Genomic DNA, 55,995 nt, shown 5'->3' with positions numbered 1-55,995 from the left:
GACCCCCGAGCGCGCCGAGAAGGCCGAGCGTAAGAGCGCCGTGGAGTCGTTCGAGCGCCGCAGCACGAAGCCGGGCGAGAAGGGCCCTGGTCTTTTTGGGCGGTTTACCCGATTTGTTCGCGAGGTTGTCGCCGAACTGCGTAAGGTCATCTGGCCGACCCGCAAGGAGTTGCTGACCTACACCAGCGTCGTCATCGTTTTCGTGGTGATCATGCTGAGCATCGTGGGCCTGCTTGACCTGGGTTTCGCCAAGGTGCTGCTGGCGATCTTCGGCGCTTAGTACGGAAACATGTGTCTCCCGCCCGTAGGGGGCGGGAGTGGCAGGGAAGAGAGTCAGCGTGCCCGAGTACGACGAGACCGGCCAGACCGACACGATCGCCGAGCCGTCGGAGGGTGTTGAGGCCGCTGCCGCCACCGAGCAGGTGCCGGTGGTGGAGGCCGTGGAGTCGGACGACGACTTCGACCCGGTCGCCGAGCTGCGTCAGAAGCTGCGCTTCGCGCCCGGTGACTGGTTCGTCGTGCACTCCTACGCCGGCTACGAGAACAAGGTCAAGACCAACCTCGAGACCCGCATCACCAGCCTCGACATGGAGGACTACATCTACCAGGTCGAGGTGCCGACCCGGGAAGAGGTCGAGGTCAAGAACGGCAAGCGGACCCAGGTCCAGAACAAGGTCTTCCCGGGCTACATCCTGGTCCGCATGGAGCTGACCCCCGAGTCGTACTCCTGCGTGCGGAACACGCCCGGCGTCACCGGCTTTGTCGGCGCCACCGACCGCGCCGACCGCCCCGCGCCGCTCTCCCTCGACGAGGTGCTGAAGTGGCTCGCGCCTGCCGCCGAGACGGAGAAGAAGGCCGCCAAGCCGGGCGTCAAGGTGCTCGACTTCGAGGTCGGCGACTCGGTCACCGTCATCGACGGCCCGTTCGCCTCGCTCCCCGCGACGATCAGCGAGATCAACGCGGACCAGCAGAAGCTCAAGGTCCTGGTCTCCATCTTCGGCCGCGAGACGCCGGTGGAGCTCAACTTCAACCAGGCCTCGAAGATCTGAGTACGGGTCACCGGCGGGCGTACTCCGCCGGTGCGGTACCCTGAAACGTCCGGCTGTGCACGGCGGCTTTGCCGTGCCCGTCTTCCGGACGATCACCATCCGCCCAGGATCAGGAAAGAATCATGCCTCCGAAGAAGAAGAAGCTCGTCAAGACCTTCACGCTTCAGCTGCCGGCAGGCCAGGCCACCCCGGCGCCGCCCGTCGGCCCGGCGCTCGGTCAGCACGGCGTCAACATCATGGAGTTCGTGAAGGCGTACAACGCCCGGACCGAGTCCCAGCGGGGCGACATCGTCCCGGCTGAGATCAGCGTCTACGAGGACCGTACGTTCACGTTCGAGCTGAAGACGCCGCCCGCCGCCCGGCTGCTGATCAAGGCCGCTGGCATCCCGAAGGGCTCCGGCACGCCGCACTCGGCCAAGGTCGGCTCGATCACGCAGGCTCAGCTGCGCGAGATCGCCGAGAAGAAGATGGCCGACCTCAACGCGAACGACGTGGACGCCGCCGCGAAGATCATCGCCGGCACCGCGCGTTCCATGGGCATCACCGTCAAGGACTGACCGTCCTCTTAAGCGTGGGAGGGGCACTTTCGCGGCCCCGACACAGACCACAGGAGAACTGACTCATGCAGCACAGCAAGGGCTACCGCAAGGCGGCCGAAAAGATCGACAAGTCGAAGCTGTACGTCCCGATCGAGGCGATCAAGCTCGCCAAGGAGACGACGACCACCAAGTTCGACGCCACCGTCGAGGTCGCCATGCGCCTCGGTGTCGACCCCCGCAAGGCGGACCAGATGGTCCGCGGCACGGTCAACCTGCCCCACGGCACCGGTAAGACCGCCCGCGTGATCGTGTTCGCCGCCGGCGCGAAGGCCGACGAGGCCACCGCCGCGGGTGCCGACGTGGTCGGCAGCGACGACCTGGTCGCCCGCATCCAGGAGGGCTGGCTCGACTTCGACGCCGCGATCGCCACGCCCGACCAGATGGCCAAGATCGGCCGGATCGCGCGGATCCTGGGCCCGCGCGGCCTCATGCCGAACCCGAAGACCGGCACGGTGACCATGGACGTCACCAAGGCGGTCCAGGACATCAAGGGCGGCAAGATCACCTTCCGGGTCGACAAGCACTCGAACCTTCACCTGATCATCGGTAAGGCCAGCTTCAGCGCCGAGCAGCTCGTCGACAACTACGCCGCCGTCCTCGACGAGGTCCTGCGCGCCAAGCCGTCCGCGGCGAAGGGCAAGTTCCTCAAGAAGGTCTTCGTGACCACCACGATGGGCCCCGGCATCCAGATCGACCCGAACGTCACGCGCAACCTGCGCGAGACCACGGAGTCCTGAGCCGCTCCCGTCGCAGCATCCGGAAGGGCCGTCCCACTACGGGGCGGCCCTTCCGCTGTCCCCGCCCATCCACGAGGCCTCCGGCGACCTCAACCCAACCCGGCCGCGACCCGGCCGCGACCCGGCGCCATCCGACCCGGCTCGCGACCCCGGCCAGCGCTTCGCCAAAGTCGCGCATTTGGCGAAGCGGTACACCCACCTCCCCGCCAAATGCATGAACGTGGCGAACCGGAGGGCTGGCCGCCTCGCCATAGTCGTGGTTTTGGCGGGTGGGAGGGCTGGCCGCCTCGCCATAGTCGTGGTTTTGGTGGCTGGGAGGGCTGGCCGCCTCGCCATTGTCGTGGTTTTGGCGGGTGGGAGGGCTCGCCGCCTCGCCAATGACGTGACTTTGGCGACCCAGGCCGTCCGTCATCTCACCACATGCGTGACTTAGCGGGGATCAGGTAGCTCGACCTGACGATCACGCCCTCCGCAGGGCGCCCGGGGCGCCGAGACGGCGCCCGGACGGTCGAATTCCAGCGCTATGGCGCCATCGCGTCGAGATCCCGGTCCAGTTTCCAGCGCCAGGGTGCCTTATTGCAGGACTTTCGTCCCGCGTTTGGTGGCTGGGTGCCTTAGCGCTGGAATGCCGTCCCGCATCCGGTGGCCATCGCGCCGTAGCGCCGCAACCCCGGCGCCGGAGCGGAGCCGGCAGGCACGACCCGTACACGGCACCCAGCCGCACGCGGGCCTGGGGGTGGTCAGGCGCCGATTTGGTGCCTGGCCCGCCACGGCGTACATTTATTGCGAAGTTCCACCCAAAGACCGCTGGTCACCGTGTCGCAAGCACGGTCGAAGGTCCTGTTGACGCAGGCGGCCCGCGCAGGATGGACGGTCAGCGTCAAGGTGCGATCAGCGCCTGTCCCGCCCCGTGCGCCCTGCGCCGGGGCGTTTTCGTTGCCAGGGCCGCCGATGAACGGCCAGCCGAGTAGAGCAACGAAAGGAGGGACATGGCGGACAAGCCGGTTCGGGCCGACAAGGCCACCGCTGTCGCGGAGCTCACCGAGAGCTTCCGGTCGTCCACGGCGACCGTGCTGACGGAGTACCGCGGCCTCACGGTCGCGCAGCTCAAGCAGCTGCGGCGCTCCATGGGCGCCGACACCACGTACGCGGTCGCGAAGAACACCCTCGCGAAGCGTGCCGCGACGGACGCGGGCATCACGGGCCTCGACGATTTGTTCACCGGTCCTACCGCGCTCGCCTTCGTGTCCGGCGATGTCGTTGAGGCGGCGAAGGGCCTTCGCGAGTTCGCGAAGACCAACCCGCTCCTCGTCATCAAGGGCGGGGTCTTCGAGGGCAAGGCGATGACGGCGGACGAGATCCGCAAGCTCGCCGACCTCGAGTCCCGCGAGGTGCTGCTGGCCAAGCTGGCCGGCGCCATGAAGGGCAACCTCAGCAAGGCCGCCGCGCTGTTCCAGGCGCCGCTGGCCAAGACCGCCCGCCTGGCGGCCGCGCTGCAGGACAAGCGTGAGAAGGACTCGGCCTGACGGCCGGAGCCGTGGTTTCCGGTGAGGACCGGAAGGCCCATTGGCTTGGCCTGACGGCCGGAGCCGTGGTTTCCGGTGAGGACCGGAAGGCCCATTGGCTCGGCCTGACGGCCGGAGCCGTGGTTTCCGGTAAGGACCGGAAGGCCCATTGGCTCAGCCTGACCTGGTCGGGCTCCCAAAGACTAGTGAGATCCAACGAAAGGAAGTCGCCACCATGGCGAAGCTGAGCACCGACGAACTGCTTGAGACCTTCAAGGAGATGACCCTCATCGAGCTTTCGGACTTCGTGAAGAAGTTCGAGGAGGTCTTCGAGGTAACCGCCGCGGCCCCGGTCGCCATTGCCGCTGCCGGCGGTGGCGGTGGCGCGGCCGAGGCCCCCGCCGAGGAGGAGAAGGACGAGTTCGACGTCATCCTCGAGTCGGACGGCGGCAAGAAGATCAACGTGATCAAGGTCGTCCGCGAGCTGACCGGTCTGGGCCTCAAGGAGGCCAAGGACCTCGTCGAGGCCGCCCCGAAGCCGATCCTTGAGAAGGCCAACAAGGAGAACGCCGACAAGGCCAAGGCGAAGCTCGAGGCCGAGGGCGCCAAGGTCACCCTCAAGTAATCTCGCGCTCCGCGCGTCGGTGGGCGCCCTCCGCATGGAGGGCGCCCACCGTGTTTCTATCGTTGCTGTCGGGTTAAAGGATCATTCTTTTGTACCGATTTGATCCGTCTCATGACCGTCACATGGTCCAGGGCCCTTGACGCGGCGCGATGCGCCATGCACGCTGAATCCGCAACGCCTTACGGGGCGGTGCGACGGCCCCCTAGATTCACAGCACAGCTGACCGCTTGCACGGATGACGCGCCGCGGTCGCGATCCACGGGAGTCGCCTGGTACGGATAGCGGAGGACGGGTCCGGCGGAAAATCGGACACGTTTGGGAGCACGTGCGCAGGTGACTTGCCAGCGGGTAGCCCGGCGGCTACACTGCTAGTTTGCGCTGCCTCCTCATTTGGCCTCTGCCGGTCATGTCCTTTTATGGGCTATTTCCGAACGGGGTCTGTTGGGGTGCTCGCGAAACGGCCGTTGCACCACAGGTCCTCGGAAGGACGCATCTTGGCAGCTTCCCGCCCTGCGAAGACCAGTCAATCAAGCGCATACGCTCCTCGCCGAATTTCTTTCGGCCGGATTACGGAACACCTGGAGGTGCCCAACCTCCTCGCCATCCAAACCGAGTCGTTCGACTGGTTGGTGGGCAACGAGGCCTGGGCGCAGCGGTGGGCCGGGGATCCGCATGCACGGAGCGGGTTGGCTGAGATCCTTGACGAGATTAGTCCTATTGAGGACTTTTCTGGCACTATGTCCCTCTCCTTCAGCGCACCGCGCTTCGACGAGGTCAAGGCCTCGATCGAGGAGTGCAAGGAGAAGGACCTCACCTACTGCGCCCCGCTCTTCGTCACCGCCGAGTTCACCAACCACTCGACGGGTGAGATCAAGAGCCAGACGGTGTTCATGGGTGACTTCCCGATCATGACCCCGAAGGGCACGTTCATCATCAACGGCACCGAGCGTGTCGTCGTGAGCCAGCTCGTCCGGTCACCGGGTGTCTACTTCTCCAAGGAGCCCGACAAGACGTCCGACCGGGACATCACCACGGTGAAGGTGATCCCGAGCCGTGGCGCCTGGCTCGAGTTCGATATCGACAAGCGCGACACGGTCGGCGTCCGCATCGACCGCAAGCGTCGTCAGGCTGTCACCGTCCTGCTCAAGGCGATCGGTTGGAGCAACGACCGCATCCGCGAGCACTTCGGTTGGTCCGAGCTGATGATGACGACCCTCGAGAAGGACCACATCGCCAGCCAGGATGAGGCCCTGCTCGACATCTACCGCAAGCTGCGCCCGGGCGAGCCGCCGACGCGCGAGAACGCCCAGACCCTGCTCGACAACCTCTTCTTCAACCCGAAGCGGTACGACGTCGCGCGGGTGGGTCGCTACAAGTTCAACAAGAAGCTCGAGCTCGACCTGCCGATCACCACCGGGGTGCTGACGGAGGACGACATCGTCGCCACCGTGGCCTACCTGTGCCGGCTGCACGCCGGCGAGGAGGGCTACGAGGCGGACGACATCGACCACTTCGGCAACCGCCGCCTGCGCACCGTGGGTGAGCTGATCCAGAACCAGGTCCGGGTCGGCCTGTCCCGCATGGAGCGGGTCGTCCGGGAGCGGATGACCACTCAGGACGTCGAGGCGATCACGCCGCAGACCCTGATCAACATCCGCCCGGTGGTCGCGGCCATCAAGGAGTTCTTCGGTACCTCCCAGCTGTCGCAGTTCATGGACCAGACCAACCCGCTCGCGGGTCTGACCCACCGTCGCCGCCTGTCGGCGCTCGGCCCGGGTGGTCTGTCGCGTGAGCGCGCCGGCTTCGAGGTGCGTGACGTTCACCCGTCGCACTACGGCCGCATGTGCCCGATCGAGACGCCGGAAGGCCCGAACATCGGCCTCATCGGCGCGCTCTCCACGTTCGCGCGGGTCAACCCGTTCGGTTTCATCGAGACGCCGTACCGCAAGGTCGAGAACGGCAAGGTGACCGAGCAGATCGACTACCTCACGGCGGACGAGGAGGACCGGCACGTCATCGCGCAGGCGAACGAGCCGCTCAAGAGCGGCGGCGAGTTCACCAACGCGCGCGTGCTCGTGCGCCGCAAGGGCGGCGAGGTCGACTACGTGACGCCGGACGCCGTGGACTACATGGACGTCTCGCCGCGCCAGATGGTGTCGGTCGCGACCGCCATGATCCCATTCCTGGAGCACGACGACGCCAACCGCGCGCTCATGGGCGCGAACATGCAGCGCCAGGCCGTGCCGCTGGTGAAGGCCGAGTCGCCGCTGGTGGGCACCGGCATGGAGTACAGGGCGGCCGTCGACGCCGGTGACGTGGTCGTCGCCGAGGTCGCCGGCGTGGTCGAGGACCTGTGCGCCGACTACGTGACGGTGCACCAGGACGACGGCCACCGTCGTACGTACCTGCTGCACAAGTTCCGGCGGTCGAACGCGGGCTCCTGTGTGAACCAGAAGCCGGTGGTGTTCGAGGGCGACCGGGTCGAGGCCGGCCAGGTCATCGCGGACGGACCGTGCACCGACGAGGGCGAGATGGCACTCGGGCGCAACCTGCTCGTGGCCTTCATGACCTGGGAGGGGCACAACTACGAGGACGCGATCATCCTGTCGCAGCGCCTCGTGCAGGAGGACGTCCTCACCTCGATCCACATCGAGGAGCACGAGGTCGACGCCCGCGACACGAAGTTGGGTCCGGAGGACATCACCCGCGACATCCCGAACGTCAGCGAGGAGATGCTCGCCGACCTCGACGAGCGCGGCATCATCCGGATCGGTGCCGAGGTCGTCCCCGGCGACATCCTGGTCGGCAAGGTCACGCCCAAGGGCGAGACGGAGCTGACCCCGGAGGAGCGGCTGCTGCGCGCCATCTTCGGCGAGAAGGCCCGCGAGGTCCGCGACACGAGCCTCAAGGTCCCACACGGCGAGTCGGGCACGGTCATCGGCGTTCGCACGTTCTCCCGCGAGGAGGGCGACGAGCTGCCGCCGGGCGTCAACGAGCTGGTCCGCGTCTACGTCGCCCAGAAGCGCAAGATCCAGGACGGCGACAAGCTCGCCGGCCGGCACGGCAACAAGGGTGTCATCTCCAAGATCCTTCCGGTCGAGGACATGCCGTTCCTTGAGGACGGCACCCCGGTCGACATCGTGCTCAACCCGCTCGGCGTGCCGAGCCGGATGAACATCGGCCAGGTCCTCGAGACCCACCTCGGGTGGGTGGCGAAGACCGGCTGGAAGGTCGAGGGCGAGGACGCCGCGTGGAAGTCCGCGCTGAAGGCGATCAACGCGCACGAGTCCGAGCCGGACACGAACGTGGCGACGCCGGTCTTCGACGGCGCCAAGGAGGAGGAGATCAGCGGCCTGCTGGCCTCCACCCTGCCGAACCGCGACGGCACCCAGATCGTGGGTTCGTCCGGCAAGGCGCGCCTGTTCGACGGCCGCAGCGGCGAGCCGCTGCCGGACCCGATCGCGATCGGCTACATCTACATCCTCAAGCTGAACCACCTGGTCGACGACAAGATCCACGCTCGCTCGACCGGTCCGTACTCGATGATCACGCAGCAGCCGCTGGGTGGTAAGGCGCAGTTCGGTGGCCAGCGGTTCGGCGAGATGGAGTGCTGGGCCATGCAGGCCTACGGCGCCGCGTACGCGCTGCAGGAGCTGCTGACCATCAAGTCCGACGACGTCGTCGGCCGGGTGAAGGTCTACGAGGCCATCGTCAAGGGCGAGAACATTCCGGAGCCCGGCATTCCGGAGTCGTTCAAGGTTCTGCTCAAGGAGCTGCAGTCGCTCTGTCTCAACGTCGAGGTCCTCTCCAGTGATGGGGTGGCCCTGGAGATGCGCGAGACGGACGACGAGGTCTTCCGGGCCGCGGAGGAGCTGGGCATCGACCTCTCCCGGCGACCGAACGAAGGCGCGATCAGCGTCGACGAAGTCTGATTGGGACCGGTCCGGGTCGCCACGGCGGCCCGGACCGCAGCCCCTCCTGAACCACCAGACGAGCTACTGAGATTCGAGGGATAGCCGAAGTGCTCGACGTCAACTTCTTCGACGAGCTCCGCATCGGTCTCGCCACCGCGGACGATATCCGTCAGTGGTCGCACGGCGAGGTCAAGAAGCCGGAGACCATCAACTACCGCACCCTCAAGCCCGAGAAGGACGGCCTCTTCTGCGAGAAGATCTTCGGCCCCACCCGGGACTGGGAGTGCTACTGCGGTAAGTACAAGCGGGTCCGCTTCAAGGGCATCATCTGTGAGCGCTGCGGCGTCGAGGTGACCCGGGCGAAGGTCCGCCGTGAGCGCATGGGCCACATCGAGCTGGCCGCGCCGGTCACCCACATCTGGTACTTCAAGGGCGTCCCGAGCCGGCTGGGCTACCTGCTCGACCTCGCCCCCAAGGATCTCGAAAAGATCATTTACTTCGCTTCGTACGTGATCACGAGCGTGGACACCGAGGCGCGCCAGCGCGACCTCCCCACGCTGGAAGCGGAGATCATCGCGGAGAAGCGGCATGCCGAGAACGGCCGCGACGCCGAGATCGAGAAGCGGGCCGCGAAGCTGGAGGCCGACCTGGCCGAGCTTGAGGCCGAGGGCGCCAAGAGCGACGTGCGCCGCAAGGTCAAGGAGGCTGGCGAGCGGGAGATGCGCCAGATCCGCGACCGGGCCCAGCGCGAGGTCGACCGGCTCGACGAGGTGCTCGACACCTTCCGCAAGCTCGACTCGAAGCAGCTCATCACGGACGAGCTGCTCTACCGCGAGCTGCGCGACCGGTTCGGCGAGTACTTCACCGGCCACATGGGCGCCGAGGCGATCAAGTCGCTGGTGGAGAACATGGACCTCGACGCCGAGGCCGAGAACCTGCGCGAGACCATCCGTACGGGCAAGGGACAGCGGAAGATCCGCGCGCTCAAGCGCCTCAAGGTGGTCGCCGCGTTCCTCAACACGACCAACTCGCCGCTCGGCATGGTCCTCGACTGCATCCCGGTCATCCCGCCGGACCTGCGGCCGATGGTCCAGCTCGACGGTGGCCGGTTCGCCACGAGCGACCTCAACGACCTGTACCGCCGGGTCATCAACCGCAACAACCGCCTCAAGCGACTGATCGACCTCGGCGCTCCCGAGATCATCGTCAACAACGAGAAGCGGATGCTGCAGGAGGCCGTCGACGCGCTCTTCGACAACGGCCGCCGTGGCCGCCCGGTGACGGGTCCCGGTAACCGTCCGCTGAAGTCGCTGTCCGACATGCTCAAGGGCAAGCAGGGCCGGTTCCGCCAGAACCTGCTGGGCAAGCGCGTCGACTACTCGGGCCGGTCCGTCATCGTCGTCGGCCCGCGGCTGAAGCTGCACCAGTGCGGCCTGCCCAAGCAGATGGCGCTGGAGCTGTTCAAGCCGTTCGTGATGAAGCGCCTGGTGGACCTCAACCACGCGCAGAACATCAAGTCGGCCAAGCGCATGGTCGAGCGTCAGCGCCCGGTCGTGTGGGACGTGCTGGAGGAGGTCATCGGCGAGCACCCGGTCCTGCTCAACCGCGCGCCGACCCTGCACCGCCTCGGCATCCAGGCCTTCGAGCCGCAGCTGGTCGAGGGCAAGGCCATCCAGATCCACCCGCTCGTCTGCACCGCGTTCAACGCGGACTTCGACGGCGACCAGATGGCCGTGCACGTGCCGCTGTCGGCGGAGGCGCAGGCCGAGGCCCGCGTGCTCATGCTGTCGTCGAACAACATCCTCAAGCCGGCCGACGGCAAGCCCGTGACCATGCCCACGCAGGACATGATCATCGGCCTGTACCACCTGACCCACCTCAAGGAGGACGCGCTCGGCGCTGGCCGGGCGTTCTCCTCCGAGGCCGAGGCCCGGATGGCCTACGACGCGGGCGAGCTGCACCTGCAGGCCCCGATCACGATCCGCCTGCCGGAGGTCGTCGGCATCGAGAACGGCGCCGGCAAGCCGGCCTGGGAGGAGCCCGAGGGCTTCCAGCCGGGCGACACCGTGATCGCGCAGACGACGCTCGGCCGGGTGCTGTTCAACGAGACGCTCCCCGTGGCGTACAAGTTCATCAACTACGAGATCCGCAAGAGCCAGCTGTCGGCGATCGTCAACGACCTCGCCGAGCGGTTCCCGAAGGTGCAGCTGGCGGCGACGCTGGACGCGCTCAAGGAGGCCGGCTTCCACTGGGCCACCTGGTCCGGAGTGACCATCGGTATCGAGGACGTCGTGGCGCCGCCGCGCAAGCGCGAGATCCTCGACCGGTACGAGAAGGAAGCCGAGCGGATCGACAAGCAGTACCAGCGTGGTCTCATGACCGCCGAGGAGCGCCGCGGCGAGCTGATCGAGATCTGGACCAAGGCGACCAACGAGGTCGCCAAGGAGCTGGACACCGCGCTGCCGGTGGGCAACCCGCTGTGGACGATGATCCACTCGGGCGCCCGGGGCAACATGCTCCAGCTGCGCCAGATCTCGGCGATCCGTGGCCTGGTGGCCAACCCCAAGGGTGAGATCATCCCGCGTCCGATCAAGGCCTCGTTCCGCGAGGGTCTGTCCGTGCTGGAGTACTTCATCTCCACGCACGGCGCCCGCAAGGGTCTGGCCGACACCGCCCTGCGTACCGCCGACTCGGGTTACCTGACCCGTCGTCTGGTGGACGTCTCGCAGGACGTGATCATCCGCGAGGAGGACTGCGGCACCGACCGGGCTATCCAGATCACCATCGGGCAGCGCCCCGAGGGCGAACTGGTCGCGCACGAGCACGCCGAGACCGGCGTGGTCGGCCGTACGCTCGCGGACGACGTGACCAACGCCAAGGGCGAGGTCGTGGTCGCGCGCGGCACGGACATCAACATGATCCTGCTCGGCAAGCTCATCGAGGCGGGGGTCGACACGGTGCGCATGCGTTCCGTGCTCACCTGCGAGTCGAAGCTGGGCGTCTGCGCGGCCTGCTACGGCCGGTCGCTGCCGACGGGCAAGACCGTGGACGTCGGCGAGGCCGTCGGCATCATCGCCGCGCAGTCCATCGGTGAGCCGGGTACGCAGCTGACGATGCGTACCTTCCACACCGGTGGTGTCGCGGGTGAGGACATCACCCAGGGTCTGCCCCGTGTCCAGGAGATCTTCGAGGCGCGCGTGCCCAAGGGCAAGGCGCCGATCGCGGAGACCCCCGGCCGGGTGCGGATCGAGGACGGCGAGCGGTCACGCAAGATCATCATCGTGCCGGACGACGGCAGCGACGAGATCGTGCACGACAAGATCTCCAAGCGCGTCCGCCTGCGGGCCCACGACGGTTCCCACGTGGGCGTCGGCGAGAAGCTCACCGAGGGCACGATCGACCCGCACGAGCTGCTGCGGGTGCTCGGCCCGCGCGCGGTCCAGGTCCACCTGACCCAGGAGGTCCAGGAGGTCTACCGCTCGCAGGGTGTGCTCATCCACGACAAGCACATCGAGATCATCATCCGGCAGATGCTGAAGCGGGTCACGATCATCGACTCGGGCTCGACGGAGTTCCTGCCGGGCCTGCTGGTCGACCGCGCCCAGTTCGAGGCGGAGAACCGTCGGGTCGTCGCCGAGGGCGGCGAGCCGGCCGCCGGCCGTCCGGTCCTGATGGGCATCACCAAGGCGTCGCTCGCCACGGACTCGTGGCTCTCGGCCGCCTCCTTCCAGGAGACGACCCGGGTGCTCACGGACGCGGCGATCAACGCCCGGAGCGACTCGCTCATCGGCCTCAAGGAGAACGTCATCATCGGCAAGCTCATCCCGGCCGGTACGGGCATCTCCCGCTACCGCAACATCCGGGTGGAGCCGACCGAGGAGGCGAAGGCCAAGGTCTACTCGATGACCGGCTACACCGAGGCCGACTACGGCTTCGGCCCGGCCAGCGGCGTGGCCGTCCCGCTCGACGATTTCGACCTGGGGTCGTTCCGCTGAGCTGAGGGATAACTGAACGTGGGGCCCCGGGACAACGTCCCGGGGCCCCACGGCGTCCACGGACGTGAGCCGGTCGACATCAGGGTTTTACGGGTGCTCGCCGTGCACCGATCGAGGGAACGTGCTGTGCTAGAGCCCATGACCGAGACTGTGGCCGAGCCGGCACAGAACGAAACGGATCTCCGGCACCCGCTGGATCCGGAGCCCGTACGGTCCACCAAGGCGGCCGCGGTGCTCGCGCTCGGCGTGGCGGCCGTCGTGACCGCCCCGGTCGTCGGCGGCATCATCCCGGCCACGGTCGGCCTGGCACTGGCCCGCCAGGCGCGCGGCGACCTCGTCGACGGCCGCGGCTACCTCACCGGCGCGCGGCAGCTGCGGGCCGGCGTCATCCTCGTCTGGATCGCCCTGGCCATCGCCGTGGGCGCCCTGGTCGCCGCGAGCGTCGTGGGCATCATCTCGCTGGCCGGGGACGCCAACAGCGGCCAGGACTTCCCACCCACCTCCGACTGAGCCGCGCCGCCCGGCGCCCATGAGCGAAGATGGAGTCCGGTACGGGCGGGAGGAGCGCAGCGTGGCATACGACAGCGGGGCCGGCGAGGGATTCGACGCCCGACCCGACCCGCCCGCGGCCCCGCGCCCCGAGGCAGCCGAGGAGCGCCGCGACCTCCCCGCCGACGCCCCTGACACGGCCGGCCAGCGTCCCGAGGCCACCGATAGCCGCCCCGAGGCAGCAGATAGCCACCCGGAGGCCGCCGAAAGCCGCCCGGAGATCGCCGGCGGGCGTCCCGGGGTCGCCGGGAGGGGCAGCCCCGCTGCGGCCACCTGGGCCCCGCCGTCGGGTTCACCCCCCACTGGACCCGTCGGCGGCTGGGCGGCGGCCACCCCACCCACGACGCCGGCCCCCCACCATCCGGCGCCGAACTATCCGGCGCCGAGCTATCCGACCTCCAGCTATCCGGCGCCCAGCGATCCGACGCCGGGTAACCGGCCGGCTGGTTACCCGCCGGCCGGCTATCCAGTGCCTGCCGGGTTCCCTCCGGGCACCCACGCCTACCAGGGGGCCGGCGCGCCACCGCCGCCTTATCCGGGCATCGACGGCCGCTACGGTCCGCCGCCGGCGCCGTGGCCCGTGCCGGCCGTGACCCAGGCGTACGGGCTGCCCCGGCCGGTCGCCGTCCAGCCGGTCGCGGAAACGCCGTTCGCGGTGGCCGTCGTCGGCGTACGGCCCACGTTGAGCGGGCCGTCGGCGACCAGCCTGGCCGCCGGCATCCTGTCGATCCTGGTGGCGTTCGTGGCGCTGTTCTTCGGTCAGGTCGGTGGCGACGACGGCTGGGGCGTACGGGTGGCGGGGGCGTTCGCCATCCTGGCCGGCTTCCTCGGCGTCGCCGCGCTGGTGCTGGCCGGCATCGGCATGCGGCAGGTGGGGCGGCGCGCGGTGGTGAAAGTCTCGGGCCTCGGGGTGGCCCGGGCAGGGCTGGTCTGCGCGGTGGCCGGCCTGGTCGGCACGGCCGGCGCCATGCTGGCCGCGGTGACGGCGTCCGCCGCGTGATCATCGGCGGAGCAATGAACCGTGGCGGTACCCATACGTACCGCCAGGGTTCATTGCTTCTTTGCCGCTCCTCGTCCGGTTGGACGGGCGGGAGCCAGACCTGCGAACGCGGCACCGTTCGGGCCGAGGTAGACTGGGTGCGGAAGAATATCGGCGTGGGCGCTGCGTGGCCGGACCCGGGTGAATTCGGCCACTGTTGGCCGGGTTTAAGCACCTCGTTTTGACCTGTGTCCCTGCGGTCGGTACTCTTTCTCCTCGTGCCTGGGTTCCCAGGCCGCTTGTGCGTGCGTCAGGGCCGGGGTCCGGTCGGGCGAGCACAGACAAAACCGGTGGTGAGCACCAACGGCACCAGTGTGGGACGGGCGACACGCCCGACCGCGGGGGCCGAAACAAATCACCACCAGACAACACCAGAAGCGTTAACCGGGAAAATCCGGTAACTAGGGAAAAGGCGCGGCCGCACGTGCGGTCGAAGGGAGACTTGAGGCCCGGATGCCCACGATCCAGCAGCTGGTCCGCAAGGGCCGCAAGGCGAAGACGAGCAAGACCAAGACGCCGGCGCTGAAGGGAAGCCCCCAGCGGCGGGGCGTCTGCACGCGCGTCTACACCACCACGCCCAAGAAGCCGAACTCCGCCCTGCGCAAGGTCGCTCGCGTCAAGCTGACCAGCCAGATCGAGGTTACGGCGTACATCCCTGGTGTCGGCCACAACCTGCAGGAGCACTCGATCGTGCTCGTTCGCGGCGGCCGTGTGAAGGACCTCCCGGGCGTTCGCTACAAGATCATCCGCGGTTCGCTGGACACCCAGGGTGTCCGTAACCGCAAGCAGGCGCGCAGCCGCTACGGCGCGAAGAAGGAGAAGAGCTAATGCCGCGTAAGGGCCCCGCTCCCCGCCGGCCGCTGGTCGCCGACCCGGTGTACAACTCGCCGCTGGTCACCCAGCTCGTCAGCAAGATCCTGCTGCAGGGCAAGCGGCAGCTGGCCGAGTCGATCGTCTACGGCGCCCTGGAGGGCTGCCGCGAGAAGACCGGCACGGACCCGGTCGTCACGCTCAAGCGCGCGATGGACAACGTGAAGCCGACCCTCGAGGTCCGCAGCCGCCGTGTCGGTGGCGCGACCTACCAGGTGCCGGTCGAGGTCCGTCCGGCGCGGGCGACCACGCTCGGCCTGCGTTGGCTGGTGACCTACTCCCGTGCCCGCCGCGAGAAGACCATGGTCGAGCGCCTCATGAACGAGCTGCTCGACGCGAGCAACGGCCTCGGCGCTTCCGTGAAGCGGCGCGAGGACACGCACAAGATGGCCGAGTCCAACAAGGCGTTCGCCCACTACCGCTGGTAGTGAGCAACCCACCCGCCGGTTGCCGCTGGCATCCGGTACCAACGAGACACGAAGTAGGGATCTGACGTGGCTGCCGCCGACAACGCGCTCGCCAAGACTCGCAACATTGGCATCATGGCGCACATCGACGCTGGTAAGACGACCACCACCGAGCGGATCCTGTTCTACACCGGTATCACGTACAAGATCGGTGAGGTCCACGAGGGCGCGGCCGTCATGGACTGGATGGAGCAGGAGCAGGAGCGCGGGATCACGATCACTTCCGCCGCCACCAAGTGCGAGTGGAAGGGTCACACGATCCAGATCATCGACACCCCCGGCCACGTCGACTTCACCGTTGAGGTGGAGCGGTCGCTGCGGGTGCTCGACGGTGCCGTCGCCGTCTACGACGGTGTGGCCGGCGTGGAGCCGCAGACCGAGAACGTGTGGCGGCAGGCGGACAAGTACCACGTTCCCCGCATGTGCTTCGTCAACAAGCTGGACCGGACGGGCGCGGACTTCTTCCGCTGCGTGACCATGATGGTCGAGCGGCTCAACGCCACGCCGCTGGTGCTGCAGCTGCCGATCGGTGCCGAGTCCGACTTCATCGGCGTCGTCGACCTGATCGGGATGCGCGCGCTCACCTGGCGTGGCGAGACCCAGAAGGGCGAGGACTACGCCGTCGAGGACATCCCCGCCGACCTGGTGGACCAGGCCAACGAGTACCGGGAGAAGCTCCTGGAGACGCTGGCCGACGTCGACGACCAGATCATGGAGAAGTACCTCGAGGGCGAGGAGCTCTCGGTCGAGGAGATCCAGGCGGCCATCCGGCGGGCCACGATCGCCAGCAAGGCCAACCCGGTCGTGTGTGGCTCGGCGTTCAAGAACAAGGGCGTGCAGCCCATGCTCGACGCCGTCGTCGCCTACCTGCCGTCGCCGCTGGACGTCCCGGCGATCGAGGGCACCGCGATGGACGGGGAGACCCCGATGCTGCGCAAGCCGTCGGCGTCGGAGCCCTTCTCGGCCCTGGCCTTCAAGATCCAGACCGACAAGCACCTCGGCAAGCTGACCTACGTGCGCGTCTACTCCGGCACGCTCGAATCCGGTTCCCAGGTGGCCAACTCCACCAAGGACCGCAAGGAGCGGATCGGCAAGATCTACCAGATGCACGCGAACAAGCGTGAGGAGCGCAGCAGCGCCACCGCGGGCGACATCATCGCCGTGCAGGGTCTCAAGCAGACCACCACGGGTGACACGCTCAGCGACCCGGCGCACCAGGTGATCCTGGAGTCCATGACCTTCCCCGAGCCGGTCATCTCGGTGGCCATCGAGCCGAAGAGCAAGGCCGACCAGGAGAAGCTGGGCACCGCGATCCAGCGCCTCGCCGAGGAGGACCCGACCTTCCGCGTCCGCAACGACGAGGAGACCGGCCAGACGGTCATCTCCGGCATGGGCGAGCTGCACCTGGACATCCTGGTGGACCGCATGCGCCGAGAGTTCAACGTCGAGGCGAACATCGGCAAGCCGCAGGTGGCGTACCGCGAGACGATCCGCCGCGAGGTGGAGAAGATCGAGTACACCCACAAGAAGCAGACCGGTGGCTCGGGTCAGTACGCCCGCGTGATCGTGAAGGTGGAGCCCCTGCCGCTCACCGCTGACGGCCCGACCTACGAGTTCGTCAACGCGGTGACCGGTGGTCGCATCCCCAAGGAGTTCATCCCGTCGGTGGACGCCGGCGCGCAGGACGCCATGCAGTACGGCGTGCTCGCGGGGTACCCGCTGGTGGGGGTGAAGCTGACGCTGCTCGACGGTCAGTACCACGAGGTCGACTCGTCTGAGATGGCGTTCAAGATCGCCGGTTCGATGGTGCTGAAGGAGGCGGCCCGTAAGGCCGACCCCGCGCTCCTCGAGCCGATGATGTCCGTCGAGGTCGTCACGCCCGAGGAGAACATGGGCGACGTCATCGGCGACCTCAACTCCCGTCGTGGCATCATCCAGGCGATGGAGGAGCGCGGCGGTGCCCGCGTCGTCCGCGCCCTGGTGCCGCTCTCGGAGATGTTCGGCTACGTCGGCGACCTGCGGTCGAAGACCCAGGGCCGGGCTAGCTACAGCATGCAGTTCGATTCCTACGCCGAGGTTCCGCAGAACGTGGCGAAGGAGATCATCTCCAAGGCTACGGGCGAGTGATCGCCCGCAGCCGCGAACTGCAGAAGCACCGGGCCTGAGGCCGTAAGGCCGTAGGACCCACAGTCGACAGAAGAACCAACGTCTCGTGCGGATCCACCGCACAGGACAGTCACAGGAGGACACCAGTGGCGAAGGCGAAGTTCGAGCGGACTAAGCCGCACGTCAACATCGGCACCATTGGTCACATTGACCACGGGAAGACGACGCTGACCGCGGCCATCACGAAGGTGCTTCACGACCGGTACCCGGACGTGAACCCGTACACGCCGTTCGACGAGATCGACAAGGCGCCGGAGGAGAAGGCCCGCGGCATCACGATCTCGATCGCGCACGTCGAGTACCAGACCGAGGCGCGTCACTACGCGCACGTGGACTGCCCGGGTCACGCCGACTACATCAAGAACATGATCACCGGTGCCGCGCAGATGGACGGCGCGATCCTGGTGGTCGCGGCGACCGACGGCCCGATGCCGCAGACCCGTGAGCACGTGCTGCTGGCCCGTCAGGTCGGCGTGCCGTACATCGTGGTCGCCCTGAACAAGAGCGACATGGTGGACGACGAGGAGCTCCTCGAGCTCGTCGAGCTCGAGGTCCGCGAGCTGCTCTCGGCGCAGGAGTACCCGGGTGACGACCTGCCGGTCGTCCGGGTCTCGGCGCTGAAGGCCCTCGAGGGCGACCCGAAGTGGTCGGACGCGCTCATGGAGCTCATGAACGCTGTCGACACCGCGATCCCGCAGCCGGAGCGCGAGGTTGACAAGCCGTTCCTGATGCCGATCGAGGACGTCTTCACGATCACCGGCCGCGGCACCGTGGTCACGGGCCGCGCCGAGCGTGGCGTGCTCAAGCCGAACGAGGAGGTGGAGATCGTCGGCATCAAGGAGAAGTCGATGAAGACGATCTGCACCGCGATCGAGATGTTCCGCAAGGTGCTCGACGAGGCTCGCGCTGGCGAGAACGTCGGCCTCCTGCTGCGTGGCATCAAGCGCGAGGACGTCGAGCGGGGCATGGTTGTCATCAAGCCCGGCACGACGACCCCGCACACGGAGTTCGAGGCCACGGTGTACGTCCTCTCCAAGGAGGAGGGCGGCCGCCACACCCCGTTCTTCCAGAACTACCGCCCGCAGTTCTACTTCCGTACCACGGACGTCACCGGCGTCGTCACGCTGCCCGAGGGCACCGAGATGGTCATGCCGGGCGACAACACCGACATGACGGTGAAGCTGATCCAGCCCATCGCCATGGAGGACGGTCTGCGGTTCGCGATCCGCGAGGGTGGCCGCACCGTCGGCGCCGGCCGGGTCACGAAGATCCTCAAGTAGTACGCGCGACGGCTGGGCGACCCGGGGGCGACTCCGGGGCGCCCAGCCGGTCGGGTGAGGTCAGGGCCACGATCAGTGTGGTCTGGCCGACCCCGATTTCACATTGCCGCATCAACTCCGGCATAATGAATAGGTTGCGTCCGCGAGGGCGCGCGCTCCTGTGTGCGCGAAGTCCTCGCAGGTGGCCGTGTCCCGGGTTGTCCCCGCGGGCGAGACGGACACCTCCGCTCCCCACTACGGGTGGGCGTGTGGCGCCCACGGGACATCAGGACCCACAGCTGCCCTTCGGGGCGGAGCCTGGCCCGCGGCCGCGACACGCCCGACCGCGGGGGTCGGAAGACATGAGGCTCGCGGGCCTCGTGTGCGGCGAGTGCAGCGCCGGACACACGTCCGGTTCCGGTGCCCCACCAGGGGCGCACGGGGGCATGGCCCCCGTGGGGTAGAGAAGGAAACGAAGCCACCATGGCGGGACAGAAGATCCGCATCCGGCTCAAGGCCTACGACCACGAGGTGGTCGACTCCTCGGCGCGGAAGATCGTCGAGACCGTGACGCGCACGGGTGCTCAGGTCGCGGGGCCGGTGCCGCTGCCCACGGAGATCAACCGTTACTGCGTCATCCGCTCGCCGCACAAGTACAAGGACTCGCGCGAGCACTTCGAGATGCGCACTCACAAGCGTCTGATCGACATCATCGACCCGACGCCGAAGACGGTCGACTCGCTCATGCGTCTCGACCTTCCGGCTGGCGTCGACATCGAGATCAAGCTGTAGGGACTGGGCTGGAATGGACAGGCAAGTGAAGGGCATCCTGGGCGCCAAGCTCGGCATGACCCAGGTCTGGGACAACAACAAGGTCGTCCCCGTGACGGTGGTGCTCGCCGGGCCGTGCGTTGTCACGCAGGTGCGCACCCCGGACAAGGACGGCTACGCGGCGGTCCAGCTCGCCTACGGCGCGGTCAACCCGCGGAAGGTGAACAAGCCGAAGGCCGGCCACTACGCCAAGGCGGGCGTCGCCCCGCGCCGGCACATCGTCGAGCTGCGCACGACCGACGCCGGCGAGTACACGCTCGGCCAGGAGGTCACGGCGGCTGACTTCGCCGCCGGCACCTCGATCGACGTGACCGGCAAGACCAAGGGCAAGGGCTTCGCCGGTGTCATGAAGCGGCACGGCTTCCACGGCCTGCGCGCCAGCCACGGTGTCGAGCGCAAGCACCGCTCGCCCGGCTCGATCGGCGCCTGCGCGACCCCGGGTCGCGTCTTCAAGGGCGTGCGGATGGCCGGTCGCATGGGTGGCGAGCGCTTCACCGTGCAGAACCTGCAGATCCAGGCGGTCGACCCGGAGAACAACCTGATCCTCGTCCGCGGCGCCATCCCCGGCCCCAAGGGCGCGCTGGTGCTCGTCCGGACCGCCGCCAAGACGGAGGCGAAGAAGGGTGGTGCCAAGTGACCACGGTTGACGTTCTCGGCACCGATGGTGGCAAGGTCGGCTCGGTCGAGCTGCCCGCCGACATCTTTGACGTTCAGGCGAACATCCCGCTGATGCACCAGGTGGTCGTGGCCCAGCTGGCCGCGGCCCGCCAGGGTACGCACAAGGTGAAGACCCGCGGTGAGGTCGCCGGCGGCGGCAAGAAGCCCTACAAGCAGAAGGGCACCGGTCGTGCCCGCCAGGGCTCGATCCGCGCGCCGCAGTTCACCGGCGGTGGCGTCGTCCACGGCCCGGTGCCGCGCGACTACAGCCAGCGGACCCCCAAGAAGATGAAGGCCGCCGCCCTGCGTGGCGCCCTGTCCGACCGGGCCCGCGACGGTCGCGTGCACGTGGTCTCCACCTTCGTCGACGGCGAGACGCCGAAGACCAAGGCGGCGCTGGCCACCCTGGGCGCGGTTGCCGCTGAGGGTCGCGTGCTCGCGGTGCTCAGCCGCGAGGACGAGGTCAACTGGCTCTCGCTGCGCAACGTGCCGACCGTGCACCTGCTCTCGGCGGACCAGCTCAACACGTACGACGTCCTTGTCTCCGACCAGGTCGTCTTCACCGCGGCGGCGCTCGACGAGTTCCTCGGGGTCCCCGCGGCTGCTGAGGAGGGTGGCAAGTGAGCACCGTTGCGGACCCGCGCGACATCATCGTGGCGCCGGTGATCTCGGAGAAGAGCTACAGCGAGCTCAACAAGAACTGGTACACGTTCCTGGTTCACCCGGACGCCAACAAGACGGAGATCAAGATCGCGATCCAGCAGATCTTCGATGTCCGGGTGCTGAGCGTGAACACGCTGAACCGGCAGGGCAAGCGCAAGCGGACCCGTACCGGCTGGGGCAAGCGCAAGGACGTGAAGCGGGCGATCGTGAAGCTCGCCGACGGTGACCGCATCGAGGCCTTCGGCGGCCCGGTCGGCTAAGGGGAATAGACAATGGCTATCCGTAAGTACAAGCCGACGACGCCGGGCCGCCGTGGCTCCAGCGTCAGCGACTTCGCGGAGATCACCCGATCGACGCCTGAGAAGTCGCTGCTGGTTCCGCTGCACAGCAAGGGCGGGCGCAACGCGCACGGCCGGGTGACCACGCGCCACCAGGGCGGCGGGCACAAGCGCCAGTACCGTCTGATCGACTTCAAGCGGGTCGACAAGGACGGCGTGCCGGCCAAGGTCGCGCACATCGAGTACGACCCCAACCGCACCGCGCGCATCGCGCTGCTGCACTACGCCGACGGCGAGAAGCGCTACATCCTCGCGCCGAAGGACATCAAGCAGGGCGACCGCATCGAGTCGGGCGTCGGCGCCGACATCAAGCCGGGCAACAACCTCCCGCTGCGCAACATCCCGGTCGGCACCACGGTGCACGCCGTGGAGCTGCGTCCGGGCGGCGGCGCCAAGATGGCCCGCTCGGCCGGGTCCGGCATCCAGCTGCTCGGCCGCGAGGGTGACTACGCCACGCTGCGTCTGCCCTCGGGTGAGATCCGGCGCGTGCTGGTCCAGTGCCGCGCGACGATCGGCGAGATCGGCAACGCCGACCAGTCCAACATCAACTGGGGCAAGGCCGGCCGTATGCGGTGGAAGGGCAAGCGCCCGACCGTCCGTGGTGTCGCGATGAACCCGATCGACCACCCGCACGGCGGTGGCGAGGGCAAGACCTCCGGCGGTCGCCACCCGGTGAACCCGAAGGGCAAGCCCGAGGGCCGCACCCGCCGCAAGGGCCAGCCGAGCGACCGCCTGATCGTCCGCCGGCGCTACGCGACGCGTAAGCGCGGCTGAGGGAGATAGAAGATGCCTCGCAGCCTGAAGAAGGGCCCGTTCATCGACGACCACCTGCTCAAGAAGGTGGAAGTCCAGAACGAGAAGAACAGCAAGAACGTCATCAAGACCTGGTCGCGCCGGTCGACGATCATCCCCGAGATGCTCGGTCACACCATCGCCGTCCACGACGGGCGCAAGCACGTCCCGGTCTTCGTGACCGAGGCGATGGTCGGGCACAAGCTCGGCGAGTTCGCGCTGACCCGCACGTTCAAGGGTCACGAGAAGGACGACCGGAAGAGCCGCCGCCGCTAAGGCGCCGCAGGACGACAGAGGATTAAGGGACACCCGATGCCAACGAAGAGCGACGCCGCAGCGCTTCCGGGCGCACGCGCAGTTGCGCGGCACGTGCGCATCTCGCCGATGAAGGCGCGCCGCGTGGTCAACCTCGTCCGCGGTCTGCCCGCGAAGGAGGCGCTCACGGTGCTGAAGTTCGCGCCGCAGGCCGCCAGCGAGCAGGTCTACAAGGTGCTCGCGAGCGCGATCGCCAACGCGGAGAACAACGAGCGCCTCGACCCCGACGCCCTGCTCGTCAGCGAGGCGTACGTGGACGAGGGCCCGACGCTGAAGCGGTTCCGGCCGCGCGCGCAGGGCCGGGCGTACCGGATCCGCAAGCGGACGTGCCACATCACCATCGCCGTGGAGAGCGTGGTCGCCGGCGACCGCCGCGGGCTGACCGTTCCCGGTCGGGCCGCCGCCGCCAAGGCCGCCCCCGTCAAGGCCACCCCGGAGACGGCCGCCGAGCCGGAGACGACCGAGGCCGCTGAGGCTCCGGCCGCCGAGGCCGCGCCGAACAACAAGGCCGCGAAGAAGGCCGCCCCGGAGGCGGCTGACACCGAGGCTGCCGAGTCCAACGCGGGCGCGGACGCCGAGAAGGAGACCGAGTAATGGGTCAGAAGGTTCACCCGATTGGGTTCCGGCTCGGCATCAGCACCGACTGGAAGTCCCGCTGGTACGCCGACAAGCTCTACAAGGACTACATCGCGGAGGACGTCAAGATCCGCAAGATGATGTCCCGCGGGCTTGAGCGCGCCGGCATCTCGAAGGTCGACATCGAGCGCACCCGCGACCGGGTCCGCATCGACATCCACACCGCCCGGCCGGGCATCGTCATCGGCCGCAAGGGTGCGGAGGCCGAGCGCATCCGCGGCGAGCTCGAGAAGCTGACCGGCAAGCAGGTCCAGCTGAACATCCTCGAGGTCAAGAACTCCGAGTCGGACGCGCAGCTGGTCGCCCAGGGCGTAGCCGAGCAGCTCTCCAGCCGGGTCAGCTTCCGCCGTGCCATGCGCAAGGCGATGCAGTCCGCCATGAAGAACCCCGTGGTCAAGGGCATCCGGGTGCAGGTCTCGGGCCGCCTCGGCGGCGCTGAGATGAGCCGCACGGAGTTCTACCGCGAGGGTCGCGTGCCGCTGCACACGCTGCGCGCCAACATCGAGTACGGCTTCTTCGAGGCCCGTACGACCTTCGGCCGCATCGGCGTGAAGGTCTGGATCTACAAGGGCGACGCCGTCCCGGGCCGTGAGGCCCCGGCCGAGGCGCCCGGCGCCCGTCCGCGCCGCGACCGGGCCGACCGGCCCGAGCGCCCGCGCGGCCGCCGTTCCGGTAGCTCCGGCACGACGGCGGGCGGCACCGAGGCTGGCCGCGCGGCCGCCGCGGAGCTCGCCGGCACCCCCACGAGCGAGGGCGCTGAGGCGCCGTCGGCCGCCCCGACCGAGGCTGTCGCCCCGGCCGAGACGACATCAGCGCAGGAGGGCTGATCCATGTTGATGCCCCGTAAGCCCCCGAACGGCTTCCGCAAGCCGCACCACCCGGACCGCCACGGCGCGTCCAAGGGTGGCAACCGGGTGGTCTTCGGCGAGTTCGGCATCCAGGCCCTGGAGCCGGCGTACGTGACCAACCGTCAGATCGAGTCGGCCCGTATCGCCATGACCCGCCACATCAAGCGTGGCGGCAAGGTCTGGATCACGGTCTTCCCGGACCGCTCGCTGACCAAGAAGCCCGCCGAGACCCGGATGGGTTCCGGTAAGGGCTCGCCCGAGTGGTGGGTGGCCAACATCAAGCCGGGCCGGGTCCTGTTCGAGATGTCGTTCCCGAACGAGACGATCGCGCGAGAGGCGATGCGACGCGCGATCCACAAGCTCCCGATGAAGTGCCGCATCGTCAAGCGCGAAGTGGGTGAGGTCTGATGGCAGCGGGTACCGTGGCCGCCGAGCTGCGTGAGCTCTCCGAGGAGGAGCTGGTCACGAAGCTGCGCGAGGCCAAGGCTGAGCTGTTCAACCTCCGCGTGCAGTCGGCCACCGGGCAGCTGGACAACAACCGGCGTCTGCAGGTTGTCCGTCGCGAGATTGCCCGTATCTACACGATCATGCGTGAGCGCGAGCTTGGGCTCTCGGCCGCGCCGACTGAGGTGACAGCGTCATGAGCGAGAACACCGAGACCACGGTGCGCGGCAGCCGCAAGGTCCGCGAAGGCCTCGTGGTGAGCGACAAGATGGACAAGACCGTGGTGGTCGCCGTCGAGGACCGGGTCAAGCACTCGCTCTACGGCAAGGTCCTGCGGCGCACCAGCAAGCTGAAGGCGCACGACGAGCAGAACGCGTGCGGCATCGGCGACCGGGTGCTGCTCATGGAGACCCGGCCGCTGTCGGCCACGAAGCGCTGGCGGGTCGTGGAGATCCTCGAGAAGGCCAAGTAGCGCAGGCCGTCCGGCAATCGCCCGGTTCCGTCCGGGCGGAGGTTCCGCCAAGCTCCGCCGGTTTCCGGTGCGAGAACTGGCAGACATAGGAGAGAGACGTGATTCAGCAGGAGTCGCGACTGCGGGTCGCCGACAACACGGGTGCGCGGGAGATTCTGTGCATCCGGGTGCTCGGCGGCTCGGGTCGGCGCTACGCCGGCATCGGCGACGTCATCGTGGCGACCGTCAAGGACGCCATCCCGGGCGCCGGTGTCAAGAAGGGCGACGTCGTCAAGGCCGTCGTCGTGCGCACCACCAAGGAGCGGCGGCGTCCCGACGGGTCGTACATCCGCTTCGACGAGAACGCGGCGGTGATCATCAAGGACGGCGGTGACCCCCGGGGCACCCGCATCTTCGGGCCGGTCGGCCGGGAGCTGCGTGACAAGCGGTTCATGAAGATCATCTCCCTCGCACCGGAGGTGTTGTGACCGTGAAGGTCAAGAAGGGCGACACGGTCATCGTCATCGCCGGCAAGGACAAGGGCGCCAAGGGCAAGGTCATCGCGGCCTACCCGCGTCAGGACAAGGTCCTTGTCGAGGGCGTGAACCGCGTCAAGAAGCACACGCGCGTGAGCACCACCCAGCGCGGCGCCAAGACCGGCGGCATCGTCACCCAGGAGGCGCCGATCCACGTCTCCAACGTGATGGTGGTCGACTCCGACGGCCAGCCGACCCGCGTCGGCTACCGCGTGGGGGACGATGGCCAGAAGGTGCGCGTCGCTCGCCGTACCGGTAAGGACCTGTGATGACGACCGCTACCACTGAGAAGATCACCCCGCGGCTCAAGACCCGCTACCGCGACGAGATCGCCTCCGCCCTGCGCGAGGAGTTCTCGTACGCGAACCCGATGCAGGTCCCGGGTCTCGTGAAGATCGTCGTGAACATGGGTGTCGGCGACGCCGCCAAGGACTCCAAGCTGATCGACGGCGCGGTCAAGGACCTCGCCGCGATCACGGGACAGAAGCCGCAGGTGCGCCGCGCGACCAAGTCCATCGCGCAGTTCAAGCTGCGCGAGGGTATGCCGATCGGCGCCAAGGTGACGCTGCGCGGCGACCGGATGTGGGAGTTCCTGGACCGGCTGCTGTCGATCGCGCTGCCGCGTATCCGCGACTTCCGCGGCCTCGACGGGCGCAAGCTCGACGGGCACGGCAACTACACGTTCGGCCTGACCGAGCAGTCGGTGTTCCACGAGATCGACCAGGACCGCATCGACCGGGTCCGGGGCATGGACATCACGATCGTGACGACCGCACAGACCGACGACGAGGGTCGGGCGCTGCTCAAGCGCCTGGGCTTCCCGTTCAAGGAGAACTGAGATGGCGAAGAAGGCGCTGATCCTCAAGGCCGCCGCGAAGCCGAAGTTCTCGGTGCGCGCCTACACCCGGTGCCAGCGGTGCGGCCGGCCCAAGTCGGTCTACCGCAAGTTCGGCCTCTGCCGGATCTGCATCCGGGAGATGGCCCACCGTGGCGAACTCCCCGGCGTGTCCAAGGCCTCCTGGTAATGAGTCTTCGCTGCAGGCCCCGAGCGGGAACCGCAGCGAGAAGGGTTTTGACCAACCATGACAATGACTGACCCGATCGCAGACATGTTGACCCGTCTGCGGAACGCCAACCAGGCGTACCACGACAAGGTCGCCATGCCCTACTCGAAGATCAAGGCGAACATCGCCGAGGTCCTCAAGGCTGAGGGCTACGTGTCGACCTGGGACGTGCAGGAGCCTGAGGAGGGCAAGGTCGGCAAGACCCTCGTGGTCGAGCTGAAGTACGGCCCGAACCGCGAGCGCAGCCTTGCCGGCATCCGCCGCGTGTCCAAGCCCGGCCTGCGGGTCTACGCCCGTTCCCAGGAGATGCCGCGGGTGCTCGGTGGCCTCGGCATCGCCATCATCTCGACCTCCCAGGGACTGTTGACCGACCGGCAGGCCCGCAAGCGGAACGTGGGCGGGGAAGTCCTCGCCTGGGTCTGGTAAGCGAGGCTTGTAACAATGTCGCGAATTGGACGTAAGCCGATCACGGTGCCCTCGAATGTCGAGGTCTCCATCGACGGCCAGACGATCAAGGTCAAGGGCCCCAAGGGCGAGCTCAGCCACGAGCTGGCCGAGCCGATCACGGCGGAGCGTGGTGAGGACGGCCAGCTGTACGTGAGCCGCCCCAACGACGAGCGCCGGGCCAAGGAGCTGCACGGCCTCAGCCGCACGCTGGTCGCCAACATGGTGGTCGGCGTGACCGAGGGCTACCGCAAGTCGCTGGAGATCGCGGGTACCGGTTACCGCGTGCAGGCCAAGGGCTCGGACCTCGAGTTCGCCCTCGGCTTCTCGCACCCGGTCCTGGTGACCCCGCCAGCTGGCATCACGTTCGCGGTGGAGCGGCCCACGCTGTTCCACGTGAGCGGGATCGACAAGCAGCTGGTCGGCGAGGTAGCCGCCAACATCCGCAAGATCCGCCCGCCGGAGCCGTACAAGGGCAAGGGCGTGAAGTACCAGGGCGAGGTCATCCGCCGCAAGGCTGGAAAGGCAGGTAAGAAGTGAGCGCGACTCTGCTCAAGCGTCGCAGCGGCGTGGCCGCCAAGCGCGCCGTCGGGCGGGCGCGGCGCCACTTCCGGGTGCGCAAGAACATCAGCGGTTCCGCCGAGCGTCCGCGCCTGGTGGTCACCCGTTCGCTGCGGCACATCACGGCCCAGGTTGTCGACGACACCAAGGGCCACACGCTGGCCTCCGCGTCGACCCTCGACACCTCGATCCGGGGTGGCGACGGCGACAAGAAGGCGCTCGCGGCCAAGGTTGGTGCGCTCGTCGCCGAGCGCGCCAAGGCCGCTGGCATCACCAAGGTGGTCTTCGACCGCGGTGGCAACCGGTACGCGGGGCGCATCGCCTCGCTCGCCGACGCCGCGCGCGAAGCCGGACTCGAGTTCTAGGAAGGAGTGGACAGATATGCCAGGTCCACAGCGCCGGGGCTCCGGGTCCGGTAACAACAGCGGCGGTTCCGAGGGCGGTGGCCGCGAGGGCCGCGGCGGCCGGGGCGGTCGCGACGGCGGCCGGGGCGGCCGCGACATGGCGGAGAAGACCCCGCACCTTGAGCGGGTCGTCACCATCAACCGTGTCGCCAAGGTCGTCAAGGGCGGTCGCCGCTTCAGCTTCACCGCGCTCGTCGTGGTGGGCGACGGCGACGGCACCGTCGGCGTCGGCTACGGCAAGGCCAAGGAGGTGCCCGCGGCGATCGCCAAGGGTGTCGAGGAGGCCAAGAAGCACTTCTTCAAGGTGCCCCGCATCGCTTCCTCCATCCCGCACCCCGTGCAGGGCGAGGACGCGGCCGGCGTCGTGCTGCTCAAGCCGGCCTCGGCCGGTACGGGCGTCATCGCCGGCGGCCCGGTGCGCGCCGTGCTGGAGTGCGCGGGCATCCACGACGTGCTCTCGAAGAGCCTCGGCTCCTCCAACCCGATCAACATCGTGCACGCGACCGTGGCGGCCCTGAAGGCCCTCGAGTCCCCGGAGGCGGTGGCCGCGCGCCGTGGCCTGCCGGTCGAGGACGTGGCGCCGACGCGCATGCTGCAGGCGCGTGCGGGAGTGGGTGCGTGATGGCGCGTCTGAAGGTCACCCAGGTTCGGTCCGACATCGGTGCCAAGCACAACCAGCGCGAGTCGCTGCGTTCGCTGGGCCTCAAGCGGATCAACGACGTGGTGGTGAAGGAGGACCGTCCCGAGATTCGGGGCATGATCTTCAAGGTCAGCCACCTCGTGCAGGTCGAGGAGGTTGAGTAATGACGATCAAGGTTCACCACCTGCGTCCGGCCCCGGGCGCCAAGACCGCGAAGACCCGCGTGGGTCGCGGTGAGGGCTCCAAGGGCAAGACCGCGGGCCGCGGCACCAAGGGCTCGAAGGCCCGTAAGAACATCTCGGCCGCGTTCGAGGGTGGGCAGATGCCCATCCACATGCGCCTGCCGAAGATGAAGGGCTTCAAGAACAACAACAAGGTCGTCTTCCAGGTCGTCAACCTGGACCGCCTCGCCGAGCTGTTCCCGCAGGGCGGCCAGGTCGGTCCGGTGGAGCTGGTGGAGGCCGGCGCGGTCCGCAAGGGCCAGCCGGTCAAGGTGCTGGGCACCGGCGACCTCGGCGGTGTGAAGTTCCAGGTTTCGGCGCACGCTTTCAGCGCGTCGGCCAAGGACAAGATCGCCGCCGCCGGCGGCTCCACCACGGAGCTGTAGGTACAGGCACCGCAGGTCGTGGCGCCCATCGGCATGCATGGCATGATGGGCGCCGCGGCCGGCATCGCTGCTGGTGGCGTCCCCCCGGGCGGTCATCCATCCAGCGAAGTCACTACCCGCCTAACTGAATCTCAGCCGGGCTGTTAAAGTCGGCGTTCGCACTCCCTGCCCGTCCGGGTTCCTGGCCGGGCACTCCCGAAGGTCCCGTCCCCCGCCGCGTCCGAATAGACGGCGGTTGTTGCGCAGGAGGAAGAAGTTGCTCTCCGCCTTTCTCAGTGCGTTCCGCACGCCTGACCTGCGCAAGAAGCTGCTATTCACAGTAGCGATCATCGCGGTCTACCGGCTGGGTGCGACGATGCCGAGCCCGGGCGTCTCGTACAGCCACGTGCAGAAGTGCATCGACATCGTTCAGGGTGCCGACACCAGCAACGGCGTGTTCACCCTCCTGAACCTCTTCTCCGGCGGCGCGCTGCTGCAGCTGTCCGTTTTCGCGCTGGGCATCATGCCCTACATCACCGCGAGCATCATCCTTCAGCTCCTCACCGTGGTCATCCCGCGGCTTGAGCAGCTCAAGAAGGAGGGCCAGTCCGGCCAGGCGAAGATCACGCAGTACACCCGGTACCTGACGCTCGGCCTCGCCGTGCTGCAGGCCTCGGCGTTCGTCGCGCTCGCCCGCTCCGGCCAGCTGTTCAGCAACCTCTGCAACACCCCGGACACCACGATCATCCCCGAGACCAAGCTCGGCATGCCGCTCACGTTGGTCACTCTGGTGATCACGATGACCGCTGGCACCGGCGTGGTCATGTGGCTGGGCGAGCTCATCACCGACCGGGGCGTCGGCAACGGCATGTCCGTCCTGATCTTCACCTCGATCGCGGCCCGCCTCCCCACGGAGGGCATCCAGATCTGGCAGAAGAGCCCGTACAACTTCTTCGCGGTCCTCGCCATCGGCATCGTGGTCATCACCGGTGTCGTCTGGATCGAGCAGGCGCAGCGCCGGGTCCCGGTGCAGTACGCGAAGCGGATGATCGGGCGGCGCATGTACGGCGGCACGTCCACGTACATCCCGCTCAAGGTCAACCAGGCCGGTGTCATCCCCGTCATCTTCGCCTCGTCGCTGCTCTACCTCCCGCAGCTGGCGCTGGGCTTCATGGACGCGGAGAACCCGAGCCAGGTCTACAAGATCATCAACAACTACGTGGTCAACCCGAGCAGCTGGGTCAACATCTCGCTGTACTTCCTGCTGATCATCTTCTTCACGTACTTCTACGTCGGGATCACGTTCAACCCGACCGAGGTCGCGGACAACATGAAGAAGTACGGCGGGTTCGTCCCGGGCATCCGACCGGGCAAGCCGACCGCGGAGTACCTGGACTTCATCCTCAGCCGCATCACCCTGCCGGGCGCCCTGTATCTTGGCATCATCTCTGTTCTGCCGAACCTGTTCATCGGGCTCGCGGGCGGGGCCAAGCAGAACTTCCCGTTCGGTGGCACCGCCGTGCTGATCATCGTTGGTGTGGGTCTGGAGACGGTCAAGCAGATCGAGAGCCAGCTCATGCAGCGTAACTACGAAGGGTTCCTGCGCTAGTGCGGTTGGTCCTGGTCGGCCCGCCGGGCGCGGGCAAGGGAACGCAGGCGGAGTTCATCGCCGCCCATCTGTCCGTGCCCAAGATCTCCACGGGTGACATCTTCCGCGCGAACGTGTCCGAGGGCACGCCGCTCGGCGTGGAGGCCAAGCGGTACATGGACGCGGGGCAGCTCGTGCCGGACGAGGTCACGATCAACATGGTCCGCGAGCGGCTGGGCGAGGCGGACGCCGCCGACGGTTTCCTGCTCGACGGGTTCCCCCGCACGGTCCCGCAGGCCGCCGCGCTGGACAAGCTGCTGGCCGATCTCGGCGACTCGCTCGACCTGGTGCTCGAACTCATCGTGGACGAGGACGAGGTCGTGCGCCGCATCGCCGGCCGCCGGCAGTGCCGGGGCTGCCAGAAGACCTGGCACGTGGAGTTCGACCCGCCGAGTCACGACGGCGTGTGCGACCGGTGCGGCGGCGAGCTCTACCAGCGCGACGACGACAAGGTCGAGGTCATCGAGGAGCGCCTGCGGGTGTACCGGCGCGACACCGCGCCATTGATCGACTACTACGGGGCCCAGGGCAAGCTGGTGGGGATCGACGCCACCGGCCCGGTTGAGGATGTCACCGTCCGTGCCATCGACGCCCTGCGGTCCTACGGAGGCTGACGCCCCGCGTGTTCCGACGAGCTATGGATATTCAGTACAAAACCCCAGCGCAGATCGACAAGATGCGCGCGGCCGGTCTGGTCGTCGCGTCGGCCCTCGCCGCCATTCGCGAGGCCATCGCGCCCGGCGTGTCGACCGCCGACCTCGACGCCATCGCCGCCCGGGTCATCCGGGACGCCGGCGCGGTCCCGTCGTTCCTGGGCTACCACGGCTACCCGGCGACGATCTGCGCCTCCGTCAACAGCCAGGTCGTGCACGCCATCCCCAGCGCGGGCCAGGTGCTGCACGAGGGTGACCTGATCTCCGTCGACTGCGGCGCCATCCTCGACGGCTGGCACGGCGACTCGGCGATCACCGTGGGCGTCGGCGAGATCGCGCCGGAGTTGACGAGGCTCGCGCGGGTCTGCGAGGACTCGTTGTGGGCCGGCATCGCGGCCGCCGCCAAGGGTGTCCGCAAGGGCGGCAAGCTCACGGACATCTCCCACGCGGTCGAGGTCGCCGTCCGCGGCGGCGGGCGCTTCGGGATCGTCGACGGGTACGGCGGCCACGGCATCGGCACGGAGATGCACCAGGACCCCCATGTGCTCAACCACGGCCGCCCCGGCAAGGGCCCCAAGCTCGTACCGGGACTCGTCCTCGCCATCGAGCCCATGATCACGCTGGGTTCGCCGCGTACGGTGGAACTGTCCGACGGCTGGACCGTCGTGACGCAGGACGGCTCCCGCGCCGCGCACACCGAGCACACGGTCGCCCTCCTGGAGGACGGGGCCTGGGTGCTCACCGCCGAGGACGGCGGCGTCTCCCGCCTGGGCGAGCTGGCCTCCGCCCGGGCCCGCGCCTGATCCCCTACCGGGTGTGACGCGCCCGACCTCGGGTGCCGAGGGGGCCGGTTTGCTGTGGATCTGTTCCGGCGCGTACACTGCCTAATGGCGCACAGCGTCCACTCCGGCATGCCCGCCTAGCGCTTCTCGGCGGCGACTGCCGGAGCCGCGGCTGGCGCGGATGACGACCCTCTCGTGATTCGCGAACTGGACGTGGTGTGCCGGCGGCAGAGCGCCGTCGAAGCAGCAGACCCGACGTCAGGTAGCGGAGGATATGCCGAAGAAGGACGGGGCCATCGAGATCGAGGGCCGAGTTATTGAGCCACTCCCGAACGCCATGTTCCGGGTGGAGCTCTCCAATGGCCACAAGGTCTTGGCTCACATCAGCGGCAAGATGCGTCAGCACTACATCCGCATCCTGCCCGAGGACAGGGTTGTCGTCGAGCTTTCGCCGTACGACCTCACCCGCGGGCGGATCGTCTACCGATACAAGTAACGGGTCGGTCAGTGTCCGTTCACACGAAGTAAGGCGAACCGTGAAGGTCAAGCCGAGCGTTAAGAAGATCTGCAACAAGTGCCGGGTCATCCGGCGCCACGGCCGGGTCATGATCATTTGTGACGACCCGCGCCACAAGCAGCGCCAGGGCTGAGCTGGAAGGTCGCAGACCTTCCTCCGGAGAAGAGCAGTCCTCCGGAAGGCTTGCCAGCTACCCCGCGCTGTCACAACTGCAAGGCTCGTTCCAGCCGCGAGCAGCCGCCCGTCAGGGCGTATTCGCGTGCTTACCCTCGGCCCGGAGGCCGGGGCCCCGAGAACAGACCCGGGGACGGAGCGGGCACAGACCTCCGAAGGGCACATTCAAGGAGTACGCCCACACATGGCACGTCTAGTCGGCGTTGACCTCCCCCGCGAGAAGCGGATGGAGATCGCGCTCACCTATATCTTCGGGATCGGCCGCACCCGCGCGGCGGAGACGCTCGCCGCCACCGGCATCGACCCGAGCAAGCGAGCCAAAGACCTGACCGACGAGGAAGTCGTGCAGCTGCGCGACTACATCGAGGGCAACTTCAAGGTCGAGGGTGACCTGCGCCGCGAGGTCGCCGCGGACATCCGGCGCAAGGTCGAGATCGGCTGCTACGAGGGCATCCGCCACCGCCGTGGCCTGCCCGTGCGCGGTCAGCGCACCCGGACCAACGCGCGTACCCGCAAGGGTCCCAAGCGCACGGTGGCCGGCAAGAAGAAGCCCGGCAAGAAGTAAGACTGAGGAGCGCAGAGACTTATGCCGCCTAAGGCACGCACGGGCGCGGCCGTCAAGAAGGTCCGCCGCAAGGAACGCAAGAACGTCTCCCACGGGCAGGCGCACATCAAGAGCACCTTCAACAACACCATCGTGTCCATCACGGACCCGACCGGTGCGGTGATCTCGTGGGCGTCCGCCGGCCAGGTGGGTTTCAAGGGCTCGCGCAAGTCGACCCCGTTCGCCGCGCAGCTGGCCGCCGAGGCCGCCGCTCGTCGCGCGATGGAGCACGGCATGCGCAAGGTCGACGTCTTCGTGAAGGGCCCGGGCTCGGGCCGCGAGACCGCCATCCGTTCGTTGACGGCCGCCGGCCTCGAGGTCGGCGCGATCGCCGACGTGACGCCGCAGCCGCACAACGGGTGCCGTCCGCCGAAGCGTCGTCGGGTCTGAGGCCAGGGGAGATATAGACAATGGCTCGTTACACAGGTGCCGACTGCCGCCGCTGCCGGCGCGAGAAGATGAAGCTGTTCCTCAAGGGCAGCAAGTGCGATGGTCCGAAGTGCCCCTTCGAGTCGCGCCCCTTCCCGCCCGGCCAGCACGGCCGTGGTCGCTCGAAGGACACCGAGTACCTGCTGCAGCTGCGTGAGAAGCAGAAGGCCCGCCGCATCTACGGTGTGCTGGAGAAGCAGTTCCGCACGTACTACGAGGAGGCCAACCGGCGCTCCGGCAAGACCGGTGAGGAGCTGCTCAAGATCCTTGAGTCGCGCCTCGACAACGTGGTCTACCGGGCCGGCTACGCCAAGTCCCGCGACATGGCCCGCCAGCTGGTCAAGCACGGTCACTTCACGGTGAACGGCAAGAAGGTCGACATCCCGTCGTTCCGCGTCACCGAGCACGACATCGTGCAGGTGCGCGAGAAGTCGGCGGAGCTGACCCCGTTCATCGTGGCCCGCGCCGAGGCCGGCAGCCGGACCGTTCCGGCCTGGCTGGAGGCCGTCCCCAGCCAGTTGAAGATCCTCATTCACACGCTCCCGAGCCGGCAGGTCATCGACACGCAGGTCCAGGAGCAGCTGATCGTCGAGCTCTACTCCAAGTAGGGCTCGATCCGCCCCGCCCGGTCCGCCGGGCGGGGCGGACACACTCTCCGACGGGCGTCATATAGCGGTCGCCCCGACAGAAAAGAGAAACAGAAGTGCTCATCTCGCAGCGACCGACCCTCACCGAGGAGTCGATCAACGAGACCCGCTCCCGGTTCACCATCGAGCCGCTGGAGCCCGGCTTCGGGTACACGCTGGGCAACTCCCTGCGCCGCACCCTGCTGAGCTCGATCCCGGGCGCCGCCGTCACCAGCATCAAGATCGACGGCGTGCTGCACGAGTTCACCACGATCCCCGGTGTCAAGGAGGACGTGGTCGAGCTGGTCATGAACGTCAAGGACCTCTGCGTCTCCTCGGAGCACGACGAGCCGGTCTCGATGTACCTGCGCAAGCAGGGCCCCGGTGACATCACCGCGGGCGACATCCAGCCTCCGTCGGGCGTCCAGGTGCACAACGCCGACCTCAAGCTCGCCACGCTCAACGGCAAGGGCCGGGTCGACATGGAGCTCACGGTCGAGCGCGGCCGCGGCTACGTCAGCGCCGCGCAGAACAAGCAGCAGGGCCAGGAGATCGGCCGCATCCCGGTCGACTCGATCTACTCGCCGGTGCTCAAGGTGACGTACCGGGTCGAGGCGACCCGTGTCGAGCAGCGCACCGACTTCGACCGCCTGGTCCTCGACGTCGAGACCAAGCCGTCGATCTCGCCGCGCACGGCGCTGGCCAGCGCCGGCTCCACCCTCGTCGAGCTGTTCGGGCTCGCCCGCGAGCTGGACGAGACCGCCGAGGGCATCGACATCGGCCCGTCGCCGCAGGACGCGCAGCTCGCTGCCGACCTGGCGCTGCCGATCGAGGAGCTGGACCTCACCGTCCGGTCGTACAACTGCCTCAAGCGCGAGGGGATCAACTCGGTTGGCGAGCTGATCGGCCGCACGGAGGCGGACCTGCTCGATATAAGGAATTTCGGGCAGAAGTCGATCGACGAGGTCAAGATGAAGCTGGCCGGCATGGGCCTGGGTCTCAAGGACTCGGCGCCGGTCTTCGACCCCGCTCACGTCGTGGACACCTTCGCCGACGTCGATTACGACGGCGAGGACTACCGCGAGACCGAGCAGCTGTAGTCCTTACCAAAACGACGAAGGAGCACCACCGATGCCCACGCCGACCAAGGGTCCCCGCCTCGGCGGCTCGCCCGCGCACGAGCGGCTGATGCTGGCGAACCTGGCCACGTCGCTGTTCAAGCACGGCAAGATCACCACGACGGAGACGAAGGCGAAGCGCCTGCGTCCGCTGGCCGAGCAGCTGATCACCAAGGCCAAGCGCGGTGACCTGCACTCGCGTCGTCGGGTGCTCACCGTGATCCACGACAAGGACGTGGTCTACACGCTCTTCGACGAGATCGCGCCGCGTTACACCAACCGGCCGGGTGGCTACACCCGCATCATCAAGGCCGGCGTGCGCAAGGGTGACGCTGCCCCGATGGCGATCATCGAGCTGGTCGAGGAGCTGCAGGTGGCTGCCCCGGCGCCGGCCAAGAAGGCCGCCGCCCGCAAGGCGACCAAGCAGGAGGCCGTCGCCGCGCTCGCCGGTGACACCGACGAGACCCCGGTCGACGCCGACACCGACTCCGGTGCCGCGGCCGCCAAGGGTCCGGAGGAGCCCGCCGAGGGCGCCGACGACAAGGCCTGACCGATCAGCGCAAGCGCGACGGGTCCGACTCCCCTCACCGGGGGGTCGGACCCGTCTCACGTTCGACTTCTGCTCCGCGTCAGCTACGACGGCACGGACTTCTCGGGGTGGGCCGCCCAGCCGGGCCGGCGTACGGTCGCGGGCGTCCTGACCGACACGCTCGACCGGGTCCTCCGGGGCGTCGAGGGCCTCACGGTCGCCGGCCGTACGGACGCCGGTGTGCACGCCACGGGGCAGGTCTGCCACGTGGAGGTGCCGGCCGCCGGGTGGGCCCGCGTGGGCGCCTCGCTCGTACCCCGGCTTTCGGGCCTGCTGCCTGCGGACGTCCGGGTGTACGCGGCGGGTGAGGCGCCCGAGGGGTTCGACGCGCGGTTCTCGGCGCTGTACCGCCGGTACGAGTACCGGGTGAGCGACGCCCCGTGGGGCGCCCCGCCGCTGCGCCACCGCGACACCCTCGCCTGGCCCCGCCCGCTCGACCTGGACCGGCTGACCGCGGCCGCCGACGGACTGACCGGGCATCACGACTTCGCGGCCTTCTGCAAGCGCAAGGAGCACGCGACCACGGTCCGCACGCTGACCCGCTTCGCGTGGCGCCGCGAGCCTGACGGCATCCTCGTGGCGACCGTGCAGGCGGACGCGTTCTGCCAGGCCATGGTCCGCAGTCTGGTCGGCGCCCTGCTGGCCGTGGGGGAGGGCCGGCGCGAGCCCGCCTGGCCCGCGGCGCTGCTGGCGCGGCGGGAGCGTGCCGACGAGGTGATGGTGGCGCCCCCGCACGGGCTCACCCTGGTCGAGGTGGCCTATCCGTCCGACGCGGACCTGGCGGCTCAGGCGGAGCTGACCCGCCGCCGACGCGACCCGGTACCCCCGCCGGGGACGTAGGCAGCGTCGGGCCCGGTCCGCGCAGACCCGTAGGTGGGTCAGCCGCCGGAGGCGGGCGGGGACGGTGTCGGGGCGGCGCTCGCCATCGCGTCCTTGTCGAGCGCCCAGTTGGCGATCACCTTGTCGCGCAGGTACGTCTCGACCGTGTCGTAGATGATCACCCTGGGGTACGGGTCGTTCTTCGTGAACTCCTTGCCGTCCGAGCGGGCGATCACGCAGTACACCAGGAAGTGGCCGTCGGCGTCCCAGGCGAGCTGGGTCGGTGCCCGGCCGAGCACCTTCGTGGCCGACGTCGAGATGTATCCGGTGAACCGGCCCTTGCCCTGGTCGACATAGGTCTTGATCTCTTCGTGGGCCTGCCGGGCCGCGACGTCGTCCTTGAGGTTGAACACGCCGAACGTGACCAGGTAGTTCTTGTCCTCGGTGCGCGCGGTCGCCCGGATCAGCTGATTGCAGCCCAGGCTGCGCAGCATCTTGCCGAGTTCGCCGGTCGCGCCCGCCCGACAGTCCTTGAGCACCTGCGCGTTGCCGATCATCGCGTAGTTCGGCACGCCTGGGCCGATCTCGATCTGTTTGCTGGGGAAGACGTCGGCCACGGTCATGGCCTTCGGGTCGACCTTGCGGTCGCTGATGTCGCGGGTGGGCGGCGCGCTGGTCGGCGGAACCGCGGTCTTGCGGGTGTCCTGCTGCGCGTCCAGGAACATCGTGCGCAGGCTCACCCCACACACGGCGATGACGGTCACGACGGCCACGGCGGCGACGCTGACCACCCAGCGCCGGTGATGCGGGGCCGCCTTCAGCAGCCGCTCGGGCACCACGCCGTTGAGCATCTCGGAGCCGATGCCGAGCTGCTTGGCCTGGACGCGCAGGACGGACGGGGCCTCGCCGGGTGTCCGCGGGCCGGTCGCCGCCCGGCGCGCGTCGGCGGCCGCGGCGCTCGCCGCCAGCCGGCCGGTCGCCAGCACGCCGGTCACTGTCGGATCCGATGTGGTGGCCGGCAGCCCGGGCGGACCGGACCGCGGCGCCGCCGGCGGACCCGAACGCGGCGCGGGCGCGGGCGGCCCCGAGCGCGGCCGGGCGGCCCCGGAGGTGGGGGCACCGGAGGGTGGTGCGGCGGAGTGTGGTGCGGCGGTGGGCGGCGAGGTGCCGTTGTCGGGCGGCCCGGAGCGTGGCCGGGCGCCGCCCGCGGCCGGCGCGCCCGAGTGGGGCGGCGGGGTGATGCCGCGCGGCGGCGCGGGCTGTCCCGATCGCGGCGGTGCGGGTGGTCCCGATCGCGGCGGTGCGGGTGGTCCCGATCGGGGCGGTGCGGGTGGTCCCGATCGGGGCGGTGCGGGTGGTCCGGACCGGGGCGGTGCGGGCGGTCCCGAGTGGGGCGGTGCGGGTGGTCCCGAGTGCGGTCGTGCCGGCGGGGCCGAGAGCGGCGCGCTGGCCGCCCCGGGCCCGGAGGTGGGCGCCTGGGGCGTGAACCCGGCTGGCGGGGGCGGCTGCGGGACCTTGCGGACGGTCGGGATGAAGCGGGTCGACAGCGAGTCGCCGCGGGCGCTGCGTGGGCCGGCCGGCGGGCCGCTGGCCTGAGTCAGCCAGCTCGGCACGGTGGACGGCGGACCGGGCGGGGTCTGCGAGATGCGTGGCTGCCCGGGCGATTCCACCGGCCGCCCGGCCACCTGACCGCCGCCGGTGCCCCGGCCACCCGTGCGGCGGCCGTCGGTCCCGGGACGGTCCCGGTCACTTCGCGCGGGGCCCGCGCCGCGGGTGAGTTCCCAGGCGCTCGGCCCGTCGCCCGCGGGGGCAGGCCGTGACGTGTCGGCGTCGCCGTCGTCAGCGGCTCGTCGGCGCGCGGGCCGATCGTCCGCCGGCGGACCGTACCGGTACGTCATGGCGCTCAGGTTACCCAACCGTGTGACCCCTGGGGGCCTGGCGTCGGTGGCCCGAACGAGGGGCTGGTGAAGAATGGCGCCCATGGCCGCTGAGCATTACTTCACCGCCGAGCCGACCGCGCCGGCCCGGGCGGGCGAGGTGCGGTTCTCCGTCGCGGGGCACGATTTCCAGCTCGCGGCGGCGGGCGGGGTGTTCTCGGCGGACCGGCTGGACCCGGGTACGGGCGTGCTGCTGCGCAAGGCGGAGCTGCCCGACGGGGAGGCCGACGGCGCCTTTCTGGACCTCGGCTGCGGGTACGGGCCCATCGCGGTCGTCCTGGCCACCGTGGCGCCCCGCGCGACCATCTACGCGGTCGACGTCAACGAGCGGGCGCTCGCCTTGGCCCGGCAGAACGCGCGGGGCCTGAACGTCATCACAGGTACGCCCGACAGCGTGCCCGAGGGCGTGCGCTTCGCGGAGATCTGGTCGAACCCGCCCATCCGGGTCGGCAAGTCCGACCTGCACGAGCTGCTGTCGCGATGGCTGCCCCGGCTGGCCCCCGACGGGGTGGCGTGGCTGGTCGTGGGCCGGCACCTCGGCGCGGACTCGCTGGCCGAATGGCTCGTCGCGCAGGGCTGGGCGGTGGCCCGCCACGCCAGCCAGAAGGGTTTTCGCGTGCTGCGGGTAACGCCTGTGGATAACGAGTTGAGTCGCCCGTAGCGACCAGGCACTATTCCGGCCGTGGGTTATGTGGATATCGCCGGAGTGGCGCACACGCTGCCGGACGGCCGGCAGCTCTTCTCCGACGTCAGCTTCCGGGTCGGGGAGGGGGCCAAGGTCGCGCTCGTGGGCCCCAACGGCGCTGGCAAGACCACGCTGCTGCGCATGGTCGCGGGCGACCTCAACCCGCAGAAGGGTGTCATCGCCCGGGCTGGTGGCCTGGGCGTCATGCGCCAGTTCATCGGTCAGATCGGCGCCGGCGGCAGCACGTACTGGGATTCTCCCGACCGTACGCTCCAAGATCTTGCCTTGAGCCTCGCGGAGCCGGCGGTCCGCGCGGCGGGCGAGAAACTCGCGGCCGCGGAGGAGGCGCTCGCGCGGGCCGAGGCCCGCGGCAAGTTCAGCACCGCGTCGCAGAAGGCCCAGATGGAGTACGCGCACGCGCTGGCGACGTGGGGCGAATCCGGCGGGTACGAGGCGGAGGTCCTGTTCGACACGGCGGCGGTCTCCGCCGTCGGCAAGCCGTGGGACGAGGTCAAGCTGCGGCCGGTGCGGACCCTGTCGGGCGGCCAGCAGAAGCGCTTCGCGCTCGTCCTGCTGCTGCGCAGCGCCAACGAGGTGCTGCTGCTCGACGAGCCGGACAACTTCCTGGACGTGCCCGCCAAGCGCTGGCTGGAGGCGGAGCTGAAGGAGTCCGACAAGTCCGTACTGTTCGTGTCCCACGACCGCGAGCTGCTCGCGGAGACCGCCACCCGCGTGGTCGCGGTCGAGGGCGGCAGCGCGTGGACCCACCCCGGCGGGTTCGCCACCTGGCACGCGGCCCGCGAGGCGCGCTACGACAAGCTCGACGAGCAGCGCCGCCGGTGGGACGAGGAGCATCAGAAGCTCAAGGACCTTGTCGTCATGTACAAGCAGAAGGCGGCCTACAACTCCGACATGGCCTCCCGGCTGCAATCGGCACGCACCCGCCTGGCGCGGTTCGAGGAGGCCGGCCCGCCCGAGCTGCGGCCCAAGGAGCAGACGATCAAGATGCGCCTGCAGGGCGGGCGCACCGGCAAGCGCGCGATCGTCTGCGAGCAGCTGGAGCTGGACAACCTGACGTACCCCTTCGATCTTGAAGTCTGGTACGGCGACCGGGTCGCGGTGCTCGGCGCGAACGGCACCGGCAAGTCGCACTTTCTCCGCCTGCTCGCCCGGGGCGGCACCGACCCGGACCTGGACGCCACCCCGGTCGACGGCGCGATCCTCGCCCCGGTGTCGCACCACGGCGTCGCGCGGCTCGGGGCGCGGGTGCGGCCCGGGCACTTCTCGCAGACCCACGACCGGCCCGACCTCGCCGACAAGACGCTGCTGGAGGTGCTCTGGCGCGGCGACGAGCACCGCACCGGCCTGCCGCGCGGGGAGGCGACCAAGGCGCTGTCGCGCTACGAGCTGGCCGGTCAGGGCGAGCAGAGGTTCGCCACGCTCTCCGGCGGGCAGCAGGCGCGGTTCCTGGTGCTGCTACTGGAACTGTCCGGGGCGACGCTGCTGCTGCTCGACGAGCCGACCGACAACCTCGACCTGGCCAGCGCGGAGGCGCTGGAGGAGGGCCTGTCGGCGTTCTCCGGCACGGTGGTGGCGGTCACCCACGACCGGTGGTTCGCCCGGTCGTTCAACCGGTACGTGCTCTTCGGCGGCGACGGCGAGGTCACGGAGACGCCGGAGCCGGTCTGGGACGTGCGCTGACGCCGGTCAGCGCGGCATGGCCCGAAACCACGCCAGCCGGTCGCCCGGGTCGGGGCCGCGCCGCCGCAGGACCGGCGGCTGCCCGTCGGTGACCGGCGCGTGGTGGTCGAAGCGGGTCACCAGAATGCCCTCGCCGCCGGTGAGGTCGGGCAGCGCCGTGGCGATCCGGGGCATCCGCGCCGACGGCAGGGTGCCCACCAGGCGCGTGTACCCGCCAGCGGTCGCGACGTCGAGCAGCAGCGCGCCGAGCCGACCCAACAGGGCCGTCACGGGGCCGTGGGCTGGCTCGGGCAGGTCGAGTTCGAACCGGTCCACCGGCTGGCACACCTGGGTGCCGGCCGCGCGCAGCGCCGCCGCGACGACGACCGGGGCCAGGTTGCGGAAGTCCGCCCCGACACTCGAGATCGACTTGTCGAACTTCTGGTGCGGTCTGCTCTGTCGCGGGCAGTACTGCGAGGACGTCATCGTGACCCGGCAGTCCGGGACCGGCCACCCGTACGGGCCCTGGGTCAGCGCGGCCCGCACCCCCTCCTCGGTGGCGGCGACGAACGCGGCGGGCAGCCGGCCGCGTTCGATGCCGGGGGAGAACTCCACTCCGTGGCCGACCGGCGCGGGGTCGATCCGCAGGCCGATTCCGGCCAGGTACGGGTTGCCGTCCGCCCTGATGAGGTCGACCGCCGCACCCTCGCCCACAACCCGTTCGATGCACGCGATCGAGGTCTCCGAGAAGCGGGCCCGCACGCCGAACCGGTCCTCCAGCAGCGACCCGATGACCTCCTTCTGCACCTCGCCGTGCAGGCTGATGACTGCCTGCCCGGCCTGCTCGTCGACCCGCAGGTCAATGAGCGGGTCCTCCTCGGCGAGTTCGGTCAGCCCGGCGAACAGCGCCAGGCGCTGCGCCGGGTCGACGGGCTCGACCAGCGCCTGCAGGGTCGCCGGGGGGAACCGGTAGGCCCGGCGTGGCGGCGGGGAGCCGACGTTGTCGCCGACCCGCGCCGACGTGCCGCGCAGCGCGGCGATCTGGCCGGCGCCGGCTTTCGCGCGGGCCACGACCGAGCCCGGCTCGCTCACCTCGATCGCGGTGATCCGTTGGGGCGCCGGGCCGCCGAAGGTGACCCGGTCGCGGACCGCCACCTGCCCCGACCACCAGCGCACCCAGGCGCGGCGGCCGCGCTCGTCCCGGTCGACCGCGAAAACGGTGCCCGCCGGCGGGCCGCCGCGACGCTCGGCGTACGGGAGAATCTCGACCAGGAGCCGGCGCAACCCGGGCACGCCGGCGCCGGTGATCGCCGACCCACAGGCGACCGGAGTGGCCGCGCCGGCCCGTACGCCGGCCCGCAGGGCGCGACGCACCTGGCCGGCGGCCGGCCGGCGCCCCGCCAGCCAGGTCGCGAGAATGGTGTCGTCGAGGTCGGCGACGGCCTCGATCACCGGGTCGGCGTCGTAGGCGAGCGACCGTACCCGCGCGTCGCGCCGGCCTTCGCCGCTCACCTCGGCGAGCGTCACGAGGTGTGGCGTGAGCCGCTGGCGCGCCTGCCCCAGCGCGCGGCCGACGTCGGCACCCGCGCGGTCGACCTTGTTGAGGAAGACCACGGCGGGCACGCCGATGCGGCGCAGGGCCCGCCAGATCGCGACGGTCTGCGGCTGCACGCCCTCCACGCTGGACACCACGAGCACGGCGGCGTCCAGGACCGTCAGGGACCGCTCCACCTCGGCGATGAAGTCCGGATGTCCCGGCGTGTCCACCAGGTTGATCGTCACGCCGTCGACCGCGAAGGACGTGACGGCGGCGCGGATGGTGATGCCACGCCGGCGCTCCAACTCCATGGAGTCGGTGCGGGTGGTGCCGTCGTCCACCCGGCCGGGCTCGGCGACGACGCCGGCCTCGAACAGCAGGCGCTCGGTCAGGCTGGTTTTACCTGCGTCAACATGGGCGACCACGCCCAGATTCAAGAACCGCAATGCGCAACTCCACGTTGGGACGGGAAAGGGTCCGGATCGTGGAAGTTGCTCGCATGGGTCTCTCCTTCGGGTCGGTTCTCAGCGCATGCTCGCACCGCCCCCGTCGGGGGGCCACCGATTTACGCCTCAGGGATGGCCCGGCAGCAGGATGTTGGTGGTGGGCTCGTCCGGGTCGCTGTTGGCGGTGGGTGGCAGGCTCGGCAGGGCCGTGCGCGGCGGCGGTTCGGGCTTGGCGTGCCGGGACCGCTTGGGCGCGGGCGGCGGTGGGTTGCGGGGTGGTTCAACCGTCGCGGGGGCGGCCGGTGCTGCCGTGGCGCGGCCCTTCTTCGCCGGGGCCGCGGCGGGCGTCGGGGCGAGCGGCTGGGTGTCGCCTGGGGGCATGCCGAGCAGCGGCGGCTCGGTGGGGACCGCGACGGTGCTCGCCTCAGCCTCCGTGACCTTGGGGTTGGTCGCCTTGGCCCGCGACCGGCGGCCGGCGCGCGTCGGCCGGGCCTCGGTCGGCTCGGGGTCCGTGGCGGGCGGGATCGGGACGGTCGGTGGCTCGTCCGGCAGTCCGCCGGGGTAGGCGGCCGCCTCGGCGGCCGGCCGGGCGCCCTGGTGCGGCACGGGGACGGCGGCGCCGGGCTGGCCGGGGCCGAGGCCGGACACCCAGCCGACATAGTCGGTCTCCGCGGTCGGCACCGGGGTACGCGACGGCGGGCGGCGCGGCTTGGGCGGCCGGCGCCCGGCGACGGCCACCAGGACCGAGGCGACCCCGCCCGCCAGCACGAACAGCAGTGCCGACTGGTACGGGACGAGCTGATCGCTGTGGTCGCCGCTGACGCCGGGCCCCGCGATGACGTACGCGCCCGCGATCAGCAGGGGCCCGCCGAGCCCGGAGACGGCCACGGCGACCTTCCCGGCGCCCCCGAACCGGGCGATCATGGCGAGGATGGCGGAGACGAGCACGACCAGGCCGAGGCTGAACATGAGCACGGGATCGCCCGGCCTGGTGAGCGGCTCCGGCACCGCGAGCCGGGCCAGCGGCCACGATTCGTTCGTGACGAGCGGCCAGATGATCGAGCCGGCCGCGAAGACCCACACCCAGGTCGTGGTCGTGATGACGTTGCCGGCGACCGGCGTCCACGTGAGTGCGGCGACCGCTACCACGATGCCGACCGGCACCGCGAAGCCGGCCGTGATCATCACGACGAGGTCGGGGTCCACATTGGTCGGTGGCCGGGCCGCCGTCGCGGGGAGGACCGCGAGGAACGCGGACGCGCCGCCGCCCAGACCGGCGACAATGGACACGGCCGCGCGCGCCGGCCACGTGGCGACGCGACGCAACCGGCGTCCCAGCCGCGCGGCGGCACCGGCCCCGGCGACCGTCGCGGTCATCACCACCCACGCCACCCAGGTGAGCAGCGCCGACCAGCCGTTCTCGCCGCCGGCCCCGAACGTGCGGTCCCACCGCACGATGTCGAGGCCGTAGAGCACGCCAAGCTGACCCGCGCCGACCAGGAAGGCGACGCCCACGGCGGTGGCGCTCAACCGCGTCCACTCGCGCAGTGCCTGCCGCATGCTCGCTGCCATGGCGTGCAGCGTACGAGTACGCGGTCCCGGGCGCGAGGGCACTCGCCGCCCGGATCGGTCCGCTACCCGACCGGCTACTCCACGCGGAGCCGGTAGCCGCGCTTGACCACCGTTTGGATGAACGAGGACCGGCCCAGGGCGGCCCGCAGCCGGGCGACCGCCATCTCCACGGCGTGCTCGTCCGCCCCGCGCGGCAACGCGGCGAGCAGCTCCGAACGGGGCAGCACCTTGCCGGGCTGGGTGGCCAGCGTCCGCAGGATCGCCATCTGGGCGGGCGGCAGGGGACGCAGTTGCCCGTCGACGACGGCGGCATGGCCCCGCAGGGTCAGCTCCGAGCCGGCGACCTTGAGCGTGCGGGTGCGCCGCGGCAGTTCCTCGATGAGGGCGCGGGCCAGCGCGCCGAGCCGGGCGCGGTTGGGCGCGAGGACCGGTACCCCCTGCTTGCGCAGCGGTGCCGCCGTCACCGGGCCGACACAGCCGGCCAGCACGTCCGACTTGAGCGCGGCGAGCACCGCGTCCGTGTCGGAACCGGCCGCCCTCAGCAGCGAGATGACGGCCGGCGCGGACGTGAACGTAACGGCGTCGACCAGGCGGTTGGTGATGAGGTCGATGAGGCGCTGCAACGGTGTCGGGTCGACCGGCGGCGCCCACCGGTACACGGGCACCTCCACCACGTCGGCCCCGGCCGCGGCGAGCGCGCCGCAGAACTCCTCCTGCGGCTCGCCGTGCAGCTGGACGGCGACCCGGCGGCCGGCCAGCCCGTTCTTGGTGTTGGCCACGTGCGAGCCGGCGTTGCGGCCGCTGTTCTGCTGGCGTACGAGGTGCTCCAGTAGCTCCGCGCAGCTCTCGGACTCGGGTGACCAGGCCTCCATGAGGCCGGCCGCGCGCAGCGCTCCCCGCGCCTTGGGCCCGCGGGCCACCAGGTACGCCGAGGAGAGCTGGTTGCGCAGAGCCTCGCCCAGGCCCCAGCCCTCGGCGGCCTCCAGCCAGCCGCGCATGCCGATGCCGGTGTTCGCCACGACGATGTCGGGCGGGTTGTCGAGCAGCGCGTAGGTTGCCGTACGCAGTCGACTGTCGTCCGCGAGGGGGACGATGCGCAGTGCGGGCGCGAGTACGACGCGGGCACCGTGGCGCTCCAGGAGCGCCGCGAGTTCGTCGCGGCGGCGGTCGGCGGTGACCGCGACGGTGAAGCCCGCCAACACCTCCGTCATCGCGCCTACCCGGACGCCCGTACGGGGTGGGTCCACATGCCATCCGCCTTCCATCCGTCGCCGTTGCGGTGGTGCCCCCCGGCGATCACCACGAGACCGGCGAGGAGCATCTCCTCGCCGGCGTTCACCAGGTCCCTGACGTCACTGTCAGCGCCATGGCCGCGCATCGCGGTGGTGGCCGCAGGCGGAGACGGGGCGGATCCGCAGCGCTCGGCGGGCCGGCTCGCGCGCGTTCGCGGTGCCACGCACGGTGACGCGCGGTGCGCCGCCACGGGGCGCGAGCAATCGGTGGCCGCCTGTCGCATGGCAGAAATCGTGACGGCGGGCCGTTTCGGTCCCGCGTCCCATTTGTTTCTCGCCTGCTAAGAGCAATTCACAGCTGGTGATCGCAAGGCGTTGCCCAGCGTGTTGCCCAGAGTACGAAAAGTCCTTCTCGATATGTGGGATCGCTGCCGTGCCGACATGCGTCGATACGGCACGGCCGTGGTCCTGCCGAAAGGTTTTCTGATCTCACCTTTTCGGCCAGGCAACCGTGCGTTAACGGTTGCGCGCCCGACTCCATCAGACCACGGCCAGGAAATCGACCGTTCTTAACGTTTTCGCAGAACCCATCGCAGCGTTCCCGTTCAGTGACACACCGCCGACGTCGAGGAGTCAAGCCCATGAGTACCGTCATCGAGACCGCACCGCCGGTCGCGGCGGGGCAAGCACCTGGCAAGGGTCGATGGATCGAGGACTGGCGCCCGGAGGACGCGGACTTCTGGGCCACCACCGGGAAGAAGGTCGCCAAGCGCAACCTCATCTTTTCGATCTTCTCCGAGCACCTGGCCTTCTCGGTCTGGGTGATCTGGAGCATCCTGGTCGTTTCGCTCGGGACCCTCACCGACCCCGCCACGGGGGCGGCGCTCTACCCCGACCTGGTGGCCAACCAGGCGAACGCGACCAAGATCTTCTGGCTGGTGGCGCTGCCGAACCTGATCGGCGCGATCATGCGGTTCCCGTACACGCTGGCGGTGGGTCGCTTCGGCGGCCGCAACTGGACCGTCATCAGCGCCCTGCTGCTGCTCATCCCGGTGGGCCTGGCGCTGTATGTCGTCCTCAACCCCGGCGTTTCCTACGGCTTCCTGCTGTTCGCCGCGATCACCGCGGGCTTCGGTGGCGGCAACTTCGCCTCGTCCATGTCGAACATCTCCTACTTCTATCCGGAGCGCACCAAGGGCACGGCGCTGGGCATCAACGCCGCCGGCGGAAACATCGGGCTCAGCTCCATGCAGCTGTTCATGCCGCTGATGCTGTTCATGGGCCTGAGCCTGACGTTCGCGACCGCCTTCTGGCTGCCGCTGGTGCTGGCCTCCGCGCTCTGCGCCTTCTTTTTCATGAACAATCTCCACGTGTCCAAGGCGACGCTGGCCCAGCAGTTCGCGGCGGCCAAGCGACCGCACGCCTGGGTCATGTCGTTCCTCTACATCGGCACGTTCGGCTCGTTCCTGGGCCTGGCCGCCTCCTTTCCGGCCACGCTGAAGTTCGTCTTCCCTGATGACCAGAAGTTCGACTTCCTCGGCACGGGCCTGCTCCTGCCGATCGCCTTCCTCGGGCCGCTCGTCGGCTCGCTGGCCCGGCCGTTCGGCGGCTGGATCGCCGACCGGGTCGGGGGAGCGATCGTGACCGCGGTCGTGTTCACGCTCATGGCGGTCTGTTCGTTCGGCGCGATCGCGGCGGCGAGCGCCAAGAACCTCGGGATGTTCATCACGTCGATGCTGGTGCTGTTCGCCATGTCGGGCGCCGGCAACGGCTCGACCTACCGGATGATCCCGGCGATCTTCAAGCGTCAGGCCGACGCCGAGATCGCGCGGAACCCCGCGGCGGAGGAGCAACTGCTCGGCCAGTCCCGTCGCGAGGGCGCCGCCACGCTGGGTATGGCCGGTGCCATCGGCGCCGTCGGCGGCTTCATCCTGCCGAAGGTGATCGGCGACTCGATCAAGGCGACCAACGGCATCGGGACGGCGTTCTCCTGGTTCATCGCCATGTACGTGGTGTGCCTGATCGTGACTCTGACGGTCTACATCCGTAAGGGCGCCACCATGTCGCGGGTCTGACCATCACCGTCCGCCGACCGCGTCCCGCCGCCCACGTGTCCGGGGGCGGCGGGGCGGTGGTGGGCGTTTTGACCTCGCCCCGCGGGAACGGGTACAGTCATGGGCTGTTGAGCGTGAACGCAGCGTGTCCGGGTTCGGGTACGCTGGTTGACTGTGCTTGGCTGTGTGCCCTAGGTGCCGTCAGACGCGGTGCCGTCAGACGCCAAGCCTCAAGACCGACGAATGAGACAAGGTAGACCTGTGGGTACGTACAGCCCGAAGCCGGGTGAAATCGAGCGGCAGTGGGTCGTTATCGACGCCGCTGACGTCGTGCTGGGCCGCCTGGCGACCCACGCCGCCACTATTCTGCGCGGCAAGCACAAGCCGACCTTCGCGCCGCACGTCGACACGGGTGACTTCGTCATCGTCGTCAACGCCGGCAAGGTCGCCCTGACCGGCAACAAGCGCCAGGACAAGAAGGCCTACCGCCACTCGGGCTTCCCGGGCGGCCTCAAGGCGGTCAGCTACGACGAGCTGCTCGACAAGCGCCCCGAGCGCGCGATCGAGCTCGCCGTCAAGGGCATGCTCCCGCACAACCGCCTCGGCCGGAAGCTGATCAAGAAGCTCAAGGTGTACGCCGGCCCCGAGCACCCGCACGCCGCGCAGCAGCCGGTGCCGTTCGAGATCAAGCAGATCGCGCAGTGAGCGCAGGCGAAGGAAGCACTGTGACTGAGACCACCACCGAAGCCGTCGTCGTCGAGGGCCCCGAGAACGCCGAGGTCGCCGCGGTCGTTCACGAGACCTCCACGCCGGCACCGGCGCCCGCCAAGGCGCCCAAGAACACCCCGCGGCACGACCGGCCGATTCAGACCGTCGGTCGCCGCAAGGAGGCCATCGTCCGCGTTCGCCTCGTCGCCGGCACGGGCAAGTTCACGCTCAACGGTCGCGACCTGGAGACGTACTTCCCGAGCAAGGTGCACCAGCAGCTCGTCCGCGAGCCGCTCGTGGTCTCGGAGCGGACGGACAACCTCGACGTCATCGCCAACCTGCGCGGTGGCGGCGTCACCGGCCAGGCCGGCGCGCTGCGCCTCGCGATCGCCCGTGCGATCTGCGACCTCGACATCGACGACCGCCCGGCGCTGAAGAAGGCCGGCTTCCTCACCCGTGACGCCCGGGTCAAGGAGCGCAAGAAGTACGGCCTCAAGAAGGCCCGCAAGGCTCCGCAGTACTCGAAGCGTTGATCTTTCAGTAGCCAACACGTCGGCCGGACCGCCCTCAACCGGGGTGGTCCGGCCGACGTTTTCTTTGTGGAGGCATGTCTCGTATGGCAGCCCGACGACTCTTTGGCACCGACGGCATCCGCGGCGTGGCCAACGCCGACCTCAGCCCCGAGCTGGCCCTGTCCGTGGCCCTCGCGGCCGCTCACATCCTCGCCGAACAGGACCGCTCGCACCCGCCGGTCGTGGTCGTCGGCCGTGACCCGCGGGCCAGTGGAGAGATGCTCGAGGCCGCCGTCGTGGCTGGGCTGACCAGCGCCGGCGCCACGGTCGTGCGGGTCGGCGTGCTGCCCACCCCGGGCGTCGCGTTCCTCACCGCCGAGGCGAAGGCCGACTTCGGCGTCATGCTCTCCGCCTCGCACAACCCCATGCCGGACAACGGCATCAAGCTCTTCGCGGCCGGTGGGCACAAGCTGCCCGACAGCGTGGAGCGCGAGATCGAGGCCGCCATCGACAACCCCGGTGGCTGGAAGCGGCCGACCGGCCTGCGCATCGGCCGCGTGCACGACCTCATCGACGGCCGCGACCACTACGTCAAGCACCTGGTCGCCACCGCGCCCCATCCGCTCGCCGGCGTGAAGGTCGTCGTGGACTGCGCCAACGGCGCCGCCTCCGACGTCGCGCCCGAGGTCTACCGGGAGGCCGGCGCCGAGGTCATCGAGATCCACGCCGACCCCGACGGCATCAACATCAACGACGAGTGCGGCTCCACGCACCTCGCGGACCTTCAGGCCGCCGTGCTCGAGCACGGCGCCGACCTGGGCGTGGCCCACGACGGCGACGCCGACCGGGTGCTCGCGGTCGACGCGACCGGCGCCGTCGTGGACGGCGACGAGATCCTCGCCATCCTCGCCCTCGGGATGCGCGAGGCCGGCACCCTGACCGACGACACCGTGGTCGCCACCGTGATGAGCAACCTCGGCCTGCGGTTGGCGCTCAAGCGCGAAGGGCTGCGGCTCATCGAGACGGCTGTCGGTGACCGGTACGTGCTGGAGGCGCTGCGCGCCGGCGGGTACGCCCTGGGCGGCGAGCAGTCCGGTCACGTGGTCATGCCCGCGTACGCGACCACCGGCGACGGCATCCTCACCGCGCTGCACCTCATGGCCCGCGTCGCGGCGACCGGCCGGTCGCTGGCCGACCTGGCGTCCGTGGTCACGAAGCTGCCCCAGGTGCTGGTCAACGTCCGCGTCGCGGACCGCTCGGCCGGTGCCGCGGCGCCGGCCGTCCTGGCGGCCGTCGCCGCCGCCGAGGCCGAGCTGGGCGACACCGGCCGCGTCCTGTTGCGCCCCTCCGGCACGGAACCGCTTGTCCGCGTGATGGTGGAGGCCCCCACCCTCGACGAGGCCGAGCAGGTGGCGGACAAGATCGCCGCCGAGGTCCGCGCCGCGAGCCCCGCCTGACCCTCGCCGTCAGGTCGCGTGCGTACCGATCCGCCGAATGCGGCGTGGTCAGCGCGGGAAGGTGGCGTCACGGAGGCGGGTGGCCGCCTCCGTGAGGACCTCGGGGCGCTTGCAGAAGGTGAAGCGCACCAGGTGGCGGCCGGCGTCCTTGTCGTCGTAGAAGACCTGGGTGGGGACGGCGACCACGCCGGCGATGTCGGGCAGCGCGCGGCAGAACTCGATGCCGTCGCGCCCGCCGAGCGGGGTGATGTCGGCCGTGATGAAGTACGTCCCCTCGCTGCGCTGGATCGTGAATCCCGCGTCGACCAGCCCGCCGGCGAGCAGGTCGCGCTTGGCCTGCAGGTCGGCCGTGAACCCGGCGTAGTACTCGTCGCCGAGCCCGAGCGCCACGGCGACGGCCGGCTGCAGCGGCCCGGCGTTGACATAGGTGAGGAACTGCTTGACCCGGGTGACCGCGGACACGAGCGGCGCCGGGCCGCTGACCCAGCCGACCTTCCAGCCCGTACACGAGAAGGTCTTGCCGGCCGACGAGATCCGCAGGGTCCGCGACCGCATGCCGGGCAGCGTGGCGAGCGGAATGTGCGGGACTGTCGCGTCCGAGAAGACAACGTGCTCGTAGACCTCGTCGGTGACCGCGGGCACGTCGTACTCCTGGCACAGCGAGGCGATCAGGGTGAGTTCGTCGCGGTCGAAGACCTTGCCGGTGGGGTTGTGCGGTGAGTTGAGCAGCACGAGCCGGGTACGCGGGCCGAACGCCGCGCGCAGTTCGTCGGCGTCGAACGCGTACCGCCCATCAGGCCCCGGGCGCAGGGTCACCGGCCGGCGCACGGCACCCGCCAGCGCGATGCCGGCCGCGTACGAGTCGTAGTACGGCTCGAAGCAGACGACCTCGTCGCCCGGCTCGCAGAGCGCCAGGAGCGACGCGGCGATGGCCTCCGTGGCCCCGGCGGTCACGAGGATCTCCCCGTCGGGGTCGTAGTCCAGGCCCCAGAATCGCTTCTGGTGCCCGGCGATGGCGGCGCGCAGCTCGGGGATGCCGGGCCCGGGCGGGTACTGGTTGTGCCCCTCGCGCAGTGCCCGCGCGGCCGCGTCGAGCATCTCGGGCGGCCCGTCCGTGTCGGGGAAGCCCTGCCCGAGGTTGACCGCGCCGGTCCGCACGGCCAGGGCCGACATCTCGGCGAAGATGGTGGTGCCGAACTCGCGCATGCGCGCGACCAGGGGGTCTGTCATGATCACGCCGTTGACGTTACCGCCCGCCGGCGCTCAGCAAGAAGATGCCCGCGATGCCGAGGCCGACGCAGCCCAGCACGACGAGGCCGATGATGACGCCGACGAGCACTCCGTTGCGGGCGCCGGCGGCGGGCTCCCGGCGGGTGGGCGGAGGCAGCGCGACCGGTTTGAACACCGGCAGCTCGCTGGTCGGCGGGTACGGCGGCGGCGGGCGGTAGGACAGGGAGTCCTCGTCGCTGAGGAAAGCGGGTTCGTCGCTGGCCGACCGCTGGGTGGGTGGCACGGGTGACGAAGGCTGCTGGCTGTCCGGCCGCTCCGCGGGCTTCTGCGGGTACGTCATGGTCTCCAGTGCCCCCAAGGTGCGGCCCGTCGCGGCGCCGCATCTTCGTGTTTCGGCGCCGGGTCGCGCCTTACCGCACAGTGTTGCAAGCGCGGATCACGGCGTAATGGCTGGAAAGGGATTGATAGGACTTAACGCAGTGTGAAAAAAATCTGACAGTTTCCTTGTGGGTGCCGCAGGTAGGCCGTTTCACTCAATACGCGTGCGCGAAAGTCGGGTTTGCGCGCAGAGACTTTGAGCGATTATTGGGTAGGCTCCTGACCATGTGCGGCATCGTGGGTTTCGTGGGCGCCCGACCGGCGCTGGGGATCGTGCTCGACGGACTTCGTCGGCTGGAGTACCGAGGCTATGACTCGGCGGGCGTGGCCATCGTCGACGGCGGCGAACTGCTCGTCCGCAAGCGGGCCGGCAAGCTCGCCAACCTGGAGAAGGCGCTGGCCGGCAGCCCCGACGGCGGTGCCGCCATGGCGGCCGGCATGAGCGGCATCGGGCACACCCGGTGGGCCACCCATGGCGGGCCCACGGACCGCAACGCGCATCCGCACCGTTCGGCCGACGGCCGGGTCGCCGTCATCCACAACGGCATCATCGAAAATTTCGCCCGCCTGCGCGCCGAGTTGGAGGCGGCCGGCATCGAATTCACCAGCGACACCGACACCGAGGTCGCCGCACATCTGCTCGCCGCCGAACTCGCTGTCCTGCGTACCCAGGAAAGCGGCGATCAGGGCGAGGTGCTCGCGGAGGCCATGCGTCGGGTGTGCCGGCGCCTGGAAGGCGCGTTCACGCTGCTCGCGATCGACGCCGACGCCCCCGGCGTCGTGGTCGGCGCGCGACGCAACTCGCCGCTCGTCGTGGGCCGCGGGCAGGGCGAGAACTACCTGGCCAGTGACGTGTCCGCGTTCATCGAGCACACCCGCGAGGCGATCGAGCTCGGCCAGGACCAGGTTGTCAAGATCACGGCCGATGAGATCGTCGTTACCACGTTCGACGGCCAGCCCGCTCAGGGCAAGGACTACCACGTCGACTGGGACGCCGCCGCCGCCGAGAAGGGCGGCTACGACTGGTTCATGCTCAAGGAGATCGCCGAGCAGCCGCAGGCCGTGGCCGACACGCTGCGCGGGCGCCTCAGCGAGACCGGCGAGATCATCCTCGACGAGGTCCGCCTCACCGACCAGGACCTGCGCGACGTCGACAAGATCTTCATCGTGGCCTGCGGTACGGCGTACCACTCGGGCCTCGTCGCCAAGTACGCCATCGAGCACTGGACCCGCATCCCGTGCGAGGTCGAGCTGGCCAGCGAGTTCCGCTACCGCGACCCGGTGCTCGACCGCTCCACGCTTGTCGTGGTCATCTCGCAGTCCGGCGAGACCATGGACACCCTCATGGCGCTGCGCCATGCCCGCGAGCAGAAGGCGCGCGTGCTGGCCATCTGCAACACCAACGGCTCCACCATCCCGCGCGAGTCCGACGCGGTCCTCTACACCCACGGCGGCCCGGAGATCGCGGTCGCCTCCACGAAGGCGTTCCTGACCCAGCTCGCCGCCTGCTACCTCGTCGGCCTGCACCTCGCCCAGGTGCGCGGCATCAAGTTCGCCGACGAGGTCGGCGCGATCGTCGCCCAGCTGCAAACCATGCCGGCCGCTATCGCCCAGGTGCTGTCCACGATGGAGCCCGTCCGGGAGCTGGCCCGCTCACTCGTCGACGTCAACACCATCCTGTTCATCGGCCGCCACGTCGGTTACCCGGTCGCCCTGGAGGGCGCGCTCAAGCTCAAGGAGCTGGCGTACATCCACGCCGAGGGCTTCGCGGCCGGCGAGCTCAAGCACGGGCCGATCGCCGTGATCGACGAGGGCACCCCGGTCGTGTGCGTGGTTCCGTCGCCCAAGGGCCGCAGCCTCCTGCACGACAAGGTCGTGTCGAACATCCAGGAGGTACGGGCCAGAGGCGCGCGCACGATCGTCATCGCCGAGGAAGGTGACGAGGCGGTCCGCCCGTACGCAGATCACCTCGTGGAAGTTCCGGCCGCGCCGACGCTGCTCGCCCCGCTGCTGACGACCGTGCCGTTGCAGGTGTTCGCCTGTGAGGTGGCCAGCGCCCGGGGCCTCGATGTCGACCAGCCGCGCAACCTCGCCAAGTCCGTCACAGTGGAGTAGCGCGCGACTGTCGCGGTTCACCCCGGGTCATTAGCATCGATCGATGAGTTGCGGCCGAACCGGTATTAACCGGTTCGCCTGGCCGGCCGCCGATCGTACGCAACCCGAGAGGACCCCCCATGCGGAAGAGATCCGCGCTCCAGGCGTTGCTCGCGGCCCTGGTCCTGGCACTCGGCTACCTGGTGGTGCAGGCGGCGGTATCCGCCCCGGCCGCCAGCGCAGCCGCCCCGGTCAGGATCATGCCGCTCGGCGACTCCATCACCGGCAACCCCGGCTGCTGGCGAGCACTCCTGTGGAACAAGCTCATCAACGCCGGCTACACCAACATCGACTTCGTCGGTACCCAGGCCCCGCAGGGCTGCGGCGTCACCCACGACGGGGACAACGAGGGTCACGGCGGCTACCTGGTCACGAACGTGGCCAACCAGAACATGCTGCCGGCCTGGCTCGCGGCCACCACCCCGGACATCGTGGTCATGCACTTCGGCACGAACGACGTGTGGAGCAACATCGCCCCGAGCACCATCCTCGCGGCGTTCAGCACGCTCGTCGACCAGATGCGGGCCAGCAACCCCACCATGAAGATCCTGGTCGCCCAGATCATCCCGGTCGCGCCGAGCACCTGCGGCGACTGCCCGGCCCGCACGACCGCCTTCAACAACGCGATCCCCGCGTGGGCAGCGTCCAAGACGACCGCCCAGTCGCCGATCACGGTCGTCGACCAGGCGACGGGCTGGGTGCCCGCCACGGACACGTACGACGGCGTACACCCGTCCGATCCGGCCGGCATCACGAAGATGGCCGACAAGTGGTACGCCCCGCTCGCAGCCGCCCTCGGCGGGGTCACCCCGACATCGGCGCTGGTCACGTCCCGCCCGCCGACGTCGGCGGTGGTCACGTCCCGGCCGCCGACGTCGGCCGTTGTCACGTCGCGTCCGCCGACGTCGGCCGTTGTCACGTCGCGTCCGCCGACGTCGGCGGTCGTCACGTCCCGGCCGCCGACATCGGCCGTTGTCACGTCGCGTCCGCCGACGTCGGCCGCCGTCACCACGGGTGGGCCCGCCGGTGCCTGCTCCGCCACGTACACGATCGTGGGTCAGTGGCCCGGGGGATTTCAGGGCGAGGTGACCGTGAAGGCCGGCCCGTCGGCGATCAGCCGCTGGACCACCTCATGGACGTATGCCAGCGGCCAAACGATCACCCAGTCGTGGAGCGCGACGCTGACCAGCAGCGGCGCCACGGTCACCGCCTCGAACGCCGCCTGGAACGGCAGCCTCCCCGCGGGCGCGACCACCACGTTCGGCTTCATCGGAACGTGGAACGGCACCAACTCGGTCCCCACGGTCTCCTGCTCGTAGCGGTGTGACCATGGTTCGCTGGGCGGCGCCACTGGCGCCGCCCAGCGACGTACTCACGTCGACGCGTCGCCCACCTCGCCAAAGTCGTGACTTCGGCGGGGTTGTGCGGTGCTGGCCTCGCCATAAGCGTGACTTTGGCGGGGTTGTGCGG

The 55,995-nt window shown here is 69.5% G+C and carries 61 protein-coding genes and 1 pseudogene (1 of these 62 running past the window's edge); 55 read left to right on the top strand and 7 right to left on the bottom strand.

From position 1 onward, the window contains the following. The 46 genes and pseudogenes from secE to truA form a co-directional block, all read left to right on the top strand. Positions 1 to 280: the 3' portion of a preprotein translocase subunit SecE gene (gene secE, locus ABD191_RS08820; protein ID WP_344078793.1), read on the top strand. The gene continues 98 nt to the left of window position 1, outside the view; the window shows 280 of its 378 coding nt (coding positions 99–378); its start codon lies off the left edge, out of view; its stop codon occupies positions 278 to 280. A 58-nt stretch (positions 281 to 338) separates the two neighbouring features. Then, entirely contained in the window at positions 339 to 1,049 is a 711-nt protein-coding gene (nusG, locus tag ABD191_RS08815) for a transcription termination/antitermination protein NusG (RefSeq protein ID WP_344078792.1), read from the top strand. 122 nt (positions 1,050 to 1,171) lie between these two features. Then, positions 1,172 to 1,606, top strand: a complete 435-nt coding sequence (gene rplK / locus ABD191_RS08810; RefSeq protein ID WP_344078790.1) for a 50S ribosomal protein L11 — start codon at positions 1,172 to 1,174, stop codon at positions 1,604 to 1,606. Between the two features lie 65 nt (positions 1,607 to 1,671). Continuing rightward, a complete protein-coding gene (rplA, locus tag ABD191_RS08805; RefSeq protein ID WP_344078788.1) occupies positions 1,672 to 2,385 on the top strand; it encodes a 50S ribosomal protein L1 in 714 nt (237 codons plus the stop codon). Positions 2,386 to 3,374: 989 nt separating this feature from the next. Further along, positions 3,375 to 3,911 carry a 50S ribosomal protein L10 gene (rplJ, locus tag ABD191_RS08800; RefSeq protein ID WP_344078786.1) on the top strand — a complete coding sequence of 179 codons (537 nt, stop codon included), beginning with the start codon at positions 3,375 to 3,377 and terminating at the stop codon, positions 3,909 to 3,911. A 214-nt stretch (positions 3,912 to 4,125) separates the two neighbouring features. Further along, positions 4,126 to 4,515: a 50S ribosomal protein L7/L12 gene (gene rplL / locus ABD191_RS08795; RefSeq protein WP_344078784.1), complete on the top strand. Its 390-nt coding sequence runs from the start codon at positions 4,126 to 4,128 to the stop codon at positions 4,513 to 4,515. 494 nt (positions 4,516 to 5,009) lie between these two features. Further along, positions 5,010 to 8,447 carry a DNA-directed RNA polymerase subunit beta gene (rpoB, locus tag ABD191_RS08790; RefSeq protein WP_344078783.1) on the top strand — a complete coding sequence of 1,146 codons (3,438 nt, stop codon included), beginning with the start codon at positions 5,010 to 5,012 and terminating at the stop codon, positions 8,445 to 8,447. A gap of 89 nt (positions 8,448 to 8,536) precedes the next feature. Next, entirely contained in the window at positions 8,537 to 12,424 is a 3,888-nt protein-coding gene (locus ABD191_RS08785) for a DNA-directed RNA polymerase subunit beta' (RefSeq protein WP_344078781.1), read from the top strand. A 138-nt stretch (positions 12,425 to 12,562) separates the two neighbouring features. Further along, on the top strand, positions 12,563 to 12,934 hold the full coding sequence (locus ABD191_RS08780; RefSeq protein ID WP_344078780.1) for a hypothetical protein: 372 nt from the start codon (positions 12,563 to 12,565) through the stop codon (positions 12,932 to 12,934). Positions 12,935 to 12,995: 61 nt separating this feature from the next. Continuing rightward, on the top strand, positions 12,996 to 13,973 hold the full coding sequence (locus ABD191_RS08775; protein ID WP_344078778.1) for a hypothetical protein: 978 nt from the start codon (positions 12,996 to 12,998) through the stop codon (positions 13,971 to 13,973). A gap of 492 nt (positions 13,974 to 14,465) precedes the next feature. Then, positions 14,466 to 14,840: a 30S ribosomal protein S12 gene (gene rpsL, locus ABD191_RS08770; RefSeq protein ID WP_344078776.1), complete on the top strand. Its 375-nt coding sequence runs from the start codon at positions 14,466 to 14,468 to the stop codon at positions 14,838 to 14,840. Beyond that, positions 14,840 to 15,310: a 30S ribosomal protein S7 gene (gene rpsG, locus ABD191_RS08765; protein ID WP_344078774.1), complete on the top strand. Its 471-nt coding sequence runs from the start codon at positions 14,840 to 14,842 to the stop codon at positions 15,308 to 15,310. Before rpsL ends, rpsG begins: the two co-directional genes overlap by 1 nt. A 66-nt stretch (positions 15,311 to 15,376) precedes the next feature. After that, on the top strand, positions 15,377 to 17,476 hold the full coding sequence (gene fusA / locus ABD191_RS08760; RefSeq protein WP_344078772.1) for an elongation factor G: 2,100 nt from the start codon (positions 15,377 to 15,379) through the stop codon (positions 17,474 to 17,476). Between the two features lie 125 nt (positions 17,477 to 17,601). Next, positions 17,602 to 18,795 (top strand): elongation factor Tu, encoded by a 1,194-nt coding sequence (gene tuf / locus ABD191_RS08755; protein ID WP_344078770.1) that lies wholly within the window; start codon positions 17,602 to 17,604, stop codon positions 18,793 to 18,795. A gap of 462 nt (positions 18,796 to 19,257) precedes the next feature. Next, complete coding sequence (rpsJ, locus tag ABD191_RS08750) at positions 19,258 to 19,566, top strand: 30S ribosomal protein S10 (RefSeq protein ID WP_018347762.1); 309 nt, start codon at positions 19,258 to 19,260, stop codon at positions 19,564 to 19,566. Between the two features lie 13 nt (positions 19,567 to 19,579). Beyond that, a complete protein-coding gene (rplC, locus tag ABD191_RS08745) occupies positions 19,580 to 20,242 on the top strand; it encodes a 50S ribosomal protein L3 (RefSeq protein WP_344078769.1) in 663 nt (220 codons plus the stop codon). Continuing rightward, complete coding sequence (gene rplD, locus ABD191_RS08740) at positions 20,239 to 20,886, top strand: 50S ribosomal protein L4 (RefSeq protein ID WP_344078767.1); 648 nt, start codon at positions 20,239 to 20,241, stop codon at positions 20,884 to 20,886. Before rplC ends, rplD begins: the two co-directional genes overlap by 4 nt. Further along, positions 20,883 to 21,185, top strand: coding sequence for a 50S ribosomal protein L23 (rplW, locus tag ABD191_RS08735; RefSeq protein ID WP_344078765.1), 303 nt, complete (start codon positions 20,883 to 20,885; stop codon positions 21,183 to 21,185). The genes rplD and rplW overlap by 4 nt, the downstream gene beginning before the upstream one ends. A 12-nt stretch (positions 21,186 to 21,197) precedes the next feature. Next, positions 21,198 to 22,037 (top strand): 50S ribosomal protein L2, encoded by an 840-nt coding sequence (rplB, locus tag ABD191_RS08730; RefSeq protein ID WP_344078763.1) that lies wholly within the window; start codon positions 21,198 to 21,200, stop codon positions 22,035 to 22,037. Positions 22,038 to 22,049: 12 nt separating this feature from the next. After that, positions 22,050 to 22,331, top strand: coding sequence for a 30S ribosomal protein S19 (gene rpsS, locus ABD191_RS08725; protein ID WP_344078761.1), 282 nt, complete (start codon positions 22,050 to 22,052; stop codon positions 22,329 to 22,331). A 36-nt stretch (positions 22,332 to 22,367) separates the two neighbouring features. After that, positions 22,368 to 22,844, top strand: a pseudogene (gene rplV, locus ABD191_RS08720) (50S ribosomal protein L22); the annotation flags it as partial. Between the two features lie 119 nt (positions 22,845 to 22,963). After that, the gene (rpsC, locus tag ABD191_RS08715) at positions 22,964 to 23,833 is read left to right on the top strand and encodes a 30S ribosomal protein S3 (protein WP_344078759.1); all 870 of its coding nucleotides are present in this window, start codon (positions 22,964 to 22,966) and stop codon (positions 23,831 to 23,833) included. Between the two features lie 3 nt (positions 23,834 to 23,836). Next, on the top strand, positions 23,837 to 24,262 hold the full coding sequence (gene rplP, locus ABD191_RS08710; RefSeq protein ID WP_344078757.1) for a 50S ribosomal protein L16: 426 nt from the start codon (positions 23,837 to 23,839) through the stop codon (positions 24,260 to 24,262). After that, positions 24,262 to 24,498 (top strand): 50S ribosomal protein L29, encoded by a 237-nt coding sequence (rpmC, locus tag ABD191_RS08705; RefSeq protein WP_344078755.1) that lies wholly within the window; start codon positions 24,262 to 24,264, stop codon positions 24,496 to 24,498. The genes rplP and rpmC overlap by 1 nt, the downstream gene beginning before the upstream one ends. Then, the gene (gene rpsQ, locus ABD191_RS08700) at positions 24,495 to 24,770 is read left to right on the top strand and encodes a 30S ribosomal protein S17 (RefSeq protein WP_344078753.1); all 276 of its coding nucleotides are present in this window, start codon (positions 24,495 to 24,497) and stop codon (positions 24,768 to 24,770) included. Before rpmC ends, rpsQ begins: the two co-directional genes overlap by 4 nt. A 98-nt stretch (positions 24,771 to 24,868) precedes the next feature. After that, positions 24,869 to 25,237 carry a 50S ribosomal protein L14 gene (gene rplN, locus ABD191_RS08695; protein ID WP_344078751.1) on the top strand — a complete coding sequence of 123 codons (369 nt, stop codon included), beginning with the start codon at positions 24,869 to 24,871 and terminating at the stop codon, positions 25,235 to 25,237. Next, positions 25,234 to 25,554: a 50S ribosomal protein L24 gene (gene rplX, locus ABD191_RS08690; RefSeq protein WP_344078749.1), complete on the top strand. Its 321-nt coding sequence runs from the start codon at positions 25,234 to 25,236 to the stop codon at positions 25,552 to 25,554. Before rplN ends, rplX begins: the two co-directional genes overlap by 4 nt. Beyond that, a complete protein-coding gene (rplE, locus tag ABD191_RS08685; protein WP_344078747.1) occupies positions 25,554 to 26,123 on the top strand; it encodes a 50S ribosomal protein L5 in 570 nt (189 codons plus the stop codon). Before rplX ends, rplE begins: the two co-directional genes overlap by 1 nt. Position 26,124: 1 nt before the next feature. Next, positions 26,125 to 26,310 carry a type Z 30S ribosomal protein S14 gene (locus ABD191_RS08680; RefSeq protein WP_344078745.1) on the top strand — a complete coding sequence of 62 codons (186 nt, stop codon included), beginning with the start codon at positions 26,125 to 26,127 and terminating at the stop codon, positions 26,308 to 26,310. Positions 26,311 to 26,367: 57 nt separating this feature from the next. Beyond that, on the top strand, positions 26,368 to 26,775 hold the full coding sequence (rpsH, locus tag ABD191_RS08675) for a 30S ribosomal protein S8 (protein ID WP_344078743.1): 408 nt from the start codon (positions 26,368 to 26,370) through the stop codon (positions 26,773 to 26,775). A 15-nt stretch (positions 26,776 to 26,790) separates the two neighbouring features. Beyond that, positions 26,791 to 27,333, top strand: coding sequence for a 50S ribosomal protein L6 (gene rplF, locus ABD191_RS08670; protein WP_344078741.1), 543 nt, complete (start codon positions 26,791 to 26,793; stop codon positions 27,331 to 27,333). Next, positions 27,330 to 27,719 (top strand): 50S ribosomal protein L18, encoded by a 390-nt coding sequence (gene rplR / locus ABD191_RS08665; RefSeq protein WP_425560686.1) that lies wholly within the window; start codon positions 27,330 to 27,332, stop codon positions 27,717 to 27,719. Before rplF ends, rplR begins: the two co-directional genes overlap by 4 nt. A 16-nt stretch (positions 27,720 to 27,735) precedes the next feature. Further along, complete coding sequence (gene rpsE / locus ABD191_RS08660; RefSeq protein WP_344078739.1) at positions 27,736 to 28,380, top strand: 30S ribosomal protein S5; 645 nt, start codon at positions 27,736 to 27,738, stop codon at positions 28,378 to 28,380. Continuing rightward, the gene (rpmD, locus tag ABD191_RS08655) at positions 28,380 to 28,562 is read left to right on the top strand and encodes a 50S ribosomal protein L30 (RefSeq protein ID WP_344078820.1); all 183 of its coding nucleotides are present in this window, start codon (positions 28,380 to 28,382) and stop codon (positions 28,560 to 28,562) included. The genes rpsE and rpmD overlap by 1 nt, the downstream gene beginning before the upstream one ends. Further along, positions 28,562 to 29,005, top strand: a complete 444-nt coding sequence (gene rplO / locus ABD191_RS08650; protein WP_344078737.1) for a 50S ribosomal protein L15 — start codon at positions 28,562 to 28,564, stop codon at positions 29,003 to 29,005. Before rpmD ends, rplO begins: the two co-directional genes overlap by 1 nt. A 256-nt stretch (positions 29,006 to 29,261) precedes the next feature. After that, positions 29,262 to 30,593: a preprotein translocase subunit SecY gene (gene secY / locus ABD191_RS08645; protein ID WP_344078736.1), complete on the top strand. Its 1,332-nt coding sequence runs from the start codon at positions 29,262 to 29,264 to the stop codon at positions 30,591 to 30,593. Continuing rightward, positions 30,593 to 31,246, top strand: a complete 654-nt coding sequence (locus ABD191_RS08640; RefSeq protein ID WP_344078734.1) for an adenylate kinase — start codon at positions 30,593 to 30,595, stop codon at positions 31,244 to 31,246. The genes secY and ABD191_RS08640 overlap by 1 nt, the downstream gene beginning before the upstream one ends. A 23-nt stretch (positions 31,247 to 31,269) precedes the next feature. Continuing rightward, positions 31,270 to 32,088, top strand: a complete 819-nt coding sequence (gene map, locus ABD191_RS08635; protein ID WP_425560685.1) for a type I methionyl aminopeptidase — start codon at positions 31,270 to 31,272, stop codon at positions 32,086 to 32,088. Between the two features lie 253 nt (positions 32,089 to 32,341). Beyond that, a complete protein-coding gene (gene infA / locus ABD191_RS08630; protein ID WP_344078731.1) occupies positions 32,342 to 32,563 on the top strand; it encodes a translation initiation factor IF-1 in 222 nt (73 codons plus the stop codon). 40 nt (positions 32,564 to 32,603) lie between these two features. Further along, complete coding sequence (rpmJ, locus tag ABD191_RS08625) at positions 32,604 to 32,717, top strand: 50S ribosomal protein L36 (RefSeq protein ID WP_020520458.1); 114 nt, start codon at positions 32,604 to 32,606, stop codon at positions 32,715 to 32,717. A gap of 225 nt (positions 32,718 to 32,942) precedes the next feature. Then, positions 32,943 to 33,323, top strand: coding sequence for a 30S ribosomal protein S13 (rpsM, locus tag ABD191_RS08620; protein WP_344078728.1), 381 nt, complete (start codon positions 32,943 to 32,945; stop codon positions 33,321 to 33,323). A gap of 21 nt (positions 33,324 to 33,344) precedes the next feature. Continuing rightward, entirely contained in the window at positions 33,345 to 33,752 is a 408-nt protein-coding gene (gene rpsK, locus ABD191_RS08615; protein WP_344078727.1) for a 30S ribosomal protein S11, read from the top strand. Positions 33,753 to 33,772: 20 nt separating this feature from the next. Further along, entirely contained in the window at positions 33,773 to 34,399 is a 627-nt protein-coding gene (gene rpsD / locus ABD191_RS08610; RefSeq protein WP_344078725.1) for a 30S ribosomal protein S4, read from the top strand. A 95-nt stretch (positions 34,400 to 34,494) separates the two neighbouring features. Continuing rightward, a complete protein-coding gene (locus ABD191_RS08605) occupies positions 34,495 to 35,517 on the top strand; it encodes a DNA-directed RNA polymerase subunit alpha (protein ID WP_344078723.1) in 1,023 nt (340 codons plus the stop codon). Positions 35,518 to 35,548: 31 nt separating this feature from the next. Then, a complete protein-coding gene (rplQ, locus tag ABD191_RS08600; protein WP_344078721.1) occupies positions 35,549 to 36,085 on the top strand; it encodes a 50S ribosomal protein L17 in 537 nt (178 codons plus the stop codon). A gap of 3 nt (positions 36,086 to 36,088) precedes the next feature. Further along, positions 36,089 to 36,964, top strand: coding sequence for a tRNA pseudouridine(38-40) synthase TruA (truA, locus tag ABD191_RS08595; RefSeq protein WP_344078818.1), 876 nt, complete (start codon positions 36,089 to 36,091; stop codon positions 36,962 to 36,964). A gap of 38 nt (positions 36,965 to 37,002) precedes the next feature. Here truA and ABD191_RS08590 read toward each other — a convergent pair whose 3' ends face one another. Next, positions 37,003 to 37,938 carry a hypothetical protein gene (locus tag ABD191_RS08590; RefSeq protein WP_344078720.1) on the bottom strand — a complete coding sequence of 312 codons (936 nt, stop codon included), beginning with the start codon at positions 37,936 to 37,938 and terminating at the stop codon, positions 37,003 to 37,005. 16 nt (positions 37,939 to 37,954) lie between these two features. Here ABD191_RS08590 and ABD191_RS08585 point away from each other — a divergent pair, with 16 nt between their 5' ends. The 3 genes from ABD191_RS08585 to ABD191_RS08575 all read left to right on the top strand — a co-directional run bounded on the left by ABD191_RS08585 (position 37,955) and on the right by ABD191_RS08575 (position 41,266). Beyond that, positions 37,955 to 38,539 (top strand): hypothetical protein, encoded by a 585-nt coding sequence (locus ABD191_RS08585; RefSeq protein ID WP_344078718.1) that lies wholly within the window; start codon positions 37,955 to 37,957, stop codon positions 38,537 to 38,539. Between the two features lie 384 nt (positions 38,540 to 38,923). Next, positions 38,924 to 39,541, top strand: coding sequence for a class I SAM-dependent methyltransferase (locus ABD191_RS08580; RefSeq protein WP_344078716.1), 618 nt, complete (start codon positions 38,924 to 38,926; stop codon positions 39,539 to 39,541). Positions 39,542 to 39,562: 21 nt separating this feature from the next. Next, on the top strand, positions 39,563 to 41,266 hold the full coding sequence (locus ABD191_RS08575; protein ID WP_344078714.1) for an ABC-F family ATP-binding cassette domain-containing protein: 1,704 nt from the start codon (positions 39,563 to 39,565) through the stop codon (positions 41,264 to 41,266). 6 nt (positions 41,267 to 41,272) lie between these two features. Here the strand turns inward: ABD191_RS08575 and ABD191_RS08570 are convergent, their stop codons facing one another. The 4 genes from ABD191_RS08570 to ABD191_RS08555 form a co-directional block, all read right to left on the bottom strand. Continuing rightward, a complete protein-coding gene (locus ABD191_RS08570) occupies positions 41,273 to 43,228 on the bottom strand; it encodes a GTP-binding protein (RefSeq protein WP_344078712.1) in 1,956 nt (651 codons plus the stop codon). Positions 43,229 to 43,354: 126 nt separating this feature from the next. Next, positions 43,355 to 44,800 carry a hypothetical protein gene (locus tag ABD191_RS08565; RefSeq protein WP_344078710.1) on the bottom strand — a complete coding sequence of 482 codons (1,446 nt, stop codon included), beginning with the start codon at positions 44,798 to 44,800 and terminating at the stop codon, positions 43,355 to 43,357. Positions 44,801 to 44,874: 74 nt separating this feature from the next. Continuing rightward, entirely contained in the window at positions 44,875 to 46,011 is a 1,137-nt protein-coding gene (locus tag ABD191_RS08560; RefSeq protein WP_344078708.1) for a uroporphyrinogen-III synthase, read from the bottom strand. A gap of 5 nt (positions 46,012 to 46,016) precedes the next feature. Further along, entirely contained in the window at positions 46,017 to 46,139 is a 123-nt protein-coding gene (locus tag ABD191_RS08555; protein ID WP_344078707.1) for a hypothetical protein, read from the bottom strand. Between the two features lie 534 nt (positions 46,140 to 46,673). On the opposite strand from ABD191_RS08555, the gene ABD191_RS08550 reads away from it, so the two are divergent. From ABD191_RS08550 to glmM, 4 genes are all read left to right on the top strand, one after another. After that, on the top strand, positions 46,674 to 48,107 hold the full coding sequence (locus ABD191_RS08550; RefSeq protein ID WP_344078705.1) for an MFS transporter: 1,434 nt from the start codon (positions 46,674 to 46,676) through the stop codon (positions 48,105 to 48,107). 240 nt (positions 48,108 to 48,347) lie between these two features. Next, the gene (gene rplM, locus ABD191_RS08545; RefSeq protein ID WP_344078704.1) at positions 48,348 to 48,791 is read left to right on the top strand and encodes a 50S ribosomal protein L13; all 444 of its coding nucleotides are present in this window, start codon (positions 48,348 to 48,350) and stop codon (positions 48,789 to 48,791) included. Positions 48,792 to 48,811: 20 nt separating this feature from the next. Next, entirely contained in the window at positions 48,812 to 49,327 is a 516-nt protein-coding gene (gene rpsI, locus ABD191_RS08540; protein ID WP_344078702.1) for a 30S ribosomal protein S9, read from the top strand. An 83-nt stretch (positions 49,328 to 49,410) separates the two neighbouring features. Then, positions 49,411 to 50,763, top strand: coding sequence for a phosphoglucosamine mutase (gene glmM, locus ABD191_RS08535; RefSeq protein WP_344078700.1), 1,353 nt, complete (start codon positions 49,411 to 49,413; stop codon positions 50,761 to 50,763). A 48-nt stretch (positions 50,764 to 50,811) separates the two neighbouring features. On the opposite strand, the gene ABD191_RS08530 is transcribed toward glmM, so the two are convergent. Both ABD191_RS08530 and ABD191_RS08525 read right to left on the bottom strand, forming a co-directional pair. Next, on the bottom strand, positions 50,812 to 51,993 hold the full coding sequence (locus tag ABD191_RS08530; RefSeq protein WP_344078816.1) for a pyridoxal phosphate-dependent aminotransferase: 1,182 nt from the start codon (positions 51,991 to 51,993) through the stop codon (positions 50,812 to 50,814). Positions 51,994 to 52,009: 16 nt separating this feature from the next. Then, positions 52,010 to 52,333, bottom strand: coding sequence for a hypothetical protein (locus tag ABD191_RS08525; protein ID WP_344078698.1), 324 nt, complete (start codon positions 52,331 to 52,333; stop codon positions 52,010 to 52,012). Positions 52,334 to 52,596: 263 nt separating this feature from the next. Here ABD191_RS08525 and glmS point away from each other — a divergent pair, with 263 nt between their 5' ends. Beyond that, the gene (gene glmS / locus ABD191_RS08520; protein WP_344078696.1) at positions 52,597 to 54,486 is read left to right on the top strand and encodes a glutamine--fructose-6-phosphate transaminase (isomerizing); all 1,890 of its coding nucleotides are present in this window, start codon (positions 52,597 to 52,599) and stop codon (positions 54,484 to 54,486) included. A gap of 119 nt (positions 54,487 to 54,605) precedes the next feature. Continuing rightward, positions 54,606 to 55,844, top strand: a complete 1,239-nt coding sequence (locus tag ABD191_RS08515; protein WP_344078694.1) for a cellulose binding domain-containing protein — start codon at positions 54,606 to 54,608, stop codon at positions 55,842 to 55,844. Positions 55,845 to 55,995 lie beyond the last annotated feature (151 nt).

This window comes from Luedemannella helvata, assembly GCF_039528415.1.
In the GTDB taxonomy this organism is placed as follows: Bacteria; Actinomycetota; Actinomycetes; order Mycobacteriales; family Micromonosporaceae; genus Luedemannella; species Luedemannella helvata.
Note: the sequence above shows the minus strand (reverse complement) of the source record. Positions and strands in the feature narration are given on the sequence as shown.

What these genes read in the sequence shown, in the direction of transcription:
- rplK (WP_344078790.1), top strand. Translation starts at nt 1,172, where the DNA reads ATGCCTCCGAAGAAGAAGAAGCTCGTCAAGACCTTCACGCTTCAGCTG.
- rplA (WP_344078788.1), top strand. Translation starts at nt 1,672, where the DNA reads ATGCAGCACAGCAAGGGCTACCGCAAGGCGGCCGAAAAGATCGACAAG.
- rplJ (WP_344078786.1), top strand. Translation starts at nt 3,375, where the DNA reads ATGGCGGACAAGCCGGTTCGGGCCGACAAGGCCACCGCTGTCGCGGAG.
- rplL (WP_344078784.1), top strand. Translation starts at nt 4,126, where the DNA reads ATGGCGAAGCTGAGCACCGACGAACTGCTTGAGACCTTCAAGGAGATG.
- ABD191_RS08780 (WP_344078780.1), top strand. Translation starts at nt 12,563, where the DNA reads ATGACCGAGACTGTGGCCGAGCCGGCACAGAACGAAACGGATCTCCGG.
- rpsL (WP_344078776.1), top strand. Translation starts at nt 14,466, where the DNA reads ATGCCCACGATCCAGCAGCTGGTCCGCAAGGGCCGCAAGGCGAAGACG.
- rpsG (WP_344078774.1), top strand. Translation starts at nt 14,840, where the DNA reads ATGCCGCGTAAGGGCCCCGCTCCCCGCCGGCCGCTGGTCGCCGACCCG.
- rpsJ (WP_018347762.1), top strand. Translation starts at nt 19,258, where the DNA reads ATGGCGGGACAGAAGATCCGCATCCGGCTCAAGGCCTACGACCACGAG.
- rplC (WP_344078769.1), top strand. Translation starts at nt 19,580, where the DNA reads ATGGACAGGCAAGTGAAGGGCATCCTGGGCGCCAAGCTCGGCATGACC.
- rplB (WP_344078763.1), top strand. Translation starts at nt 21,198, where the DNA reads ATGGCTATCCGTAAGTACAAGCCGACGACGCCGGGCCGCCGTGGCTCC.
- rpsS (WP_344078761.1), top strand. Translation starts at nt 22,050, where the DNA reads ATGCCTCGCAGCCTGAAGAAGGGCCCGTTCATCGACGACCACCTGCTC.
- rpsC (WP_344078759.1), top strand. Translation starts at nt 22,964, where the DNA reads ATGGGTCAGAAGGTTCACCCGATTGGGTTCCGGCTCGGCATCAGCACC.
- rplP (WP_344078757.1), top strand. Translation starts at nt 23,837, where the DNA reads ATGTTGATGCCCCGTAAGCCCCCGAACGGCTTCCGCAAGCCGCACCAC.
- rpmC (WP_344078755.1), top strand. Translation starts at nt 24,262, where the DNA reads ATGGCAGCGGGTACCGTGGCCGCCGAGCTGCGTGAGCTCTCCGAGGAG.
- rpsQ (WP_344078753.1), top strand. Translation starts at nt 24,495, where the DNA reads ATGAGCGAGAACACCGAGACCACGGTGCGCGGCAGCCGCAAGGTCCGC.
- rplE (WP_344078747.1), top strand. Translation starts at nt 25,554, where the DNA reads ATGACGACCGCTACCACTGAGAAGATCACCCCGCGGCTCAAGACCCGC.
- ABD191_RS08680 (WP_344078745.1), top strand. Translation starts at nt 26,125, where the DNA reads ATGGCGAAGAAGGCGCTGATCCTCAAGGCCGCCGCGAAGCCGAAGTTC.
- rpsH (WP_344078743.1), top strand. Translation starts at nt 26,368, where the DNA reads ATGACAATGACTGACCCGATCGCAGACATGTTGACCCGTCTGCGGAAC.
- rplF (WP_344078741.1), top strand. Translation starts at nt 26,791, where the DNA reads ATGTCGCGAATTGGACGTAAGCCGATCACGGTGCCCTCGAATGTCGAG.
- rpsE (WP_344078739.1), top strand. Translation starts at nt 27,736, where the DNA reads ATGCCAGGTCCACAGCGCCGGGGCTCCGGGTCCGGTAACAACAGCGGC.
- rpmD (WP_344078820.1), top strand. Translation starts at nt 28,380, where the DNA reads ATGGCGCGTCTGAAGGTCACCCAGGTTCGGTCCGACATCGGTGCCAAG.
- rplO (WP_344078737.1), top strand. Translation starts at nt 28,562, where the DNA reads ATGACGATCAAGGTTCACCACCTGCGTCCGGCCCCGGGCGCCAAGACC.
- map (WP_425560685.1), top strand. Translation starts at nt 31,270, where the DNA reads ATGGATATTCAGTACAAAACCCCAGCGCAGATCGACAAGATGCGCGCG.
- infA (WP_344078731.1), top strand. Translation starts at nt 32,342, where the DNA reads ATGCCGAAGAAGGACGGGGCCATCGAGATCGAGGGCCGAGTTATTGAG.
- rpsM (WP_344078728.1), top strand. Translation starts at nt 32,943, where the DNA reads ATGGCACGTCTAGTCGGCGTTGACCTCCCCCGCGAGAAGCGGATGGAG.
- rpsK (WP_344078727.1), top strand. Translation starts at nt 33,345, where the DNA reads ATGCCGCCTAAGGCACGCACGGGCGCGGCCGTCAAGAAGGTCCGCCGC.
- rpsD (WP_344078725.1), top strand. Translation starts at nt 33,773, where the DNA reads ATGGCTCGTTACACAGGTGCCGACTGCCGCCGCTGCCGGCGCGAGAAG.
- rplQ (WP_344078721.1), top strand. Translation starts at nt 35,549, where the DNA reads ATGCCCACGCCGACCAAGGGTCCCCGCCTCGGCGGCTCGCCCGCGCAC.
- ABD191_RS08580 (WP_344078716.1), top strand. Translation starts at nt 38,924, where the DNA reads ATGGCCGCTGAGCATTACTTCACCGCCGAGCCGACCGCGCCGGCCCGG.
- ABD191_RS08565 (WP_344078710.1), bottom strand. Translation starts at nt 44,800, where the DNA reads ATGGCAGCGAGCATGCGGCAGGCACTGCGCGAGTGGACGCGGTTGAGC.
- ABD191_RS08560 (WP_344078708.1), bottom strand. Translation starts at nt 46,011, where the DNA reads ATGACGGAGGTGTTGGCGGGCTTCACCGTCGCGGTCACCGCCGACCGC.
- ABD191_RS08550 (WP_344078705.1), top strand. Translation starts at nt 46,674, where the DNA reads ATGAGTACCGTCATCGAGACCGCACCGCCGGTCGCGGCGGGGCAAGCA.
- glmM (WP_344078700.1), top strand. Translation starts at nt 49,411, where the DNA reads ATGGCAGCCCGACGACTCTTTGGCACCGACGGCATCCGCGGCGTGGCC.
- ABD191_RS08530 (WP_344078816.1), bottom strand. Translation starts at nt 51,993, where the DNA reads ATGACAGACCCCCTGGTCGCGCGCATGCGCGAGTTCGGCACCACCATC.
- ABD191_RS08525 (WP_344078698.1), bottom strand. Translation starts at nt 52,333, where the DNA reads ATGACGTACCCGCAGAAGCCCGCGGAGCGGCCGGACAGCCAGCAGCCT.
- glmS (WP_344078696.1), top strand. Translation starts at nt 52,597, where the DNA reads ATGTGCGGCATCGTGGGTTTCGTGGGCGCCCGACCGGCGCTGGGGATC.
- ABD191_RS08515 (WP_344078694.1), top strand. Translation starts at nt 54,606, where the DNA reads ATGCGGAAGAGATCCGCGCTCCAGGCGTTGCTCGCGGCCCTGGTCCTG.